Origin of the sequence: Listeria weihenstephanensis (assembly GCF_003534205.1) — a bacterium.
Taxonomy (GTDB): domain Bacteria; phylum Bacillota; class Bacilli; order Lactobacillales; family Listeriaceae; genus Listeria_A; species Listeria_A weihenstephanensis.
Genome location: NZ_CP011102.1, coordinates 2,972,607 through 3,030,277, shown reverse-complemented (window position 1 = coordinate 3,030,277; position 57,671 = coordinate 2,972,607). Strand labels below are relative to the sequence as shown.

General features: G+C 42.5%; 53 protein-coding genes, 1 pseudogene and 1 riboswitch (1 of these 55 only partly in view). Of the genes and pseudogenes, 38 read left to right on the top strand and 16 right to left on the bottom strand.

The features are described 5' to 3' along the window. Positions 1-172: 172 nt before the first annotated feature. Positions 173-1,189: a WxLIP family cell surface protein gene (locus UE46_RS14590; protein ID WP_036061461.1), complete on the bottom strand. Its 1,017-nt coding sequence runs from the start codon at positions 1,187-1,189 to the stop codon at positions 173-175. A 460-nt stretch (positions 1,190-1,649) separates the two neighbouring features. Here UE46_RS14590 and UE46_RS14585 point away from each other — a divergent pair, with 460 nt between their 5' ends. Further along, positions 1,650-3,926 carry an LPXTG cell wall anchor domain-containing protein gene (locus UE46_RS14585; protein ID WP_077912548.1) on the top strand — a complete coding sequence of 759 codons (2,277 nt, stop codon included), beginning with the start codon at positions 1,650-1,652 and terminating at the stop codon, positions 3,924-3,926. 674 nt (positions 3,927-4,600) lie between these two features. Here UE46_RS14585 and UE46_RS14580 read toward each other — a convergent pair. Then, the gene (locus UE46_RS14580; RefSeq protein ID WP_036061462.1) at positions 4,601-6,091 is read right to left on the bottom strand and encodes an SdrD B-like domain-containing protein; all 1,491 of its coding nucleotides are present in this window, start codon (positions 6,089-6,091) and stop codon (positions 4,601-4,603) included. 511 nt (positions 6,092-6,602) lie between these two features. On the opposite strand from UE46_RS14580, the gene UE46_RS14575 reads away from it, so the two are divergent. Genes UE46_RS14575 through UE46_RS14555 form a run of 5 tightly spaced genes read left to right on the top strand, consistent with a single transcriptional unit; the run spans position 6,603 to position 12,521 of the window. Further along, entirely contained in the window at positions 6,603-7,046 is a 444-nt protein-coding gene (locus tag UE46_RS14575) for a PTS fructose transporter subunit IIA (protein ID WP_036061463.1), read from the top strand. 16 nt (positions 7,047-7,062) lie between these two features. Beyond that, complete coding sequence (locus UE46_RS14570) at positions 7,063-8,535, top strand: PTS fructose-like transporter subunit IIBC (protein ID WP_036061464.1); 1,473 nt, start codon at positions 7,063-7,065, stop codon at positions 8,533-8,535. Beyond that, positions 8,489-9,550 carry a zinc-binding metallopeptidase family protein gene (locus UE46_RS14565; protein WP_118907732.1) on the top strand — a complete coding sequence of 354 codons (1,062 nt, stop codon included), beginning with the start codon at positions 8,489-8,491 and terminating at the stop codon, positions 9,548-9,550. The genes UE46_RS14570 and UE46_RS14565 overlap by 47 nt, the downstream gene beginning before the upstream one ends. A gap of 56 nt (positions 9,551-9,606) precedes the next feature. Next, a complete protein-coding gene (locus UE46_RS14560; RefSeq protein ID WP_036061465.1) occupies positions 9,607-10,782 on the top strand; it encodes a MalY/PatB family protein in 1,176 nt (391 codons plus the stop codon). Positions 10,783-10,787: 5 nt separating this feature from the next. After that, positions 10,788-12,521 (top strand): putative frv operon regulatory protein, encoded by a 1,734-nt coding sequence (locus UE46_RS14555; RefSeq protein WP_118907731.1) that lies wholly within the window; start codon positions 10,788-10,790, stop codon positions 12,519-12,521. 59 nt (positions 12,522-12,580) lie between these two features. On the opposite strand, the gene UE46_RS14550 is transcribed toward UE46_RS14555, so the two are convergent. The 4 genes and pseudogenes from UE46_RS14550 to UE46_RS16485 form a co-directional block, all read right to left on the bottom strand. Further along, on the bottom strand, positions 12,581-14,932 hold the full coding sequence (locus tag UE46_RS14550; RefSeq protein WP_118907730.1) for a polysaccharide lyase 8 family protein: 2,352 nt from the start codon (positions 14,930-14,932) through the stop codon (positions 12,581-12,583). Between the two features lie 157 nt (positions 14,933-15,089). Continuing rightward, positions 15,090-15,518: a hypothetical protein gene (locus UE46_RS14545; RefSeq protein ID WP_036061466.1), complete on the bottom strand. Its 429-nt coding sequence runs from the start codon at positions 15,516-15,518 to the stop codon at positions 15,090-15,092. A 64-nt stretch (positions 15,519-15,582) separates the two neighbouring features. Further along, positions 15,583-16,221 carry a hypothetical protein gene (locus UE46_RS14540; protein ID WP_036061467.1) on the bottom strand — a complete coding sequence of 213 codons (639 nt, stop codon included), beginning with the start codon at positions 16,219-16,221 and terminating at the stop codon, positions 15,583-15,585. 227 nt (positions 16,222-16,448) lie between these two features. Beyond that, a pseudogene (locus tag UE46_RS16485) lies at positions 16,449-16,568 on the bottom strand (permease prefix domain 1-containing protein); the annotation flags it as partial. Between the two features lie 628 nt (positions 16,569-17,196). Here UE46_RS16485 and UE46_RS14530 point away from each other — a divergent pair. Together UE46_RS14530 and UE46_RS14525 are read left to right on the top strand one after the other, a co-directional pair. Continuing rightward, on the top strand, positions 17,197-18,018 hold the full coding sequence (locus UE46_RS14530; protein WP_051492974.1) for an alpha/beta hydrolase: 822 nt from the start codon (positions 17,197-17,199) through the stop codon (positions 18,016-18,018). Between the two features lie 99 nt (positions 18,019-18,117). Beyond that, on the top strand, positions 18,118-18,555 hold the full coding sequence (locus UE46_RS14525) for an SRPBCC family protein (RefSeq protein WP_036061469.1): 438 nt from the start codon (positions 18,118-18,120) through the stop codon (positions 18,553-18,555). Between the two features lie 135 nt (positions 18,556-18,690). On the opposite strand, the gene UE46_RS14520 is transcribed toward UE46_RS14525, so the two are convergent. Further along, a complete protein-coding gene (locus tag UE46_RS14520; protein ID WP_118907729.1) occupies positions 18,691-19,914 on the bottom strand; it encodes an ISL3 family transposase in 1,224 nt (407 codons plus the stop codon). A 161-nt stretch (positions 19,915-20,075) separates the two neighbouring features. Here UE46_RS14520 and UE46_RS14515 point away from each other — a divergent pair, with 161 nt between their 5' ends. From UE46_RS14515 to UE46_RS14505, 3 genes are all read left to right on the top strand, one after another. Next, positions 20,076-20,261 carry a hypothetical protein gene (locus UE46_RS14515; protein ID WP_036063511.1) on the top strand — a complete coding sequence of 62 codons (186 nt, stop codon included), beginning with the start codon at positions 20,076-20,078 and terminating at the stop codon, positions 20,259-20,261. Positions 20,262-20,323: 62 nt separating this feature from the next. After that, on the top strand, positions 20,324-21,445 hold the full coding sequence (gene rlmN / locus UE46_RS14510) for a dual-specificity RNA methyltransferase RlmN (protein WP_036063509.1): 1,122 nt from the start codon (positions 20,324-20,326) through the stop codon (positions 21,443-21,445). Between the two features lie 236 nt (positions 21,446-21,681). Next, entirely contained in the window at positions 21,682-22,632 is a 951-nt protein-coding gene (locus UE46_RS14505) for a quinone oxidoreductase family protein (protein ID WP_036063507.1), read from the top strand. A gap of 43 nt (positions 22,633-22,675) precedes the next feature. Here the strand turns inward: UE46_RS14505 and UE46_RS14500 are convergent, their stop codons facing one another. Together UE46_RS14500 and UE46_RS14495 are read right to left on the bottom strand one after the other, a co-directional pair. After that, positions 22,676-24,139, bottom strand: a complete 1,464-nt coding sequence (locus UE46_RS14500; protein ID WP_036063505.1) for a helix-turn-helix domain-containing protein — start codon at positions 24,137-24,139, stop codon at positions 22,676-22,678. A 149-nt stretch (positions 24,140-24,288) separates the two neighbouring features. Further along, the gene (locus UE46_RS14495; protein ID WP_036063503.1) at positions 24,289-25,194 is read right to left on the bottom strand and encodes an AEC family transporter; all 906 of its coding nucleotides are present in this window, start codon (positions 25,192-25,194) and stop codon (positions 24,289-24,291) included. A gap of 124 nt (positions 25,195-25,318) precedes the next feature. Between UE46_RS14495 and UE46_RS16365 the strand changes: the two genes are divergently transcribed. After that, positions 25,319-25,492 carry a hypothetical protein gene (locus UE46_RS16365; RefSeq protein ID WP_159103128.1) on the top strand — a complete coding sequence of 58 codons (174 nt, stop codon included), beginning with the start codon at positions 25,319-25,321 and terminating at the stop codon, positions 25,490-25,492. A gap of 24 nt (positions 25,493-25,516) precedes the next feature. Here UE46_RS16365 and UE46_RS14490 read toward each other — a convergent pair whose 3' ends face one another. The 3 genes from UE46_RS14490 to UE46_RS14480 form a co-directional block, all read right to left on the bottom strand. Next, positions 25,517-26,998, bottom strand: a complete 1,482-nt coding sequence (locus UE46_RS14490) for a DHA2 family efflux MFS transporter permease subunit (RefSeq protein WP_036063501.1) — start codon at positions 26,996-26,998, stop codon at positions 25,517-25,519. A 231-nt stretch (positions 26,999-27,229) separates the two neighbouring features. Beyond that, positions 27,230-28,195 (bottom strand): cation diffusion facilitator family transporter, encoded by a 966-nt coding sequence (locus UE46_RS14485; protein ID WP_036063497.1) that lies wholly within the window; start codon positions 28,193-28,195, stop codon positions 27,230-27,232. A gap of 15 nt (positions 28,196-28,210) precedes the next feature. Next, the gene (locus UE46_RS14480) at positions 28,211-29,641 is read right to left on the bottom strand and encodes a CapA family protein (protein WP_036063496.1); all 1,431 of its coding nucleotides are present in this window, start codon (positions 29,639-29,641) and stop codon (positions 28,211-28,213) included. An 847-nt stretch (positions 29,642-30,488) separates the two neighbouring features. Between UE46_RS14480 and UE46_RS14475 the strand changes: the two genes are divergently transcribed. Continuing rightward, positions 30,489-31,919: a DEAD/DEAH box helicase gene (locus UE46_RS14475; protein WP_036063495.1), complete on the top strand. Its 1,431-nt coding sequence runs from the start codon at positions 30,489-30,491 to the stop codon at positions 31,917-31,919. A gap of 26 nt (positions 31,920-31,945) precedes the next feature. Here the strand turns inward: UE46_RS14475 and UE46_RS14470 are convergent, their stop codons facing one another. Continuing rightward, positions 31,946-32,341 carry a (deoxy)nucleoside triphosphate pyrophosphohydrolase gene (locus tag UE46_RS14470; RefSeq protein WP_036063494.1) on the bottom strand — a complete coding sequence of 132 codons (396 nt, stop codon included), beginning with the start codon at positions 32,339-32,341 and terminating at the stop codon, positions 31,946-31,948. A 138-nt stretch (positions 32,342-32,479) separates the two neighbouring features. Between UE46_RS14470 and UE46_RS14465 the strand changes: the two genes are divergently transcribed. The 7 genes from UE46_RS14465 to UE46_RS14435 all read left to right on the top strand — a co-directional run bounded on the left by UE46_RS14465 (position 32,480) and on the right by UE46_RS14435 (position 37,640). Further along, positions 32,480-33,175 carry a type II toxin-antitoxin system PemK/MazF family toxin gene (locus UE46_RS14465; RefSeq protein WP_036063493.1) on the top strand — a complete coding sequence of 232 codons (696 nt, stop codon included), beginning with the start codon at positions 32,480-32,482 and terminating at the stop codon, positions 33,173-33,175. 253 nt (positions 33,176-33,428) lie between these two features. After that, positions 33,429-33,707, top strand: a complete 279-nt coding sequence (locus tag UE46_RS14460) for a DUF3130 family protein (RefSeq protein WP_036063490.1) — start codon at positions 33,429-33,431, stop codon at positions 33,705-33,707. Then, positions 33,704-34,078 (top strand): DUF3958 family protein, encoded by a 375-nt coding sequence (locus UE46_RS14455; RefSeq protein WP_036063488.1) that lies wholly within the window; start codon positions 33,704-33,706, stop codon positions 34,076-34,078. The genes UE46_RS14460 and UE46_RS14455 overlap by 4 nt, the downstream gene beginning before the upstream one ends. Beyond that, the gene (locus UE46_RS14450) at positions 34,075-35,274 is read left to right on the top strand and encodes a T7SS effector LXG polymorphic toxin (protein WP_051493092.1); all 1,200 of its coding nucleotides are present in this window, start codon (positions 34,075-34,077) and stop codon (positions 35,272-35,274) included. The genes UE46_RS14455 and UE46_RS14450 overlap by 4 nt, the downstream gene beginning before the upstream one ends. 131 nt (positions 35,275-35,405) lie before the next feature. Further along, entirely contained in the window at positions 35,406-36,629 is a 1,224-nt protein-coding gene (locus UE46_RS14445; protein WP_118907367.1) for an ISL3 family transposase, read from the top strand. 72 nt (positions 36,630-36,701) lie between these two features. Beyond that, positions 36,702-36,992 carry a TNT domain-containing protein gene (locus UE46_RS14440; protein ID WP_324604115.1) on the top strand — a complete coding sequence of 97 codons (291 nt, stop codon included), beginning with the start codon at positions 36,702-36,704 and terminating at the stop codon, positions 36,990-36,992. Between the two features lie 15 nt (positions 36,993-37,007). Next, positions 37,008-37,640: a hypothetical protein gene (locus UE46_RS14435; protein ID WP_036062652.1), complete on the top strand. Its 633-nt coding sequence runs from the start codon at positions 37,008-37,010 to the stop codon at positions 37,638-37,640. 153 nt (positions 37,641-37,793) lie between these two features. On the opposite strand, the gene UE46_RS14430 is transcribed toward UE46_RS14435, so the two are convergent. Together UE46_RS14430 and dcm are read right to left on the bottom strand one after the other, a co-directional pair. Further along, the gene (locus UE46_RS14430) at positions 37,794-38,864 is read right to left on the bottom strand and encodes an HpaII family restriction endonuclease (protein ID WP_036062650.1); all 1,071 of its coding nucleotides are present in this window, start codon (positions 38,862-38,864) and stop codon (positions 37,794-37,796) included. After that, a complete protein-coding gene (gene dcm / locus UE46_RS14425) occupies positions 38,854-39,987 on the bottom strand; it encodes a DNA (cytosine-5-)-methyltransferase (protein WP_036062647.1) in 1,134 nt (377 codons plus the stop codon). Before dcm ends, UE46_RS14430 begins: the two co-directional genes overlap by 11 nt. 210 nt (positions 39,988-40,197) lie before the next feature. On the opposite strand from dcm, the gene UE46_RS14420 reads away from it, so the two are divergent. The 15 genes from UE46_RS14420 (at position 40,198) to UE46_RS14350 (ending at position 54,441) form a co-directional block, all read left to right on the top strand. Continuing rightward, entirely contained in the window at positions 40,198-41,052 is an 855-nt protein-coding gene (locus tag UE46_RS14420) for an HNH endonuclease (protein ID WP_118907728.1), read from the top strand. A 711-nt stretch (positions 41,053-41,763) separates the two neighbouring features. Continuing rightward, the gene (locus UE46_RS14415) at positions 41,764-43,104 is read left to right on the top strand and encodes a metallophosphoesterase (protein WP_051493046.1); all 1,341 of its coding nucleotides are present in this window, start codon (positions 41,764-41,766) and stop codon (positions 43,102-43,104) included. A gap of 294 nt (positions 43,105-43,398) precedes the next feature. Beyond that, positions 43,399-43,974 (top strand): nitroreductase family protein, encoded by a 576-nt coding sequence (locus UE46_RS14410; protein ID WP_036061518.1) that lies wholly within the window; start codon positions 43,399-43,401, stop codon positions 43,972-43,974. Between the two features lie 124 nt (positions 43,975-44,098). Further along, the gene (locus UE46_RS14405; protein WP_036061517.1) at positions 44,099-44,437 is read left to right on the top strand and encodes an avidin-fold protein; all 339 of its coding nucleotides are present in this window, start codon (positions 44,099-44,101) and stop codon (positions 44,435-44,437) included. Positions 44,438-45,512: 1,075 nt separating this feature from the next. Continuing rightward, positions 45,513-45,623, top strand: a riboswitch (SAM riboswitch). A gap of 102 nt (positions 45,624-45,725) precedes the next feature. Beyond that, a complete protein-coding gene (ssuE, locus tag UE46_RS14400) occupies positions 45,726-46,271 on the top strand; it encodes an NADPH-dependent FMN reductase (protein ID WP_036061516.1) in 546 nt (181 codons plus the stop codon). 16 nt (positions 46,272-46,287) lie between these two features. Further along, the gene (locus UE46_RS14395; RefSeq protein WP_036061515.1) at positions 46,288-46,572 is read left to right on the top strand and encodes a glutaredoxin family protein; all 285 of its coding nucleotides are present in this window, start codon (positions 46,288-46,290) and stop codon (positions 46,570-46,572) included. Next, positions 46,548-47,549, top strand: a complete 1,002-nt coding sequence (locus UE46_RS14390) for an LLM class flavin-dependent oxidoreductase (RefSeq protein ID WP_036061514.1) — start codon at positions 46,548-46,550, stop codon at positions 47,547-47,549. Before UE46_RS14395 ends, UE46_RS14390 begins: the two co-directional genes overlap by 25 nt. 16 nt (positions 47,550-47,565) lie before the next feature. Then, the gene (locus UE46_RS14385; protein ID WP_036061513.1) at positions 47,566-48,891 is read left to right on the top strand and encodes an LLM class flavin-dependent oxidoreductase; all 1,326 of its coding nucleotides are present in this window, start codon (positions 47,566-47,568) and stop codon (positions 48,889-48,891) included. Positions 48,892-48,903: 12 nt separating this feature from the next. Continuing rightward, positions 48,904-49,443, top strand: coding sequence for a GNAT family N-acetyltransferase (locus UE46_RS14380; RefSeq protein ID WP_036061512.1), 540 nt, complete (start codon positions 48,904-48,906; stop codon positions 49,441-49,443). Between the two features lie 11 nt (positions 49,444-49,454). After that, the gene (locus tag UE46_RS14375; RefSeq protein WP_036061511.1) at positions 49,455-50,282 is read left to right on the top strand and encodes an amino acid ABC transporter substrate-binding protein; all 828 of its coding nucleotides are present in this window, start codon (positions 49,455-49,457) and stop codon (positions 50,280-50,282) included. Positions 50,283-50,303: 21 nt separating this feature from the next. Beyond that, on the top strand, positions 50,304-51,008 hold the full coding sequence (locus UE46_RS14370) for an amino acid ABC transporter permease (RefSeq protein ID WP_036061510.1): 705 nt from the start codon (positions 50,304-50,306) through the stop codon (positions 51,006-51,008). Between the two features lie 20 nt (positions 51,009-51,028). Then, complete coding sequence (locus UE46_RS14365; RefSeq protein ID WP_036061509.1) at positions 51,029-51,739, top strand: amino acid ABC transporter permease; 711 nt, start codon at positions 51,029-51,031, stop codon at positions 51,737-51,739. Next, entirely contained in the window at positions 51,736-52,545 is an 810-nt protein-coding gene (locus UE46_RS14360; RefSeq protein WP_051492980.1) for an amino acid ABC transporter ATP-binding protein, read from the top strand. Before UE46_RS14365 ends, UE46_RS14360 begins: the two co-directional genes overlap by 4 nt. A gap of 74 nt (positions 52,546-52,619) precedes the next feature. Beyond that, positions 52,620-53,090, top strand: coding sequence for a MarR family transcriptional regulator (locus UE46_RS14355; RefSeq protein ID WP_036061508.1), 471 nt, complete (start codon positions 52,620-52,622; stop codon positions 53,088-53,090). Between the two features lie 136 nt (positions 53,091-53,226). Then, positions 53,227-54,441, top strand: coding sequence for an MFS transporter (locus UE46_RS14350; protein ID WP_036061507.1), 1,215 nt, complete (start codon positions 53,227-53,229; stop codon positions 54,439-54,441). 45 nt (positions 54,442-54,486) lie between these two features. On the opposite strand, the gene bla is transcribed toward UE46_RS14350, so the two are convergent. Beyond that, entirely contained in the window at positions 54,487-55,404 is a 918-nt protein-coding gene (gene bla / locus UE46_RS14345; protein WP_036061506.1) for a class A beta-lactamase, read from the bottom strand. A gap of 311 nt (positions 55,405-55,715) precedes the next feature. On the opposite strand from bla, the gene UE46_RS14340 reads away from it, so the two are divergent. The 3 genes from UE46_RS14340 to UE46_RS14330 form a co-directional block, all read left to right on the top strand. Then, on the top strand, positions 55,716-56,651 hold the full coding sequence (locus UE46_RS14340; RefSeq protein WP_036061505.1) for a sugar-binding transcriptional regulator: 936 nt from the start codon (positions 55,716-55,718) through the stop codon (positions 56,649-56,651). A 105-nt stretch (positions 56,652-56,756) separates the two neighbouring features. Beyond that, the gene (gene deoC / locus UE46_RS14335; RefSeq protein ID WP_036061504.1) at positions 56,757-57,431 is read left to right on the top strand and encodes a deoxyribose-phosphate aldolase; all 675 of its coding nucleotides are present in this window, start codon (positions 56,757-56,759) and stop codon (positions 57,429-57,431) included. Between the two features lie 66 nt (positions 57,432-57,497). Next, positions 57,498-57,671: the start of a LacI family DNA-binding transcriptional regulator gene (locus UE46_RS14330; protein ID WP_118907727.1), read on the top strand. The gene runs 843 nt beyond the window's last position; only the first 174 of its 1,017 coding nucleotides appear in the window; it begins with the start codon at positions 57,498-57,500; the stop codon falls past the right edge of the window.

The following is a 57,671-nucleotide window of genomic DNA, read 5'->3' as shown; positions in this document are numbered from 1 at the left end:
TAATAAGTTAAATTTCATATTAAAAAGCAAAGATATATTGCATTTATGAGAGAAAAATTCACTGAATTGTAGATAATATAAAAGGAAGTTCAATTCGGACGAAATAGCTAGCAGAAATGGTCATATACATATAAAAAACTGCTCGTTTTAAAGAGCAGTTTGGAGAGTTAGCTTATTCTTCTTCCTTCTTCTTAGATTTTCTACCCCATAGGAATACGAGGAGAAGGATTAGAAGCGCAAGCAAGGAGCCAGCAACAATATAAAGCCAAGTGTAATCAGGTTCGATATCGAGCGCTTTATCATTTAATTTTTTTGCAGTGTCATCGTGTATTGTGAAATATTCAGACCATTGCCAAACCTGCTTGCCACTTGTTGCAATCATGTCCATACGATATTTACCAGCTTTGAACTCATCGGTTCCCCAGCTAATTGGAAAGTTAAAATTGGAGTTTGGTGCCATACGCATGTTGTTTTTGGTAGCTTCATGTAAAACTTTCGTACCATCCTTCTTGAAAATTTCAGCCTGTACATCGAGGTCTTTTAGTATGGTGGCTTCGGTATTTTGAAGGTTAGCAGTAACAACATTTCGGTAGTTAATCTGCGTTGGCGTGATGTCATTTAAAGCTAGATCCGCCTTGATTTCGGTGTCATTTTGAGATAGCATCATGCCGATAACGTAAGCATATTGATTCTCGATTTGAATTTCTTTCGATTGTGTCTCTTTTTTTGCCTGATTCTTTTCTTTGAAGTAAATTCCGCCTAAAATAGTACCGTCTATCTTCTCGTTGGGCATCGTAATTTTGATGGGATAGTCTTTACTCGAATTTGCGGGAATAACTACTTCACCAGCGGATTCGGTGAACTCAGCGATAGGATGTTTCAGCGTGTTATCGAGCTTGGGCTTTTCCTGGCTGTAATCAACAATCCCGTTATCGTTTGTCGTAGCAGTATTAACAGAAGTGAGCACAGTTAGCTCTTTATCCGTCTCGTTTGTCATGGTTACATGGACAGTTTGCTCTTCACCAGGTGCGATTCGCAAGTCGAAATAGCTCTTTGATTTGTCAATTTGGTTGTCAGGAATAATAGCATTCACTGAGAAATTCATTGCAGTCGCATCGGTATGAACCGGGAAAAGTAGTGTTGATGCGAGTAAAGGTAGTATTAAAAATAGGGCCATTAGTTTTTTCATGTGGGGGATTCCTCCTAATTATTAATAAATGACCTCTATGGTAAGGGGATTCACGCGATAGAGGGGTATTCAGGTGAAAGGGGATTTTGTTTGTAAGGGGTTTGTATCTTTATAAATTAAGTATAAGCCATGAAAGATCGATTTTAGGGATTCTATCATAATTTTTTAAGCGTGAGAAAAAAATGATTTTTGGAGCAATATAAAAAGCTTATGAGAAGGAACACGTTGACTTTATTACAGCGTCGAATGAAGAAGAAGGTATTTATGAGTTTTTGAAAGCACATGTGAACTAAAAATATCACGCACGCTCTAGAAGTGGATCTTTGAATCTGTTTTTAGGGCGTTTTTTTTGAGAGTTAATAGGTGTTAATAAATATTTAATATCCAGCTTATTTGGAATTTATATCTAAGGACTATGATGGTGTTAGGATAAATTTTGAAATAAAAAGGAGCGTTTAAAATGACACAATCAAAGAAAGTTTTATCTTCTATACTGGTGGCTACGACGATCATCGCTGGTGTGGGGCCACAAATGGGGACGATTCAAGCTGCTGCTATGGTGGCGAATGCGACGACGAACGCTGAAATCACGGAGTTGCGTTCTCTAAATGCGATGACCATTCAGATCAAATTCGATAGAACGTTGCCTGCTGAGGATGTAGCGGACGCTAATTTAGATGCTATAAAAGAACATTTCGCGTTTAGCGGAGGGCTAGAAATTGTGAATGTGCCGCGCTTGAAATCGGGCTCGACGGATACGTATATTGTACCAGTGACGATTCAAAATCCTGGGGAAACTTACACGCTTAGCTATAAAGGTGGCGCGACGCAGAACTTTACGGGTAGCAATGTGAAGCTACCGATTCGGGATACAAATCAAGTGACGAACGACACGTTTGAACTCGAGTCATTCCAAGCGGATGGTGTGGTGGATTATGCGAACATTATCGCAGCGTATGCTGGTGGACGCGGGGACCAAGCGTTTGTAGTGAACGATGCAAATGAAGATGCCGCTGGACAGAAATTCCAAGTTATTTCGTCATTGCGTGATCGCAGCGTAACGATAACTGGGTCAAATGGAGATTCGTATACGGCGAATTATGTGCCTTTCACGCAAGCATCGGATCGCCGCCAAGCACCGAAGTTCCGTTTGCCAGCTGGTGAGAAATTGACGCCGGGCGTGATGTATACGGTGACTTCCAACTGGGCGAATATTGCTAATAATACGTTCACGGCACGCCAGATGGCACCGTTAGCGATTGCTTCTGCGGAATTTGTAGATGCGAATTCGTTTAAACTGACGCTAGCGGAAGATCCAAAGATGGACTTGCTTGCTGGACGCAGTGTGAAACTAAAAGGCTCAGACGGAAGTGAGTTGAGCGCGAGTTATCGTTTTTCTTCGCGTCAAGGTGCGACGGGGACTTTTGATGTGACCGGTGGTGGGACACTTCATCCAGAGGTTGTGTATGAAATTTTGCCACAAAATAATTGGGCGACAAATGCGGATGTTACGTTGGGACAAGAAGCGGCGTACAAGATTGAGTCGCTAAACGCGATGACGTTGCAAATCATTTTTCCAGAGGCGCTTCCGGCTGATGAGGTTGCGGATAGCAATTTAGATGCGATTAAGAAAAATTTTGTGTTCAGTGATGGCTTGAGTATTGTGAATGTGCCGCGTTTGAAGTCGGGATCTAAGAGCACATACATTGTCCCTGTGACGATTCAAGAACCTGGAAAAACTTATACGCTTAGCTATAAAGGAATGCCAGTCGAAACTTTTGTTGGTAGTGGTGCCAAAATTAATATCCGAAATACGGCGCAAGTGACGAACGACACGTTTGAACTCGAGTCATTCCAAGCGGATGGTGTGGTGGATTACGCGAACATTATCGCGGCATATGCGGGCGGGCGCGGGGATCAAGCGTTTGTGATCGATGACGCCAATCGTGACGTAGCTGGTAAGCAATATCAAGTTATTTCATCATTGCGCGATCGGAGTGTCACGATTACAGGTGATAACGGCGAAGTATTTACGGCGAATTATGTACCTTTCACGCAAGCATCGGATCGTCGGCAAGCACCGAAATTCCGCCTTGCCACTGGTGAGAAATTGGCGCCAGGCGTGACATACACGGTGAGTTCTAATTGGACAAACGTTCAGAATGCTTCATTCGTAGCAAAAGAAATCGCGCCATTAGTTATTGCTGATGTAGCGGGAATCGATGCCAAGTCGTTTGAATTAACGCTGGATAAGGATCCAGAGATGGATTTGCTAGCAGGACGCCAAGTGGAGCTAAGAGGTGCAGATGGAACGACGCTTATTGCGCAGTATCGTTATTCATCGCGCCAAGGTATGACGGGTATTTTTGACCTCATGGATGGCGAATTAAAGAAGGACATTGTTTACACGATCGTGCCACTTAATAATTGGGCAACGGCTACAAACGTGACGCTTGGCGAGACAGAAACTGCGCCTGAGGTGACTGATCCAGATAAAGAAATAATCGTTGTACCTGAGAAAATTGATAAGAAACCAGAACTTCCTGAACCAATAGGAACTGTAGGGACTTCTGATAAAACAGGAAACTCGAAACCAGAAGCTACTACTGAAAAAGCGGATCTTCCAAAAACAGGTGACACGATGCCGATTATTCCGATGACAGCTGGATTAGGTGCTATTCTAACAGCAGTTTATATGCTAATCAAACGTAGAATTACGAATTTAGGGGGTAAATAGAGTACTCTGTTTGGCTAAAGAATGATTTGCTATAATGAACATGAAAAGAAGGTTGCGCGACAACACAACCTTCCAGTCAGAGCCGCCTGAGACGGTGGCCGTATTATAACGTTAAGAGATAACCGTTACTTTTTGGTCAAAGTAGGGACGGTTATCTCTTTTTGTCTTTGTCGCGGTCAATACAGAGCACAAGCATTGCAAAGGAAATTGCAAGGGTTAGAGCTTCATATACGGACATAAGAGTCTGGAACATACCCTAGATAAATCGGCGGCAAGCGCTCGTATTCAGGAGATTCGGCGGACTTCCGGTTCTCACATACACCAGTATGCTCCGCTTCCGGCTTCCACCGAATCTCCTGAATACAAACGCTTTCGCTCGATTTGTGTAAAGCAGAATTTTTTGCCCTACCCGAAGTAATCGATGGCGGTTTTGCTTTATGTCGAGTTTTGCCCTAGTCTCACAAATCAAGATATGGCATCACCCCTTCATTAGGACTAGCCAACCATCTCACACTTCTCTATTGCTATTATACCAGATCATACGCACGAAAAGTATTTATTTTACAAAAAAGTCTAAATGCTTACAAAAATACGAAATCAGCTTTAAAAATGAATTAAAACGCAAAAAAAAAGCCGTTATTGGGCGCTAAAACATCCAATAACGGCTTTTCGAATTACGGTAGCAAAGGAATATTTTGTTTAATTTCTTGAATGCTACTCTTCGAATCGAATGTGTAGGCTCCAACTAGGCGTAAACCTTGTAGCGCTGGAGGTACGATTCCTGTATAAACAGGGCTGTAGGCGTTTGTGCCGTCAATACCGATGTAGATTGTTTTATCAAATGCTAACTTATCTAGTGTGAATTTGGTAATAAGCGAGGATGTTGTTACGGATTGGATGACGTTTCCGTTTGCATCATAAGCTGTTACTTTAGTCGCTTTACCAAACTCTAGTAGGTCTTTTTTGCCGTTCTTGTTTTTATCCACGAAAAGATCACCAGTGATGACTGGAAGTTTACGAATTCCGAATTGGAAGTCTGTTGTTTGTGTGAATTTTAGAGCTGTCAGGTCATAGGAATTACCCCAGATGTCGACTTTTGCAAAACGCATGGCTGGGATGTGGTTTAGAAGTGTTGCAACGGATTGAACTTCTGTAAGCGTTGAATTGACACTTGTTGCAGCGTCTGTACCTAGCACTTTTTCTACATCTACTTTTTCTACGGCTTTAATTGCTTTTGGTAGGAAGTTTGCAAGTGCTTTGATGTAGTCGTTGTTCGGTGTTGTTGAGATATCGTCTGTGTCGAGTAATGTTGGATTGTCTAGGATGCCTTGAATGTCTCCGCCAGAAATGATGTCGATAATGGCCGTTACTTTGTCGATGTTACCGAGTAAGTCGCCAACTGTTAGATTAAATGGTGAACGGACCATCACGTACATGCCTGGCTCAACGTTTGGCATTGTGATTGCGGCACCTTTACTGCTTGTTCTAAAAAGAATGGCGTCTTCGATATCTAAGCTACCGCCGAGCGCGCCCATGATTTTAGAATTTAAATCAAGTTGTGATAGACGACCGCTTGAAATGAGATCGGCTGTTTTTTCTAAATTGATGAAGATAAGTGTTTTACCATTTAAAATGGATTCGTTGCTGTCTTTTGTTCCATTCCCATTTAAATCTTCAAATGGTGTCATTGTTAGGTTTGTTGTTTTCTTGGTTGCTAAGTCTGCCCAAGTGATGACGTTCAATGTGTTGATTGTGATTGCCGCGATGCCTGGGATTTTTTTGCCAGCTGCGTCTGTTGCCGAATTGCCTTGTACGACTGGTTTTGTTGTTGTTTCTGCGCCGTATTTGATGAAGTAGCTCCCTTTTGCGAGTTTCGTGAAGTTGTAAACACCGACTGCATTTGTTTTAGCGCTAGCAACGATATTTGTTCCTGCTTGCGCGTCCGCCAGTGTTTTGTGAAGCGTTACGGACATGTTCGCGAGTGGTAAGTCCAAGTTGTGTAATTCCATCACGCCATTGCCATTTGTATCTGCGTATACTGTTCCAGAGACTGTGTAAATAGCCGGGTTCAAGATACTAGCGTTCGCTGCTGGTGCAAAAGATGCAAAAAAGACTGCAAAAATAATGACTAGAGCAGCAAAGCGTTTGTTGAAAAACTGTTTCATTAATGATTCCTCCCTTTTTAGTTCTAATTTTAGTTTAGCGGGTGAACTAGTAAAAGGCAATCTAGATTGGAATGGATGTATAGTGGTGAAAAAGTTATTTATTCTGAAATTCGAAAAATATCTATTGATACTTTAAATTTAGATAGTGACTAAAAAACGATGTGTATAAGTTGGAAATATATCATTTAGTATATTTACAGAATGCTATGTTGAAATCACAAATCAGAAAATACCAGTCACTTTCTGCAACGTTAGATGAAAAAAATTGGGATTATCATACTTTCCAGACAAAATGTTCATAAAAGTTTCACATATGGTTGATCAGCTCATATATTCGATTCGCAAACAATATTTTTAGTGATAAACAGAACTTTAAATGAATTCCTGCGTATTATGTCATCACGGGTGTGACATTTCTGTTGTTTTTTTAGTAAGCGTTATCAACTATACTGAAATAGTACAAGAGAACGTTATTAAGTAGGAATACAAAAAGAAGCTGGAGTTGAGATGAATGGAAATCATGAGTGTAAGTGGAATTAATGTAGCGATGCAAGGGAAGACGAAAGCAGAAATTTTGCAAGAGTTTGCGGATTTGGCGGTTAAAAACGGCAAGGTCTCGGATGCTGCGGGATTTTATAAGGATTTATGTTTGCGTGAAGAGGAGTCGACTACAGGATTTGGTGGGGGAATCGCGATCCCTCATGCGAAATCAGCTTTTGTGAAGGAAGTCGGCGTTTTAGTGGGACGCGGGGAAAATGCGGTGGCTTGGGAAGCAATGGATGATCAGCCAGTGTATTGCTGGATTTGTCTGCTTGTGCCGGAAACCGGTGGGCAAGAACATTTACGATTGTTGTCGCAGTTAAGCCGGAAATTGATGGATCCAGAGTTCGTTGGTCAGTTGAAAACAGGGACGGAAAGTGAGATTTTGGCGCTAGTTCAAGGCGTTATTTCGTAAAAAGGGAGAGAGTTAGATGGCGAGTTTAAATATTGTTGCGATTACGAATTGTCCTGCGGGAATTGCCCATACATACATGGTGGCAGAGGCGTTAGAGCGCAAGGCAGTTTCATTAGGTTACACGATAAAAGTGGAGACGCAAGGTGCGAGTGGTGTTGAGAACCATTTAACACCGGCTGAAATTAAGGCGGCGGATTATGTGATTCTGGCGCTTGGACGGACGATTAGTGAGGAAGACCGATTCCGTTTTGCAAATAAGAAGGTTGTGGAACTCAAGGTTTCGGATGCTTTGAAACAGATCGAGACGATTTACGATGATTTGGAAAGCAAAGCGACGTTATTTACGGCGGACAGCAACATCAAAATGGGACAGCAAGATGTACCAACGGGAAGCGTGATGAGTCACTTGATGGCGGGAGTTTCAGCGGCATTACCGTTCGTTATTGGTGGTGGTTTGCTCGTTGCGATTGCAAACATGCTTGTGCAGTTTGGGATGCCGTATGTCGATATGGCGAATGGAGACCCGTCGTTTGCCTGGGTTGTTGAGACGATCGGTTATTTAGGATTCAAGTTCATGATTCCGATTATGGGTGCGTATATTGCGAGCTCGATTGGCGATAAGCCTGCATTTGCACCAGCATTTTTGGTCACCTATTTAGCGAATGACAATACGATGCTTGGAACGGAGTCGGGTGCTGGATTTTTAGGTGCGGTGGTTCTGGGACTAGCGATTGGTTATTTTGTGAAATACTTCCGAAAAGTGAAGCTGGGCAAGGCGTTGCAACCGCTGCTTGGTTCGATGTTGATCCCATTTGTGACATTATTTATTTTTGGTACGCTCACATTTTACGTATTGGGACCTGTAATGGGCGGTATGATGGACGGAATGTTGCACTTTTTAAACACGATTCCGACTGAAATGAAACTTGCCGCAGCCTTCCTCGTTGGCGCGATGCTTGCGTTTGACATGGGTGGACCGGTAAACAAAACAGCTTGGTTCTTCTGTTTCTCGTTACTCGACAAAGGAATTTATGACTGGTACGCGATCGTTGGTGTTGTAGCGTTGATGCCTCCAATGGCCGCTGGAATCTCGACTTTTATCGCACCAAAATTATTTACAAAACAAGAAAAAGGCGCGGCGATCAGTTCGATTATCGTTGGTTCGACGGTTGCGACGGAGCCTGCGATTCCATATGCACTTGCGGCGCCACTACCGATGATTACTGCAAATACGCTTAGCGGCGGAATAGCGGGGATGTTAACGATTATGTTCGGCGTTCAAAGGCTAGCACCTGGGATCGGTATTTTCGACCCGCTTATTGGCTTGATGTCGCCATGGTACTGGTTCTATCTTGTTTTAGCATTTGGATTAGCATTAAATATTTTCCTAATTATTGTTCTGAAAACGTGGTGGTTAAAACGGAAAGAGGCGAAATTAAAAGATGGAGACGAATTTACTGAAACAACTGGTGATGGCATCGGGGACTAGTGGTGACGAGCAAGAAATCCGCGAAATTTTGTATAAGGAGCTGGTCGATCAGGCGGATGAAATTACGTTTGATGGATTGGGGAGTTTTATTGCGCGCAAAGGTTCAAAGGGGCCGAAAGTGGCGATTATTGCGCACATGGATGAGGTCGGATTTATCGTGAAACATATATCAGATGATGGATTTATCTCGTTTGATACGGTCGGTTCGTGGTGGACTCAGAGTATGCTGAACCACCGTGTCGAAATTCGGACGGAGACGGGAAAAGTGGCAGGGATTATTGGTTCGATTGCCCCGCACGCTTTGAGTGAGGCGGATAAAGCGAGGCCGATGGAGCATGACGCGATGTTTATTGATATCGGCGCGGATTCAGCGGAAATGGTGGCAGAGATGGGCGTGGCGATCGGTGATTTCGTTTGCCCTGAGCCGAATTTTGCGGAGTTAACGCCAGACCGAATTTTGGGAAAAGCGCTTGATAACCGGGCTGGATGCGCACTTGTGGCGGAACTTTTCAAACGGTGTGAGAATGAGGAGATTACGCTTTATGCGGTGGCGACGGTGCAAGAGGAGGTTGGACTTCGCGGGGCGCAAACTTCGGCGGAAGCGATCCAGCCTGATATTGCGATCGTGATTGATACGATGGTTGCAGGTGATACGCCTGGATTCGATCGGATAAAATTCCCGTTGAAACTAGGATCGGGTGCGGCGTTAGCGCTTTTTGATAAACGCTATATTCCACATCAAAAATTAAAACAAGACATGATTGATACAGCTAAGAGTATTGGCGAACCTATGCAGTTTTGCACGATGAAGACGGGTGCGACGGATGGTGGTCGTTATAATGTGATGGGTGGCGGACGACCTGTTGTGGCGTTCTGCTTACCGACGCGCTATTTACACGCAAATTCTTCGATGATTTCACGCTCGGATTATGATAGCTTGGCTGCATTGTTGGATCATTTCTTGGCAGGATATCACTCAGAAAAACATGAGGCGATTTGTCGCTATATAGGATGAAGTTTGAGGCTCGGCGGACGCGCTGAGCTTTTCCATAGAAAGGACGGGACATAAGCATGGGAAAATATGATTTTAATGAAGTCATTGATCGTAAAAATACATATTGTACGCAGTGGGATTACATTGAGGACCGTTTTGGGGAGCATGATTTGCTGCCGTTTTCGATTTCGGATACAGAATTTCAGGTGCCAACGCCAGTTCTTGAGGCAATTCAAGCGAGAGTGGCGCACGGGGTTTTTGGTTATTCGAGGTGGAATCACGATGCTTTTAAAGGGAGTATTACGAATTGGTATCAGACGCGATTTAATGCACACGTTGACAAGGATTGGGTTCTTTATAGCCCAACAGTGTGTTACGCGATTTCGGTTTTAATACGTCTGAAAAGTGAAGAATGGGATCGCGTCGTTGTTTTTTCACCGATGTATGATGCTTTTTACAGCTTGATTGAAGAAAATAACCGCGAGCTAGTCGAAAATGAACTTGTATGGGATAATGGGAAGTATTGTATTGATTTTGAGCGTTTGGAGAAGCAATTGAAAGGTGCTAAAATTTTGTTGCTTACCAACCCGCATAATCCAACGGGGCGTGTTTTTGATAAAGCAGAACTCGCGAAGGTTATCGAAATTTGTGAACGCCATCATATTTTTATCATTTCAGATGATATTCATATGGATATTGTGTATGGAAACGCGCAGTATACACCGATTCTGAGTTTGGCTGAGAATCCTGTGAATATGTGTATTTGTACATCGGCGAGTAAGACAATGAACACGCCAGGTCTCATTGGTTCCTATTTATTAGTGCCAGATGCGACTTTGCGAGCGGCGTTTTTGAAGCAATTAAAAGCGCGTGATGCCCTTTCATCTGTCAGCATTTTAGGCATGTACGCGACGATGGCGAGCTATAATGAAAGCGCCGATTACGTCGATGAACTGGTGATCCATTTAGAAAATAATATGCACTTTTTGAAAAATTATATTACGAATCATATACCGGAAATTCGTTTTGAAATACCAGAAGGAACTTACTTGGCTTGGCTCGATGTATCTGCGCTTGGCGTGACGAAAGACGCATTGCAAGAGGCGCTAATACACGTTGGAAAAGTAGCAATTATGCCAGGGGAAACCTACGGAGGACCGGGATTTTTGCGGATGAATGTGGCATGTTCGCGCAGTAAGCTAGTAGACGGTTTAGAGCGAATGAATCAAGCAATTCAGACGTTAAGGAGGTAAAAGGGATGCTAAATCAGCGGCAAGTACAAATCATGGATCGGTTAGAAAATGAAAAAGCAAGCGGTTTAGAACTCGCGAAATTAACGGGAACTTCAAAAAGAACGATTTTGCGTGATATTTCCCAGATCAATCATATTCTCCAAACGATTGGCGAAATTACCTCGAGTCAAGCAGGTGGGTATCAGTTAGACATTCGAGATAAAGCGGCTTATACGAATCTTTTGCACCAATCAATGTATGATGATGAACTTATTTTGCTGGAGCTATTGCGTCATGATTTCAGGACGCTTGATGATTTAGCGGCAACCTTATTTTTGTCAAAAGCGCTTATATCGGAGAAAATTGTTTTTTTACGTGGGCACTATGAGAATCGCTTGCAGATCAAGTCAAAGCCGAATTACGGACATTATTTAGATGAATCGCCGTTTCGAAAAATGATTTTACTAGCTAATTTGATCGATAAAAATCCTCCTTTTTTTTGCGAGCGGCTGGGTATTTCAGTGAATGATTATGCGACTTTATTGGATGGAATCAGGAAGGTAGATGGAGCTCTTTATTATCCGAATATTCATTCCGCGCATTTAGCGAGCTTGATTTTGGCGGCCAGTATTTTGGAGGATGAGCCAAATATGGACTGGCATCAACAGTTGGTAGGTCAGGATAAACAGGCTGAAGCACGAGGTCTCATGGCATTTTTCATGGAGGCGCAACAACGAAAAAGCGCTGCGGTTTCTCCTCAAAAAGTGCAAGAAATATTGCAAGGATTGGCAGAGCAATATAGTACGCCTGTTTATGATTTGGAGCTAGTCGAGCAATTAGTCGGGCATTTGAAGCGGAGCATCGCGTATCCGATTATCCTGCACGACCGGAAGCTGCACAATATCTCAAATATTAAAGCGGTATATCCACTGGCTTTTGACTTGAGTATTGCGTTTGTGAGTAGTGCGAATGAGGTATTTGGCATCGAATTGTATGATATCGATCTGATTGGTCTCTATTTTTCGTGTGCGATGGAGCGAATCAAGCAGTCCGCGGCGAAAGTTATCTTGTTTTCCGACCAATACGCTGTTGCGAGTATTAATAAACAGATGATTGAAAAAGAACTGCAGAGTATCGAGATTATTGTCGTCATGCACCGCCAAGAATTACAGACAACGTTGCAAGATCAGGATATTAAATTGATTTTAAATAACCACGCGACGTTTCAGGAATTTGAGACGGATGTAGCTTGCATTGATATTAAGCAGGTCATCACGAAGGCGGAATTACGCTCGATTCAAGATACGTTAGAAAAAATCGATGTGCGCAAAAATATTCGGACGTTTTTCCCAGAGAATTTGGCGATGGACTATCATAATGCGCCAGAAGAAGATTGGAATACGATCGTTCAGGGGATTTGCAGGGAACTAGAAGCTCGTGATATTTTAAGTTCAGATGAAGCAATGAAAATTCAGGAACGTGAGCAAAAAGGAAATAATTTAGTGATTAACCATCTGGCTTTACCGCATTGTACGACGCAGCGCAATCAAGCTTTTTTTGCGGTATTTGTGCATCTTGCTGAGGCCGTTTTGGTGGACGGGACGCTTGTGCATAATGCTTTAGTAGCTTGTGTGAACCCGAATGTGAGTACCGAGTTGAAGGTTTTTAGTTATCTTTATTATGTGCTAAATGAACATGATAGTGAAGATATTCTGAGTTTGACGGATTATGCAGCGTTTATTGATTGCATTGAGGGCTAAAATAGAAAAATAACGCCGGACTGATATTTCTCAGATCTGGCGTTATTTTTGTGCTTTCATTATTTCCCAAAAGTAACATGAAACGATTTGCCATTTTTAGCAGTGGTATTTACTTGAATCCGCCAGTTTGTGCCTTGTGTTGTTACGCTTGCTTCTGTGGATTTAGTTTTGAGTTTATGTCCTGTTTGTTTAGGTACTAGGAATGCGATGCTGTTTTGTTCCTGCGAAGGGTCGGATAGCGTGATTTTTTCAAGCGTTGCTGATTTACGGATCATCATGGATCCACGAGTCTGAGCTACGACGCCGTTTAGGGTACTGGGTTGGCGGAAATTGCTGATCCAGAGGTTTTGTGATTTATCGAAAATTGCCTGCTGATTTAGATTGTTTGCCCGAATTTCGACGTCGATTTGCTTACTGTAGGCTTCGGTTGCTTGCTTAGTTTTGCCTGGAAGCAAGATGTAGCTGTACGATTTATTTGTTGGCTTCTGTCCGTGAGAAATCGTGATGCCTGCGTAGTTTTCGCCTACTAATTCGCTACGGTTACGGGTGTTTATTGTATTCCAATTCCCAGATTTCGTTTTTTTGTAAGCTGTGACTGTCGTGGCGGTTGGGAAGACATAGCCGATATTTTGGCTCGGAATCGCACCGTTTAGATAGGCCCATTTTGTGTTTGCGATTGTTTTCGTTTGGCCGAGGTTAAGCGTTTGACCGCTAACGACAAAGCTATTGAGATTCGTGTTGACCAACTTGCGATTTTCGACGATAGTCTCGGTGTTGAGGCTTTCTGTTGACGTAATGCCAGAGCCGAGAGCAACAATTTTACCGTTTAAAAAGAACCAGGATTTTTGTGCGCCGAGTGTGCTTCCAGTCACATTTTTCATATTATATTGCATTGTTGCAGAGCCATTTTGGTCATCACTTACGCCGCCAGACCAAGCTACGGGATTGAGGTATTTGGCGTTATCAACTGTAACTGGCTTTGTTTTATGATCGGTTGTTGTACCTGCGAGACTTGTCATATCAACAGTTGGATAGTAGTTTCCTTTGAACGATTCGTCGCCGTTATAAAGATAGAGGGCGCCCGTTCCTGTGTAGTGGCCGAGCATGTTTTGCCCTGCGATACTTTCAAAAGCAGATACCTTTTTAGAAAACATTGCTAGGCCTGCAACATATCCAGGCTTTGTGTCGATCATTTGGCTAGCGCCACCCATCATTTTATTTTGTGTTCGCGCTGGATAGGTAGCAGGAATATTCGGATTGGCCAGTACATTTTGGAAAGTTTGCGCTTGTGCGACGGTAAGATTTTTATAAAAAGTGGTTTTCTCAGATTGCTTAGTAATGGAGGACTTCAGAATGTTAGCGTATTTACCTCGATACGTCGCATTGGAATTTTTTTGGCTGATTGTATACATATCGTAAAGCATTGTATTGGCCACCTGCTCGTTCGGAATGGCTTTTAGTGAAGCGGCACGGCCACGGGTCATGTCGAGCACCTCACCTTTATAGAACACTGGTAAGTAAGTAGAATCGAGATATGTGAAGATGGTTGGTAGAGAACGGAAGCTACCGAGCGTTGTTGTACCAGCGAATAATTGGTAAAAATCAGCGCTACGGGCGAGAACTTCGGCGCCGTAACCCGATGTGTATGGCGTATTTGTATGTTGAATAAAAGAGCCATCTGCATAAAAGCCATCACCAGAAGTAACTGGCGTATAGACGCGTTTTGTAATTTCAGCACCGAGATCGATTTTGGCTTGGTTGCCACTAAGGACACCAACCATACTCACAATAAAGCCTTTGTTTATCCGATTAGCGCCAGTTCCAATATAACGATCGTCAGCAGTCGCTGGTTCAAAGTGATCGATAGCTTTCAAGTGATTTTGCAATTGGGTCGGAGGGATGTCTTTTTTCATGAGGGTGAGTGTATTTACAAGTGAAATGGGAGTGCCAATTTGCCAGTCATACCAGTTTCCATAGGCATTTGTGACGTTCTCATTGTAGATATTCGTATAAAACCATTGAAGGGCATAGAGGATGTCTTGCTTAAAGGAGGCATTTTGATAATAAATCGAGTTAGGGGTCTGATACAACGTTGCCATTTTTTCGATGTTGGTTGCGATGATGGTTATTTGTATGGAGTTCGTTTTCCAGGCGGTCACGTTTGAAAATAGATAATCTTTGTTCGGATCTTTGTTTAATTTCGCTAAAACGTTTTGCTGGGTGGTGCGTTCTTGCTCGGATAATGTCGTTTTCAGCACGATATTGGAGCTGGGAAAGGCCTTACCAGTCAAAGATATTTGCCAGTTGTTCAAGGAGGTATTTTGTTCGGACACCGTTTGGGCGAATGTACTACTGCTAACACCAAGTAATAGGAACAAAGCTAATAGAAAAGTAATCCAATATTTTTTCATGGTAATTCACGCTCCTTTGTTTTTAATTTAGACACATTTAAGGTTTTCTGGTAATTTATTTTACATAATACCCTTAAATTTGTCGGTAAAAACACAAAAAAGCAAATAAAAAAGATAAAACGCTACCATGTAAGTAGGATTTTATCTTTTTTGTTAATTACTTTAGCTTTCCGAGATCTAAGATGATTTTGATGGCGAATAATAAAATAATAAGGGGTAAAAAGACGCCGCCTAGTTGTCCACTGAAGATGCTATTTGCTGCGGATAGGATAACGAATACACTTAACGCAAAGTAGAGCATTTTCGGAACAACGATACCTTTTCTTAGTTTTGAAAAATTATTGAATAGAAGTAAGGCAAATATGGCGTAAAGGATACAGAATATAGACGCCAAGATTTTTGCGATTAGTAAGGCATGGAGCGCTTCTGGCTTGATTCCTTCGCTGGAAAGCCTAAACAGGACTAACACGCCGAGTAAGGTAAACAAGGCGAACAACGTACAAATAATGGCGAGCGTCAGTGTCATCCAACGCGGATTCGTTAACTGCGCGCGTAAAACAGCTTTTTCATCTAATTGATTTTCCATTTTCACAATGACTCCTTCAAATAAAATTTTGGCTTCTATTTGAATGTACCATACATGAGCGGAATTATAAAGATGTCATGTGACGTTTTGCACTAAAAAAGTACATGGATAAAGGCCACCACACAACCGCAAAAATCGGATAAATCGCCCAAATCACGCTTGGTGAAAAGGCCCAGTTCATACCGATAACAAAGGCGCTAATCCAAATGCTCGCTTGAATGGAGAAGGTGAAAAAGCTTCTGTTTTTGGCATGGTATAGCGATAAAGGCCACCAACCGACTGCAAAAATAATTGCGATGACCCATGGATAGCTTGGCGAAAAGGCAATGTTAAGCAATGCGTAATAGATAATCGTTGCTGTAGCGCCAATCACAGCGACAGTCATTGTATAAGCTTTTTTCCCGAACGCTGTAAAAACAGGCCAGAAAACAAGCGGATAAAGGGCGTATAGAACCCAAAGTACATCGGGTGTTTCGCGTAAGTTGATGACAGTTAGCAGGATAATAAAGACGGAGCTTGTGAAGAATGCGAACTGTTTCAAATTTTGGCGGTAAACGAAATACATGGATAAGGGCCACAGAAGTAGGGCGATACATGGGTAAATGCTCCAATCGAGCGCGGGTGTTAGGAAATAGTTAAGCATGACTAGGAAAAACATACAGATCGCGCTGCCAACGATAGAAAAACTGACTAAACCTTTCAATTCATGACCTCCCCTTGGACACGCAGACATCTAAAGTACATGGCGAGTGGCCACCAAACGATTGCAAACGCTGGGAAAACGACCCACAGAACAGTAGGCGTGTAATAGACATTGATGAAGAGCAGTAAGCCGATGATGAGTGCTGCGCCAACGATTGAGAACTGGAAATGCGTCCAAGCAAGATACGATTTAGGCGGTTTCACACGAGCTTCGGCCAGTTCCATACGTAAATCCGTTAAATCGCCAAGTTCGACAATCGCTTTATTGATCGCGTCCTCTTCTGACTTCCCTTGGACCATTAGGATCTCAACTTTGTCCTCGAGTCCACGAAGAATCTCCTCTTTCATAAATAAACTTTCCTCCGTAGCTGGAATATCGCTAAATAATTGATTGACATGTTTTTTAATAGTTATCATTTTTAAAACCTCCAAAGTATTCAAAAATACAACTGCGCGCACAGTGTTCTATCTGATAGAGTAATAATAGCATGGATTACTCTATGTGTCAAAGTAATTGTTGTGGCTCTTATGAAGCGTACTGTGCTGAATTAGAGCCTCAATATGCATGAGAGTGAAACGAGCATGTAATCCATCAGTGGACGATTGCAATGGAAAATGAGGAATAACCTCAAAACAGATAGATACGCGGAAAACCAAAACGCCTGTAGCAGGTAACATGAAAAACCGCAGAACAAATAAGACCCAGAAAACCAAAGTCCTCCAATATGGCTAGGAGCGTTAGCGAGCAGGCGAAACCGATAAGAGCATAAAATATGAGAAAAAGTAAAAGCTTCGATTCTACCAGAGAATAAAAATCTTCTGACATGATGAAAACTAAAACAATAAATCTGATACTAAACATAAAAACTTAATTTGTCGGCAAAACTTCTTTAAAACCTAATATTTTGGTAATAATTTGTTCATCTTTTTTGGGTAAAGTAAGAGTATAAGAATGAATCGGAAGGATTGATGGGATATGTGGCGGAAATTAGTGTTGTTTGGGGGAGCTTTATTTTTAGCGGTGGCGGTATTTGGATCGATTAAGGCGTATTCTGCGAGGGTTAGTGATGTTGACTTATCGAATACGACACCGATCGTGCTCGTTCACGGGACGCATGGTACGGCCAACTCATTTAATGACATGATTTCTCGGATTACATCGACGTATGGCAAGTCCACGGACAAGATTATTGTCGTCGTGAAAAAAGACGGGACGCTTGAATATCAAGGAACGCTGAGTTCTAAATCGAAAAACCCGTTTATCCAAATAGTATTTGAGAATAATGACGCACCGATTGCCAAAGAAGCCGAGTGGGTGAACGCGGTGATTAAGGATATTCAGAAAAAATATAATATGACGCAATACAGCGCGATTGGGCACTCCAACGGTGGATTGGCGCTGACTACTTATGCGGAAGAATTGGCGGATGATTCGGCTCCTACGATGGAAAAACTAGTAGTGATCGGAACGCCGTTTAATGATTTGGATGCGGATGATAATGTAACGACGACGGATAGTTCGGGCGTAGCGAGCCAGACGGCGGAATTGAAGAAATACATTGCGGAAAGTAAGAATTTAGATGCAAAATTGCAAGTGCTATCGATTGCGGGAGATCTGGATTCGGACGGTGTATCGGACGGGGTTGTACCTGTTGGGAGCGCGTTATCCTCACGTTTAATTTTTGATGATACAGTTGCCACTTATAGCGAGCAGGTTGTGACGGGGGAAAATGCGCAACATAGCGATTTGCACGAAAATACGACGGTGGACGCGATTGTGGCAGCATTTATTTATTAAATAGAGGGTGATTAGTCTACTGGATCACCTTTTGCTTGTTAGTAAATTCCAGATGTACTACAATGAAACTATAAAATGATATCAGAAGGAGAGTTAAAAATGAAACACATAAAAAAAGAGTTTATGCTTGATTGCAGACCAGAAGAAGCTTGGGAATTAGTTATTGATCGTAGTAAGTATGAAAAATGGGCAGCTGCTTTTCATGAAGGATCGACTTATACTGGTGATATGGCACTTAATGCAACGGTTAATTTTGTTGATACAGCGGGAAATGGACTAGTTTCTAAAGTGGTCGTTTTTGAACCAGCGAAAGAGATCAAATTCTCATTTTTGGGTGAAATCAATGATGGAAAATATGTTGAAGTTGCTGCATTTGCGGATATGCTTGAGCAGTATATCTTTGAACCAGTAGGCGATCAGACAAAGATGCTTGTGGACGTTACAATGGATGATAGCTATTATGATATGATGAATGAGATGTGGGATAGGGCAGGAACCGTGCTTATAAAGTTAAGTAAGGATTTGCCGACACACTGAATTTTGGTGGAGTATCAGATAAAGTAATTTTTCTACCGTCTAAAACATACTTTTGTATGTTTTTTTGGCTCTTTGTCAATTGTTGGGGTGAAATATCGAGGTACAAGCTAGGGAAATAGTGGCTTGTACCTCTTTTTAGCCTACAGAAATGTCAAAATCTTTGATAAAGTGCTGGGCAAGTATTTTAGCGCGGAATCGTGAAAAGTTTTGATAGCCATAAGAAGTGCGCTTGATAACCTTGGTTCGGTTGTTAATTCCTTCTACGAAGCCATTGGACAGATGTGGGTAAATGAAGGCATTGATGATTTCTGTTTCCCAGCGACGGAAAGTGCCGATAGCTGTTATGAATTCTGGAAGCTGTTTGTCTTGTACGAGTTGATAGAAATCGTGTAAGGATTGACGAACGTCGTGGCGTTCTTGTGCTTTATTGGCATCGAACCAAGCCTGATAGGCTTCCTTGATGGTGTAGGCGGTTTGTAGATCAGGGTGCAAGCTTAAGTAACGGCGAATGATGCTTTTTTGCGCTGTGTCCAGCTTGTGAGATCGCTTAAAAAGGAGTTTTTGTATGCGTTTGCCGTGCTTGCGATCTTTTTCTGAAAAATGTTGTTGAACACGAATGCGGACTTTATTCAGTGCCCAATAGATGTAGCGAGAGAAGTGGAAAGAATCGGCAATAATAACTGGTTTGTCAAGGGCTTGTTGCACAGCGTTTTTGAAGGTCGAACTCAAATCCATGATAACCATCTCTACCTGCTGCCCGCGTTCTCTTAAATAACGTTGAATGGTTTTGGCGCGACGGTTTTCTAAGATATCAATGGGGCGACGAGTCATGGGGTCAGCGATAATGAGTTGGAATTTACCTTTGTCGGTATCTCCCTTGAACTCATCGATAGCGATCACCTTAGGAAGAGCGACGGGAGGCGAGGAAAAGGTTTCTGTGCGCGCGTCGAATAGGCGCATAATTTTAGGTGCGGTTGTTCCAAATGTTTTAGCAGTATAGGTAAAGGACGGAGCGGAAATACTATGAAAAAGGGCCGCTTGGTGCCAAAGCGTTGAAAAACGCTGATAGCGTGCCACAAGTCCTTGATTTTTTTCATCAAATGATTTTCCGCAGGAACAAACATATCTGCGTTTTCGATAGTACACATAGACACGTTTTTCTGCGACTTTTAGATGTTGGAAAGTGTGCGTACGATAGTCTTTAATGCGATCTGTCCGTGTTTTACAAGAGGGGCAGGCATGTTTTTTTCGTTTTAGTTGGATATGAATGTGGCAGATATGATTTTCAATCGAATAATCAAGAAGTTGGATGTTTTTATTTTCTAAACCGATGAGTTGTATGATAAAATGGTCTGGCATGGTAATATCGCTCCTTTGGATTGGGTTTCGTCACTTTTATCTTAAAGGATTTTGATATTACTGTGTATTTTTTTGTCTTGAAATGAGAACAAAAAAATGCTGAGGTAGATTATTTTCTACCCCAACATTTATTATAGAACCGTTTTTTTTTGAATAGTTTAATGAGAATATTAGCAGGCGAATACGTTGACTATTACCGGAAAAAGGTGAGTGTAAAAGAGGCGCAGGGCGTTGTCTTGGGGTATACGGAATTAGAATTGTTCATTGGGGAAGCAGATGTGACGCGGCCATTCTTCAAAACAGCGGAACTTCACGCCCAATATGCCGCAAAGCAAGCCTTGCGGTGAGACGTTAAAACCGTTATAATTTGGATAAGGGTAATGAAATTTTGAAAAGAGGTTTTTGAAGAATGGAAAAAAGCTCGATTTACGGGTTAACGATGGCGCAGCTTGGCGACTGGTTTGAAGAAAAGGGCGAGAAAAGATTCCGCGCAACGCAAGTGTGGGACTGGCTTTATGTCAAACGTGTCACTGAATTTTCGCAGATGTCGAACTTAAATAAAACATGTGTGGATATGCTGGAAGAACATTTCTTAATGCACACATTGAATGAACAAATTAAACAGGAATCTAAAGATGGCACGACGAAATATTTATTCCAGTTATCGGATGGAAACTTAATCGAAACGGTTATGATGACGCATTCTTACGGACTTAGTGTTTGTGTAACGACGCAAGTGGGATGTAATATCGGTTGTACTTTTTGTGCGAGTGGGTTGCTTAAGAAACAGCGTGATCTGAATGCCGGTGAGATTGTGGAACAAATCATGAATGTACAGCTTTACTTGGATTCTAAAGGGCAAGGCGAGCGTGTGAGTCATATCGTGGTTATGGGTATCGGCGAGCCGTTTGATAACTATGATAACGTGATGGATTTCCTTCGTGTTGTGAATGATCAGAAGGGTCTGGCAATCGGAGCGCGTCATATTACTGTATCAACAAGTGGCTTGGCACCGCGTATTATCGATTTTGCAAATGAGGATATTCGCGTCAATTTGGCCGTATCTCTACATGCACCAAACAATGATTTGCGGACACACGTTATGCGTATTAACAAGACGTATCCGCTAGAAACGTTGATGGAAGCGGTCGAATATTATTTGGAGAAAACGAATCGCCGTATTACGTATGAGTATATTATGCTAAAAGATGTCAATGATCACAGACAAGAAGCGCTTGAACTGGCGGCTTTAATTGGTGAGAAGCGCCACCTGGCATGGGTAAACTTGATTCCGTACAATCCGGTTGATGAGCACGATCAGTACCAACGAAGTGATGATACGGTGATCGACGCGTTTTACGAAACATTGAAACGTAAAGGCATAAACTGCGTTGTTCGTCGCGAGCATGGGACGGATATTGATGCTGCGTGTGGTCAATTGCGTAGTAAACAAATTAAGAAAAAAGGCGTTCGGGAACGGATGCGTGAAAAAGCAGAGGCGGAAGCGAAACAAGCGTCAGCTGCGGAATAAGGTTCTGGAAAAGTAGTGCTAGTGATTTAGAGTTGGAACCTGGCAATAACTAGTCTGAACCGCAAAAACTGAGCACGTCACCAAATGCTTAGTACCTAGGCAAAAGCGAGTACCAGCGCGGAGTGTACGACTTGTACGAGAGCACTGGAACGGAGCTTTTAACGACGGAAATGAGTGTTTGGTGGCGCGCTGAGAGATTTTGCGGGCTTTTCTTACATATAAGGAGACGATTTTTTATGAAAGCATTGGTGTTTAACGAGTTTGGGAATTCAGATGTATTGCAATATGTAGATGTTCCAGATGCCACGGCGCAAAAAGGTGAGATCTTACTTAGTACGACTGCGATTGGACTCAATTTTGCGGATATTTATCGTCGAAAAGGGAACTACCATATTGTTGGTGAGCCGCCATATGTGCTGGGTTACGAAGGCGCGGGCGTTGTTGTAGCGATTGGCGAAGGCGTGACGGAATTTGCGGCGGGCGATCGTGTTGCTTTTGTAGATGTGCCGCTTGCGAATGCCGAGCTTGTAGCAGTTCCCGTATCCAAAGCGATTCCGATTCCAGCTGCTATTCGTGATGACGTCGCAGCTTCTGTGTTGCTGCAAGGTTTGACGGCAAGTTACTTAGCAAAAGATAGCTACGCGATAAAATACGGTGACGTGGCGCTCGTTCATGCGGTGGCAGGCGGTGTCGGCCAAATGTTGACGCAAATCATCACCTCGCTCGGCGGTCAGGTTATTGGCCTTACTTCCAGTGAAGAAAAAGCCGAAGTGGCACGCAAGCTAGGAGCAGAAGAAGTTTTGCTATATAGCGATAATTGGGCTGAAAAACTCGCTGGCAAAATCGATGTTGCGTATGATTCTGTAGGCTCAACGCTGATGGATAGCTTTTCGGCAGTACGTGATAAAGGGACGGTCGTTTTTTATGGTATGTCGGGCGGTGATCCGAGCGCAGTGGATCCGCGGATGTTGATGGACACTTCCAAAACCTTGACTGGCGGCGATTTATGGAGCTTCTTGACGAGTAAAGACGAGCGAATCAAGCGCTCACATGCTCTATTTGAAATGATTAGTAGCGGTAAAATAACAGTAAATCAGCCGCGGAAATTCTCCCTATCAGAAGGAAAAGCCGCACATGATTTGCTAGAAAGTAGAAAAAGCACCGGTAAAATTTTGTTGATTCCTTAAAAATAAAGAAGAGAGTTGGACGTTAAATGCCCAGCTCTCTTTTTTAATATACTTTCTGGCGCTCTAAAACCATATCCAATTGCGCAAAATCTGTGGGCGAAGGCGGGATGTTCCAGAGTAGGCCGTCTGCTTCGATATCAGGCTGTTCATAAAACGGAAAATCGCTGATAATTAAATCAATGTGTGGCTTAGGCTGATGAGAAATTGTATCATGGCAGAGTCGTACTTGATCTTTGGAATATTTCTTTTTAATCTCACTGCGAAGATACTCTTCCCATAAATGACCATTTTCGGAGATAACTTTAATGTGAAGTGTGTCATAGGGCGGTGTTTGCTTCATTAAAATACTATAAATATCTACTAAATGATTGATGATGAGCGGCTTATTAGAGCGAATATAGCGAAAATCGGTATGGGTCTCGTATTTCGTTAAAATTTTGCGAATCTGGTCACGTAGTTGGATTTCTTCTGGTGAATTCTGTGGTCGTGGAATGTCTGGTAGGAAGTTCATTTTATCGAGGAAGGTAAATCTGAATAGAAAATCAATCGTTTCTGTAATTGCAAGTTCTGTATTGGGAGTGTGGTGTTGATTTAAAATACCAGTTAGCTCAGATGCCAGCATATGATTAGGGGCATATACATTAGGGCCATGTTTTGCGCGTGCTTTGGAGAAGTAGCTGCTCGTATGTGTGAAGTGGCTCCATGAGGCCATGATAATAGTGAAAAAACGTTCATCTTTTGAGAGCGGACAACCTATGATATCTTCAAGTAGGGTATAGTCAATCGTGGCGCCATCGGGCTGATCAGCTGTGATATTATCCCAACAATCGAGGTAATGTTTTTTGGAAATAAATGCAGAATCTTGCTTGATGCGGGTTAAAGCTACTGCAAGTGAGATGGCGTATTTAATCCGTGAAGAAAGTGAGAAACGAATGTGGTAGAAAGCTTCGATTTGAATAATAAACTGATTCAATGTTTCGTAGGGGATATCGGGAAATTGCCATTCAGTATAGGGATAGGCCTTGCTGTAGATGTGATAATAGAAAAAACGGAGGTTGACTTCGGGCCCTTTAATGGCTAGCGGTCGCGTCTCTAAAACGAGGTTACATTCAGAAAGATAGTCATCGATTTGGCGAATACGGCGATACATCGTAGGGACACTGCTATAATTTTGTTCGGCCCATTCAGATAAGTTCATTTCCGCGCTTCGTAACGTGTCGTCTGCAAGCAGGTAAAGATGGGAGTTACTTATGATTAACGCGTATAGATAAGCAAAATTGACATGTTCGCCGACGTCGAGCATGATATATCTAGCTTCATTTTCATAGACGTAAGCGATATCTTTATCGATAAGCCCTTGTAGTGACTCGATATCACTTTCTAAAGTTTTGATAGAGCAGTGTAGCAAGGAGGCAAGTTGTTTTTTCTGGTAATTTTGTGGGGCATTAAACAACATCTGTAGTAGTTTCAGTTTGCGATATTCCGAGGCAACAATTAAATTTTTCAAATAGACACACTCCTAGTTCATAGAATCACATTTGACTATGCGGACACGAAACAACACCTTGCCCAGTGCAGGGTTCGGTGTTTTCGTAGGTGCTGTACTTACTTCAGAATGTTAACTATATCACACCTCTTTTTTAATGTCAGTAGTTTCTAGGAAAATAGGATCCATAAAATTGTCGGAATTGTGACGATGCTAAGGACCGTACTAATAAAAGTCGTGCTGGAAACAAGATCGGGCTTCGTATTGAATTGCACTGCGAGTAAAGTTGTGTTAGCAGCAGTTGGCATTGCCGCGAGCAGTATCATAATCTGTTTTGTCATCGTATCAACAGGCAAAATAAGCGTGAATAAAACGGCAATCATCGGTGAAATGAGCAGTCGTAAAATAAGCGAAATCGAGACTTTCGGAATATCAATTCGGCGAAACGAGATAACCGCGAGTTGCATCCCAAGTACAATCATAATCGTCGGTATTGCGGCATCCCCAACGAGTTTCACACATGTCATCACGCTTGTTGGAACCGGGAAATGTACCAATTGCAGTAGAATCCCAAGTAGCGCTCCATAAGCAACTGGCATCCGCACAACCCGTTGCCACACCATTTTCATCCCCGCATTTTGCGAACTTCCGCGCGCGGCGAAAAACACCCCAATCGTGCTCATCGCAAGCTGTTGCAGCACCATCAAAATAACCGCGATATCAAGCCCAGCTGCGCCAAAAATCAGCAGAACCACTGGCGTCCCGTAATTCCCATTATTCATAAAAGCAGACGCCAAAATCATCGCGCATGCATCTTGAATATCATAGTTCATCACTTTCGCAATCACATAAACAATCGCAATAATCGACAGACAAAGCCCCACAACAAAAATGAGTAAGTAAGCGTAATCGATCGTTAATTTATTCGTGTAAAACGTATTAAACGCCAAAAATGGCGACATTAAATACAGCGTTAACTTCGATAAATTGGGGATATCAAATTTGAGCGTTTTCTGCCCAATAAACCCAATCGCGAAAATTCCGAAGATCGGCAACAAAATCAAAACAAATTCCATCCAAAACACCCTTTTCTTAAGTTAGAAAGCTTTTTTACTATCTTAGCATACTTTTTTGAGCAGGTTGATTTTTATTTTAAAATAAGGTTAAATGAGGAGAGAAGAAAGAGGAGGCAACACGTAAATGACAGATGACCGTAGATTTTGGATTTTATTTGTACTATCAGGATCTGGATTTTTGGTGACGCGTTTAGTACCAGAGAAAATTTCGGATATATATAGTTTTTTTTGCTTGATTACAATTATTGTCTTGATTATCGTAGACCGGAAACGAAAGAAACGCAGCGCTGAGAAATGAATCAGCACTGCGTTTCTTTTCATGTTATTTACTTACGCTTTTCTTACCTTGAGGACGAATATCTTTCACGAACAGGCTTAAAATCAAGCCAATAACTGCGAAGGCTACAGCCACGATGAATGCTGCTTTCATACCGTCAAGATTTGCTGTTAGTGCTTGGCTTTGGAATCCTTGTGGATCAGTCATTGCCAACGCTTTTCCAGGCATGTTATTTTTCGTTACGTTACTTAATACTGTAATCAAGATCGCTGTACCAATCGAGCCGGCAACTTGACGAATCGTGTTGTTGACTGCGGTACCGTGACTCATCATGTTCAGTGGCAATGAGTTCATACCAGCTGTTGACATCGGCATCATAACCATCGAAATACCGAAGAAACGCACGGCGTAGAAGACAATGATGTACATAGTTGACGTGTCTTTTGTTAAGAACATGAACGGAATTGTACCAGCCACGAGTAAAGTCATACCAACGATGGCGAGCAACTTCGGACCAATTTTATCGAAAATAATACCGGTAATCGGGCTCATAACACCCATCACGATCGCACCTGGAAGTAGTAATAATCCGGAGTGTAGCGCGGTTTCACCGAGAATATTTTGAATGTAAAGCGGTAATACGATTTCTGCGCCGATCATTGACATCATGACGATCGCACTAATAATGGTTGATAACGTGAAAACTGGTGATTTGAAAACGCGAAGTTCGAGCATTGGTTTTTCCATAACAAGTTGGCGCCATACGAATAAAATAATGCCAACTACACCTGCTGCGAACATTGTAAGCACAAGGCCGTCTGTCCAACCGTCTGTACCCGCGCTACTGAATCCGTAAAGTAGAGCACCGAAACCGATCGTAGAAAGCGCAATCGAGAGAATATCGATTTTCGGATTTGTCAGTTCTACCACTTTTCTCATAGCGAAGAAAGCGAAGATAATATCAATAACTGCGATTGGGATCAAGATGATGAAAAGCATGTGCCAATCATAGCTGTCAACGATCCAACCTGATAAAGTGGGCCCGATAGCTGGCGCAAAAGCGATAACTAATCCGACCATACCCATTGCCGCCCCACGACGATCTGGTGGGAAGATAAGTAGAAAAATCGTTTGCATAAGAGGCATTAGAATTCCGGCCCCAGCTGCTTGAATAATACGTCCAGTTAGTAGTAACGCAAAGCTATCTGAGAAAGCAGAGATAACTGTACCCACCGTAAAGACGATCATGGCTGTTAAAAATAGCGTTTTTGAATTAATTTTACCGATTAACATCGCGGTAATAGGAATCATGATCCCGTTAGTAAGTAGGAAAGCTGTTGTTAGCCATTGCCCTGTTGACGCGGTGATGTTTAAATCGACCATAATATGTGGAAGTGCTGTTGATAGAATCGTTTGGTTTAAGATAGCAACGAATGCCCCCACAAGCATTACTGTCATTAATAACATACGATTATAAGGTTTCCCCTGAATATCTACAGGTTTTTCCGCTTGCGTAGTTTGTGTCATGTTCAATCTCCTTCTGATTTAAAAGTAATTAGTTAACTTAATTAACTATTTGATTATAGGGCAAATCGAGTAAAGAGTCAATCGAAAACTTTCATAAAAAGGAAGTATTTTGCGGGTAAATGAGATGCGTTAGAAATGATTGCGCTTCCTTTATTTGTATAGCTAACTTGAGAATAAAATAAGACTGTAAAAAAGAATATAGCAACTCTTTTTTACAGCCTTATTAGGAATTTAGCGACCGTCGCCGTATTCCCAGCTACGAATCGCATCGTCTTCATCGAACGAAACGAGAACATCCACGACGCCTTTCACAGTCAAAATATTTTCCTCGAGCCGGTCCTTGACGTCATCTACTTCAGCAAGCGTCATATGGGGATCGAGTTCAACTTCTACTTCAACGTGGAAAAAATCACCTTCTTTTAAAACGGTGATGACTTGAATATCTTGCACATCAGGGTCGCTCATGACAAGTTGTCCGATTTGGACTTGCATAACTTCATCAGATTCGCCGATCGCACCAGCCGCATTGTCGAGGAATACTTTCCCAACAACGAAGAACATCATAACGCCGATCAGTGCAGAGGCAATTCCTTCTGCTTGATGGTAAGGTGTGTAATACGAGATGATGATGGCGATCATTGCAAGAAGTCCGCCACCAGTTGCAACCGAATCTTCAAGAAAAACGAGTCGAGTTGCGGCTTTAGCCTTCCCAAAATTCGCGATGCTATCTTTGAAAAGCTTTAGACCACGTGATTTCAGACCAACATCATGTGTGATCTCATGCATCGCTTTTACAAGCACAAAACCTTCGAGAATAGTACAAACAGCCAAAACGAGAAGATTAATGAGGAAACCTGTCGATTCTGTCGGATGGAAAATGTGCGAAATCCCTTCTTTGATCGTCTCAAACGCCATGATACCAACGATAAGAACGGCGCCAAGGAGCACGAGATTTACAACACGGCCAAAGCCATTAGGAAATCGCTTCGTTGGGCGTTTTTTACTGAGAGCCGAGCCAACGAATACAAAAAATTGATTGGCAGCATCGCCTAGACTGTGTAGTGTTTCGGCGAACATGGCAACGTTGCCGGTAAAGACATAGGTTATTCCTTTAATGATCGAGACAAGGACGTTCACAATCGCCGCGGTGAGTGCGGATTTATTACCTTCTTTTAAAAGTTGAAATATTTCTTTCAAATGGTTTCCTTCTTTCTATAAGAACGGATCGAAATAATCATATTCTGTAACCCCACCTTGCACGGGTTTACTTATTCGGATTAATTCGTTCACAATTTTCTTTGCATCGGCGCCAAAAACGGGAAGTGGTTGGTAGTTGTTTTCGTTTAGGCTACCGTCTGAATTTTCGTAAGTTGGCACGATGGACATGTTTTTAAGAACTACTTTACCATTATCTTCTGTGAAGCGCAATCGGAACATCGATGTCATACGGGAAAGTAAGGTTGGATCGGCGCCAAAAGCGAAATCGCCCATGCTGTAAACGATGTATTTGCCGTTGTATTTTTCGATGCTTTCTAGGCGATGTGGGTGTGATCCCATGATGATATCTGCGCCTGCATCGATAATCGCGTGTCCATATTGGGTTTGATAATCAACGGGTGTTTCGTGATATTCGACGCCCCAATGCATATTGACGATCACAAGATTATCTTTTTTCTTGTATTTTTTAACGTCCGCCTCGATTTTGGCAAGATAGCTCGGCGATTGTTGGCTGGAACGGCAATCGTAGCCGAGTAGGATTGTTTCGATACCGCCAATTTTTGTAATGAGGGGCATATTTTTGTTGAAAACGGGAATATTGTTGTCTTTGAACGCTTTTAGTGTGTCATCATAGCCGACTTGGAAGTAATCCATGGTGTGATTATTCGCCAGATTTGCTGCTTCGATTCCGCTTGCTGGCAGGAAGGCAACGTGAGCTGGGTCACTCTTTATGCGCCACATTTTGACTTCAGCTTTGGTGGCGTTGGTGAAGGCACTTTCGGCGTTGATAACAGTATAGTCATCCGATTTAAACCATGGTAGGCAGTTTTGGTAAACATAGGTGTTTGTGCCATTATTTTTCTTGAAAACATTATCAAATTTGAGGTGCTCGGGTGTTTCTGGATAGGTTCCGAATGAGTTATCGCCGACCATAGTTAGCGTGATAACGCCTTTTTCTTTCAAGCCTTGTTCGTAATTGGCAGCTGCGGCGTAGAACCATTGGTATTGGGTTGTTTTTGTGATATTTTTTAGTTTGGCTTCATTTGTAACAAAAGTAGGATAAACTTTGCCGAGCGCTTTTTTGTCCGCTTTGCCGGTTTTATATTGTTGTAGCGTTTCGAGGCAAGCGGTTAGATTTTTGACGTAGTTGCTGTTGGCATCATCGGTAAGTTTGAATTTTTTTGTGTTTTTGACAAGCGTGGCTAAGTCTTTTTGAGATGCTGAGTTGCCACCTGAATTAGCTAGGGCTTGGAGTGTGGATTGGGTTTGTTTGGACAAGCTTGTGACATCGGTTGCGGTGAGTGCTTGGAGCGGTGCTTTTGTTGGTGTTTCCGCTTCTTTATTTAAGGCGTGAACTGTCCAGAAAACGCCAACTGAAAAAAGGATGATGATGATGACTGAGGTTATTAGTGTAGATTTCTTCATTAGTTTGCTCCTTCCAAGAGCTGTTTTTCTTTAAGTATAATATGTGGGAGGGTAGTTGGCAAACTTGTTTGATGTGGGTCTTGGGAAATGTAGTGTGTTTTCTTAGAGCCTTAATATGAGTACGAACGCAAGGAGTAATCGATCCATCCTTTGTGGATTTTTCCTGTGGTCCCTAACAATTTTTTCGGCTCTAGCGGGAGGTCTTAGGTTTGTTGTGGGTCTTAGGAAATGTAGTGTATTTCCTTAGAGCCTCAATATGAGTACGAACGTAGGGAGTAATCGATCCATGTTGGGAATTATGTTTGGCACCTCCGGATCCAGCTTCAACGGCCAGATCCTCGAAAATTTCGTGCCCTTCAAAAAAATTGTTGATGAACTTTCAAAGCGTATTGTGCTTTGATTTAGAGAATCAATATGCAATGGAACGTAGTGAGATTGCCTACCTTTGCGGATTTTTCCTGCGGCCCCTAACAATTTTTTTCGGATCTAACGGGCCGTTTCAGCTTTGTTGTGGGTCTTAGGAAATGTAGTGTATCTCCTTAGAGCCTCAATATGAGTACGAACGTAGGGAGTAATCGATCCATGTTGGGAATCGTGTTTGTCGCCTCCGGATCCAGCTTCGGGAGCCAGATCCTCGAAATTTACACAGCCTCCAAAAAAATTGTTGACGAACTTTCAAAGCGTACTCTGCTTTGATTTAGAGAATCAATATGCAATGGAGCGTAGTGAGATTGCCTACCTTTATTGATTTTTCTTGCGCCTGTTCAAAATTTTTTCGGATCTAACGGGCTCCCTCAGCTTTTCATGTTATACTTAAAAAAACACAAAAAAAGATTGAGGTAGAATAATGAGATTTGATAATATAAGTTCGGAGATAGAGAAGGCGTTGGCAGGGTTAGGTTATACGGAGGCCACGGAGGTTCAGCGTGAGGTTGTGCCGCTGGTTTTGAATGGGCAGGATGTTGTGGTGAAGGCGCAGACAGGGAGCGGGAAGACGGCTTCGTTTGCGATTCCGATTTGTGAACTCGTGGATTGGGAGGAGAATAAACCGCAGGCGCTGGTCTTGGAACCGACGCGGGAATTGGCTGCGCAAGTTCAGGCGGATTTTACGAATATTGGTCGTTTTAAACGCATCAAGGCAACGGCGATTTTCGGGAAGTCTCCGTTTGCGAAACAAAAATTGGAGCTGAAGCAGAAAAGTCATGTGGTTGTTGGGACGCCAGGTCGGACGCTGGATCATATTGAAAAAGGTACGCTGAGCCTTGAGAAGGTGCGCTATTTGGTCATTGATGAGGCGGACGAGATGCTGAACATGGGCTTTATTGAGCAGGTTGAGGCGATTATTCAAGCGTTGCCGAAAAACCGCGTGACGATGTTGTTTTCAGCGACGTTACCGACGGATATTGCGGTGTTGAGTGATAAATATATGAAGGCGCCAAAACACGTGGAAATCGCTGCGACAGGTTTGACAACGGCGGATATTACGCATGAAAAAGTGACGGTGAAGGATGATCGCAAAATGGTCGCGTTACGTGACACGTTGATTGTGCAGAATCCGGAGAGTGCGATTATTTTTTGTCGGACGCAAGAGCGCGTGGACGACACGTATGATCAGTTGCGCCGCATGGGCTATCCCGCTGAAAAGATTCACGGTGGTTTGACGCAAGAAGATCGTTTTGGCGTGATGAATGATTTTAAACGCGGGATGTTTCGCTTTTTAGTGGCGACAGATGTGGCGGCGCGCGGAATCGATATTGAGAACATTTCGCTTGTGGTGAATTACGATGTGCCGCTTGAAAAAGAAAGTTATGTGCATCGGACTGGGCGTACGGGCAGAGCGGGTCGGAGTGGTAAAGCAATCACTTTTGTAACGCCGTTTGAGAATCGTTTTATCGGTGAAATCGAGGAGTATATTGGCTTTGAAATTCCGCAAGTTGATTTGCCAAATGAGGCGATTGTTGCAGCCCGAAAACAAGCTTTTGATGAGAAAATGGAAGAAGCGCCAGTCGTGAAGAAGGATAAGAGCGCAGCGCTGAGTAAAGATATTATGAAGATTTATTTTAATGGTGGTAAGAAGAAGAAGTTGCGCGCGGTGGATTTCGTTGGGACGATCGCGAAGTTGGACGGAGTTAGCGCGGATGATATCGGGATTATCACGATTGAGGATAACGTGTCGTTTGTTGAGATTCTAAACGGCAAGGGCGCACAAGTTGTGAAAGCGATGCAAACTGTGACGGTTAAAGGGAAAAAATTGAAAGTAAGTAAAGCACGAAGATAACGCAAAAAGATGCCTAGTCAGCGCGATTAGGCGTCTTTTTTCTGCAATTTTTCAACAGCGGGGAGATTGGCTGGTGACCACTTCAAGTGAAGCATTTCGCTAGTGTCGAGCCATTTCATTGCTTGGTGAACATGCAAGATCGGTTCGCCAGCAACGAGTTCACAAAGAAAACAAGTGAGGTGGACGTTGGCGAATTCGTAGGCATAAACGGTGTGATCGAAAGCCTCGGTTACCGTGATCTCACAGCCGATTTCCTCTTGAACTTCGCGGATGAGTGCTTGTTCCGGTGTTTCGCCAGGTTCGATTTTGCCACCAGGAAACTCCCAATCGGCGCCGTTGACAGCGGAATCTGCACGTTGGACGCAGAGGATTTTACCGTTCTTTTGGATGATAGCGCCAACCACATGGATATCTTTTTGCATGGGGATTCCTCCTTTTTCACCCCTTATCATAGCATAATCACCCCTGATTCGTATATTTTGTAATATATGTAAAAAAACTACGCCTTTAGCACTGCTTATGTGATATAATAGCAATACAGCAAATGAGGAGTGGTTGAGATGCGAGATAGAGAAAAATACTTGGCGATGACCCGATTTGATCCTAATTTAGGAGGTAAGGGTGCGGACAATAAGCACATTATCGATGAACCACAGCTATTTCTTGATTTTTACGATGCGAAAGAGAAGCTAACTCACAATTTTAGAACGAAACGATTGGAAAGTAGCATTAGGTGGTTGTTAGGATTTGAGCGTTATGTGAAAGATAAAGAGACAGCTGTAAGAAGAAAGTATCGGAATTATTCTAAGGGTAGTATTGTTTATGTTGATTTTTTCGGGAATTATGGGAGTGAAATGACATATGATCATCCTGCTATTGTGTTGAAGGAACAGGGAGGATTGCTAATCGTGGCGCCATTAACCTCTAATTATAGAAAATTCAGAGATAATAATAAATATCATATTAAACTCAGTCGGAATACAACCGATTTAGGAAATCAGAGCAAAGATTCTACTATTTTACTTGAACAAATAAGGTGTATTTCCAAAAATCGAGTACTGAGAAAATTCGGTGGCCGAGTTTCAAATAATGAAATATTGGAAAGAATTGATACAGTTGTCATGGAGTATATTGGTGGATTCACTTATAATAAATGGAAAGCGAACTTAGAAGAACAAGAAGCGATTATTCGAGAAAAAGAAACGGAGATAAGGATACTTTCAGAACGGATAAGTAAATTGGAAGAACGTTCATAAAAGTAATTGACATAACCAAAAAAATAGAGTATAATTGAGATATTAAAGGGCCTTAGAGTCCGTGCACTCGATGCAAAAAGAAAGCAGCGTTTGAAGGGTCTTGAACCCGTATAAACCCAACCATTTCGTTTCGGCGAAATGGTTGGGTTTATTTTTATGTCTGAGATTAATTTACAAAATATGTAGACATGGGATATAATGAAGATATTACGAGATTTTAGGAATTATTAGCAACATAGAGGGGAGCGAAAACATGGTTGAAATAAAAGTTAGCAGAGAGGAAATGATGAACCATGCCTCAGATTTAAGCGAGAGTATGGCGGGGATGAGTTACTTTCCCATGAAGAACGGCAATATGCCTTATACGCAGAGTGAAGCGATTTCCAACTATCGGGAAGCGCTATTTGAGTTGGTTGAAAGCGTGGATTTATTCGGAAAAGTGGTACGCGAAGACGCGATTCGAATCAAGCAAATCGGTGAAGCATATGCAGCCAAAGACAAAGAAGTAGCGCAACAACTGGAGGTGCGTTGAGAATAGAGCCGAGAAGTGAGCAGATTCACCAGATATTACAACAACTGAAAAAAGAATATAGAATCAATGATGATAAATTGTATGAAGTAAAGCAGAAACAAGCAAGATTAGAATCTGTGGAAATGACGATTTTTGAAATAGAGCGTGAAAAAGAGGAATTACTACTACAAGCTCGCGAAGTATGGCATGGGAGTTTGGGTACAAGCGTTGCAGACGATGCAGCAGAAACAGGACACCAAAATTTACGAAAACTGCGCCAAACCTTAGAGCAAACAAGAGATGATTTACAAGAAGAAAAGCAAGGAATACAAAACCGTTTATACGAAATAGAAGAACAGCGGCAAGTATTACATAAGGAGTTGAAACGATGACCCGAATCGATATTGCAGAAGTGACTCATTTTTCAAATCAATTGCGAGCGACGAATCAAGAGATAACGCCACGCATTGATGCAGTAAAGCGAGCGGTGATTGCCTATTTAAATGATACTACAATTTCAGGTGAGGCAATCGCGATTTCAAAAGATTATTATGCTGGAGCGTATATACCACTCTGCGCATCGATCAAACAAGCGCTTAACTTGAGTGAAGACCTGCTTAGACGTTATATCGCAGATTTTCATAGTCAAGTCGACATGTCGCCAAACGCAAGGCTTGATGCAGACGGAATTTTCGATCTGGATCAAAAGATTAACGGATTTGAGAACCGGATGGGGGATGTCACGGCGGAACTAAGCGCGATAAACGGTACTCAGAAAGCTTCCGAGTTGAACTATTTAGCGACGCAAATTTTTGAGGCACATAAAAAAGAGGACGTTCTAAGAAAATTACTCGATTTCGAGCGAAGTCACGTGGACTATTTTTATGAATTGGGCGAGCTGTCGCGTTTTATTAATAGAGCGGTACGTGATATTCAGCAGAATTTGAAGTTTAATAGTAAGACTGGTACATACAACATCGAGAAGTTAACCCCCGCAACATTCGAGCATTTGGTCAAAATGTACGCGACCCAGCAGGAAATTGATGATAAAATAAAGGCGATAGAAGAAATCGGACTAACGCCAAATATCCCGACTGGTAATAGTGCTGGCTTTATGACGATTGATGGCAAAGTGGATACGGAGGCTACGCTAAATTTCGTGAATCAGCAAATGATTTATTGGCAAAATGAGACGGTATTCCGCGAAGTACTGGGAGTTGGAGCATTTTATCGTGCTGTGTATGGCGTGGATTCCGTATCTGGCGAGCGGATTAGCGCTGGAATGAGATTGGTTGATGGAGCTACAGTGGCATTTCAGTATGGAGCGCCGGCGTTGGGGCTTGCGAGGTTTACGGCGAAGTTTGGGACGAGGACCTCACTTGCAGAAATAAATGCTCTTGATAGAGCGAAATTGAGCGGTTGGGGTTATCCACCAAACGAAGCGAAGTATTTGAGAAATAAAGTGGTGTATGATAATCCTAAGTATTACGATCAAAAGACGGGTGCGATAAATTGGCCGCCTAATAATGGTTTTGAGGGAATTCCAGTAAAGAAAAAGATAGAGCCAGGGAAAATAATGGTTCTATAATAAATGTTGGGGTAGAAAATAATCTACCTCCGCATTTTTTTGTTCTCATTTCAAGACAAAAAAATACACAGTAATATCAAAATCCTTTAAGATAAAAGTGACGAAACCCAATCCAAAGGAGCGATATTACCATGCCAGACCATTTTATCATACAACTCATCGGTTTAGAAAATAAAAACATCCAACTTCTTGATTATTCGATTGAAAATCATATCTGCCACATTCATATCCAACTAAAACGAAAAAAACATGCCTGCCCCTCTTGTAAAACACGGACAGATCGCATTAAAGACTATCGTACGCACACTTTCCAACATCTAAAAGTCGCAGAAAAACGTGTCTATGTGCACTATCGAAAACGCAGATATGCTTGTTCCTGCGGAAAATCATTTGATGAAAAAAATCAAGGACTTGTGGCACGCTATCAGCGTTTTTCGACATCTTGGCATCAAGCAGCCCTTTTCCATAGTATCTCTGCCCCCTCCTTTACCTATACTGCCAGAACGTTTGGAACCACCGCACCTAAAATTATGCGCCTATTCGACGCGCGTACAGAAGCCTTTTCCACGCCTCCCGTCGCTCTTCCTAAAGTCATCGCTATCGATGAGTTCAAGGGAGATACCGACAAAGGCAAATTCCAACTCATTATCGCTGACCCCATGACTCGTCGCCCCATTGATATCTTAGAAAACCGTCGCGCCAAAACCATTCAACGTTATTTAAGAGAACGCGGGCATCAGGTAGAGATGGTTATCATGGATTTGAGCTCGACCTTCAAAAACGCTGTGCAACAAGCTCTTGACAAACCAGTTATTATTGCCGATTCTTTCCACTTCTCTCGCTACATCTATTGGGCGCTGAATAAAGTCCGCGTTCGTGTCCAACAGCGTTTTTCAGAAAAAGATCGAAAACACGGGAAACGGATACAAAAACTCCTTTTCAAGCGATCTCATAAGCTGGATACAGCGCAAAAAAGCATCATTCGCCGTTACTTAAGCTTGCACCCTGATCTACAAACCGCCTACACCATCAAGGAAGCCTATCAGGCTTGGTTTGATGCCAATAAAGCACAAGAACGCCGCGACGTTCGTCAATCCTTACACGATTTCTATCAACTCGTACAAGACAAACAGCTTCCAGAATTCATAAAAGCTATCGGTACTTTCCGACGCTGGGAAACAGAAATCATCAATGCCTTCATTTACCCACATCTGTCCAATGGTTTCGTAGAAGGAATTAACAACCGAACCAAGGTCATCAAGCGTACTTCTTATGGCTATCAAAACTTTTCACGGTTCCGCGCCAAAATACTTGCCCAGCACTTTATCAAAAATTTTGACATTTCTGTAGGCTAAAAAGAGGTACAAGCCACTATTTCCCTAGCTTGTACCTCGATATTTCACCCCAACAATTGACAAAGAGCCAAAATAATAGATCGCTATGGAGAGCCAGAAAATGCTTATTTTACATCTCCAGACGGTATTTTATATGAACAGCGAGCACTTGCTCTACACAGTGATGAAGCTAATTATTATAGATATAAAATTGTAAAACCGTTTGTGGTAGATTCGGGAAAAGCAGCTCCTTGGTTTGATAGGGTCGGGGGCGGAACGCAGTACTTTTCTGGTGAAAATAAAATATTAAATAAAAAAGGCGAACTAATAGACGCAACCGTTGAAAATTTACTTGATAACAATTATATTCGTGAAATTGACTAGGAAGGAGTGTTTCCATTGAAGTTAGAGCAAGTAGCAAGACTATTAACTGAGGAAGGTCGTTTGATATCTTATCAAGACGGTATTATCAAAGAAGAGCCTGGTGCTTATAGTAATTATCATGAACTAAAGAAGGAAGATAGTGAATGGGTGATGAATTTGATAATAGTTGAGAGACAAAATGAACCTATTATAAAAGAAATAGAAAGATTCACAAATGAGGATGAAGCTGGGACTTATTTTTATATGGATCGATTGTCATCTTACTACTCTAAGAAGTATGTTAGGGCATTTATTAGGGAGAATGAAGAGCTTGAGATAGGTACATCATTATTTGGCATGGAAGAGTTAAAGCTGGCATCGGAGAAGATCGGTAGTCAAAATTGTTTATCTGTAGATGAGGACAAATTGGTACAACGTAGTGTTATGGTAAAAGGTATAGGAGAGCAATTATTCCAACTTTACTTTATAAATCATGATTTGAGTAGGGTTGAGATATCGATGCCATTAGATAAGGAAGATGCTTTTTTCTATGCATTTACGAATATGTACTTGTTGTATTTATTGAAGTTGAATGAGATGAAGTTATTGGAACAGAATGAGATTTCTAACGTTTTTTTGGATCGGGATTATATGCAGTTTATAGACTAGTGGAATGGGTTTGCTTTTTTGAACAAAATTTATAAGGTGTTGCGCAGTTAAATCCGTAACCATTTCGTAAATTGCATAAAAGCCGTGTAATTAATCAGTTGATATAACAATCAAAGGATTAATTACACAGCTTTATTATGTTGTTAAGTTACTTTAGCGAGTAAATCTTATTTGTAAGTTAAGGTTTAAAAACTGCTCTCCATCGATTTCTTCAATAAGACCGAATTCGTGTCTATTGGTGCTTCCAACTTCTAGTTTAGTGTTGAGAAATAGATAGTCCCTAAACTCATTTCTATTGTATACATGATAACAAAGTACATCTCCATCTTCTTTAACAATAATATAGCCACCAGTAGTTTCGTAGACGCCATTCCAATTTTTAGCGGGCACCATGCCAAGAGCGATGTTGGTTAGCAACTCTTTTACTTTATAAGAGTAAAAAGTAAGAGCCTCATCTTCAGGGATACTAAATACATTTTCCTCAGCTATGAGGTGTGTTAGATCCGTTATAATCCTGTTAGAGCTTGAAAAGGATTTTTTCAGTAGACTAGCGATAACTTCGGGTAGACCTGTATCAACTAACTTAAGGTTGTATTCAAAAACTTTACTACATACGCGGTTAAACATTATATCTGCGCCAATCTCATTTAGATATTGAAATTTTTCTTTGAAATTACTAATGTTATTGAAAGTCATCACTTCATGATTAGATAATTTTTTGTTACTAATTTTATATTCAAAGTTTGTAGCCCTAGAAGCATTAAGTAGTGTTGCAGGACTTCCTAAACGAGATTTAATACTAAACCCTGTTTCAGTTTGAAAGCCAGTTTTGTAATCATGAATCATTAGAGTAATGTCAGTTTTACTGCTAGAATTTGCTTTTAAATTAGTGTAGCTAATATTTTGTGCTAACTGCGAAATTTCGGGTATCTCAAAGGAGTTTTTATTCAACTTTATCTCCTGAAGTAGTTTTGTTGCAGCAGATTTAAAGTAGGTGTCAGGGAGTACTAATAAGGTGTTATCAGTGTTTGCATCTACGATAGTAATTTCCCCATCATATACGTATTCTAAATTATGAAGCTTATCTTCACGTATAATCTTTATTATCCCATAAAAAATATCTTCAATTTTTTTCATATTTTCATCAGCCGCGTAAAGCTTACCATCTCCAAGCAGTTTCAAAAAAACATACAGTTCGCTCCATTCCCCCTTATTACCCTTCATTTTGATTACCTCCTAGTATGTCGATACAGTCGATAATGAAATTAGCCATTACTTCGATAGCTGGAATAGTGACAGCATTTCCAAATTGTTTATATTGTTGTGTGTTTGAAACTTCTTTAGGAAATGAGAAATGATCAACGCCTTCTTTATCTACAAATGCATAATTGATAAAGCCTTGCAATTTCCCCCATTCTCTGGGAGTCATTGCTCGGACTCCCCTATCGTTTAAAGGAGTTTTTTTTGAAGAAGCCATTTTTCCAGCAGTCTCGTTTAAAGTGTCTATTACTAGATTTCGCTCTTTTCCAGAGCCGCCAGTTGCAAGGAGTGCATTTGATATTGGCAGGGGATTATCCGTGGAATTAACTATTTGATAACCGAAACCATTGCCCTTTTCTTTATGCCTATTCTTATGCTTTTCAAGAGTTTCAAGATAACCCGAGGACAGAAAGAATTTTAAATCTGCTCCCATTTCTAAAACATCATGTAAACTTTCATATAACTTCTTGTTAGAGCTAGTAGGAAGCTTTTCTGTTAGAAGATCTACTCTATCAGTCCAATAGTCTCTTTTAAAACAGATTATATAGACACGAGGTCTATTTTGAGGAACTCCAAAATTTTTGGAATTCCTGAGAAAATCCTTTGTATTAAATAAGAGTTTGCCATCACTGGACTCTTCAACACCGATGACTTTATAGCCAAGTTCTTTTACAAGTACATTTAATATAGTACGGAATGTATCACCTTTATTATGTGATAACAAATTATCAACATTTTCAAGTAACATAATTTTAGGATTTGTCCGTTTGGCAATATCAGCAATATCAAAGAATATCGTACCTCGAGTACTGTCTAAGAAACCAGCTTGTTTACCAGCTCTGCTAAATGATTGGCAAGGGAATCCTGCTAGCAGGACATCATAAGGTGTGTCTTCAATTCTTTTTTTAAATGATTCAGTTGTGATATCGCCAGTGGGATCTTCTCCATATAGATGTTCATAGGTTAAGCAAGCATACTTATCTATTTCACCTGATAGAACATTTTGAAATCTGCCAGTTAGCTCAAAGCCTTTTCGAATACCGCCGATACCTGCACATAGATCTATCATTTTATACTTTCTTTTCATGTTCACTATCTCCTATAACCGTAATATACTAATTTTACATGAAGAGAAGTCTTAATAGCAAGTAAGTAATTTAATTTGGGCGATTATAGATAAGGATGTATAATTGTATTTGTGCAAATGAATCTTAATTTGCTAAGTATATAGTTTGAATCAATTACATAGCATTTTATAAAGTTAAGATATTCATATTTATGAAGCGGAGCGATATATTTGTATAATTTCAGAGATATTTCAGCTAATGAAGGTATTTTTATAGAAACAAGAGCAAGATTTCAAGCTGTATTAGACGATTTTAAGTATTATGCGGAAGTGCTAACTATTGAAGCAGGAAATGCTAAAACTAAAAGTGGTAAGGCTAGTTCTTACACTAGGTATCTAATCAGGTTAATTATTTTTTATCTAGAAAGTAATAATGATGGACTTGGCAATTTGTCTTCGTTTGAATCTTTAAAGAAAATAGAAGGAATAAAATATGCTGAGGGATTCAAGGCTTTTAATCAGGAGTCTAATCGGTTTTATAGCGCCACAATAAGTTGTTACTTGGCATATGTAACACATAAAAATACTACTAACGAAGAATTGAAGGATGGGGACTTGAATTTTTTGTTAAATGATTATGAGGGAGAAAAAAATATCATTCGGGAAGAGCAAACAAAATACTTAGCTGACGGGCCTAAAGTAAAACCTGATAGGAATATGGATAGCGGAATCTACTCTTATCCTAGAAGTCGAAAGGAAGCTTTTGAAGCTAAAAAAAGAAGTAATTGGGTATGTGAGTTTAATCGAGAGCACGAGACATTTACTAATATTACAAATGGGAATCCTCATGTTGAAGCCCACCACCTTATACCTATGGCAGCACAGGATTATTATGAAAATTCAATAGATTTTGCTGATAATATTGTTTGCCTTTGCCCGACCTGCCATAGTAGGATACACTATGCTGTGCGAGCTGAAAAAAAAGGAATGATAGTGGAGCTTTTTAATCAAAGAAAAAATCTTTATTTAAAGCATGGGATAAAGATTGATGAGAAACTACTTTTAATTTTTTATGGGATTGTTTAAAGTAAAGGTGACAAAATGAACGACCTTAGGTAATGATTCTTTAAAAGGGCAAAATGCGTACGAAATCTGGTTTCAGATATTAAATACGCATTTTGCCTATTAAATTTATACTAACTAAACAATCGTTTTTCAGTATTTTTAGCAAAGGATACTCGAGAAGCAATAATGCCAGCAAATAGTATTTCCGACTCGCTTGATTGTGTAGCCGTCCGTGTCTAATGTGCATTCGCAGTACTTGGAATTTCAGAAGCTTCTACTTGATTGGTTGTAATTGGTGAGAAAGGTAACATAATAGATATCAACCCTATAAGAATCTTATTCATATATTTTCACTCCTTTTGTGTTATTCTTATTTTTATTGTATACTGAAAGAGAAAGAATTACAAATAATCTTACGAGGTGATACTTTTGAAGAAGACTATAAAAGGTTCTAAATGGTTTTTAATTCTTGCAACGGTAGTCTGTTTTATATTACTGGTCATATCTGTATTCACTTTTATGCAAGATCATTCGGCATTTAGCGTGCTAGCCATTGTCATCGTACTGGGCGTAATGCTGATGAATTTTATTTACTTTAAGCGGGAGAATAAATAGAGGACATGTAGTTACAAGCGAAATAGTATAATCTTTGTCACAATTTATCCACCCCAAAACTCCAAAATCCATGTTATACTAAATCATGTGAATATATAAACAAAGGAGCTCCGCCAAATGAAAAAAACTGCCCTTGCATGTATTGCGTTACTGAGCCTTGCGTTAACTGGATGCGCGCAACCTACCGAACAAACTGCTGAACCTACTATATCTCCAAAAATTCCAGCAAATCAACCACTCACTATCTACCAAGCTACGGACATTCACTATCTCTCGAACACCCTCACTGATGGCAAAAAGGCGTTTAAAACCTACCTCGCGACGGGGGACGGCAAGCAGCAGAATTACATTACCGAAATTACGGATGCTTTTGTGGATGATGTGAAGGCGCAGAAGCCGGATGTTCTGGTGCTCAGTGGTGACATTACGAATAATGGTGAAAAGGTCAGCCACGAGGAAATGGCGGAGAAATTGGAGGATATCGAGAAAGCGGGTGTCCAAACCTATGTTATTCCTGGCAACCATGATGTTTTGAACCCTTACGCGCGTAAATTTGAAGGGGATAAGCAGATAAAAACGGAGGATATCACGCCGAAAGAATTTGCTTCGATTTATCATAATTCGGGCTATGATGAGGCGGTAATGCGGGATGATTCAACGCTTAGTTACCTTGCGACGCCGTCTAGTGATGTTTGGCTTTTGATGGTAGATACGGCGGATTATGAGAATAATAAGCGGTATGGTGCGCCGGAGACGAACGGGTATATCAGCACGGAGACGTTTGCTTGGATTCAAAAATGTATTGATTTGGCGAAGAAGCACGGTGCTGAGTTGGTTACGGTGACGCATCACAATTTGCTCGATCATAGTGAGCTTTTGACGAAAGGGTTCACGATTGTGCAGAATAAGGAGGCAGTGTCGCTTTTTGCGAAGAATGATATTCCGCTGAACTTGAGTGGGCATGTGCATATTCAAGATATTAGGTCGGAAACGTCGCATGATCGCACGATTTATGATGTTGCGACGAGCTCGATGGCGATGTATCCGCAGCAGTATGGTGTCGTTAACTACGCGCCAGATAAGGGGTTGTCTTATAAAACGCAGCGTGTGGACGTGGAAAAATATGCGCGGAAAATAAACTCGAAGGACCCGAATTTGCTCGGTTTTCAGCAGTACTCAAAGGCTTATTTTGGCCAATTTAGCTATACGAAGGCGCTCAGCGATTTATTTTTAACTGGGAAATATGACCCGGATGATGTGGAGGAAATGGCAAAAACGATGGAACAGGTCAATTTTTCGTATTTCACTGGGGATAAGAGCTTTTTGAATGGTGTGGAGAAGACGCCAGGTTATGCGTTGTGGCAGAAGGCGGACAGCGAGTTTATGACGCAGTATATTGATTACATTGTGGCGCATAAAACGAAAAACGACCTCACATTGGAAATTCCAGAAAATTAAAAGGCCGTAGAAAAACCACTTCACATGATTTCCCAAAAAAACCTCAGCGCGTCGACAAATGCTTAGTTTCTAGGCAAAAGCGAGTACCAGCGCGGAGCGTACTGAGGTACGAGAGCACTGGAACGGGCTTTTGAAGACTACAAACTCACTTTGTTCCTTTGTATATTGAGGCTCTATTTCGCTTCACTTCAAAGACCCACAACAAAAATGAGCGTTTGTCGACACGCTGTAATGGTCAATCGGAACGGAGCGTGCTATACTTAGTGAGAATGATTATCACTAGGGGGACTTTTAATGACTAAAAATATAGCTGAAATTATAACTGAACGCCGTAGTATCAAGAGGGTAGATGAAGCGCCGATCGATCGTGCGGTGATTAATGATATCCTCGAAAAAGCAGCTTTTGCACCGTTTCATAGTAAAGTGGAGCCGTGGCATGTAGCGGTTTTGTCGAAAGAAGCTGAGAAGCGTCGTTTTGTGAATGCGATTGTGAATTCGATGGAACGGATGCAAGGTGAGCCGTTAACGCGTGAGCGCCGGGAGCAAATTAAGGATGGAAATGAGCGAAAGATCGTTGCTCCGCCTTATACGCTGATCGTGACGACAGATATTATTGGTAGTGGTAAGAAAGATTTTGAAGCGATTGCTGCGACGAGTGCGTTTATTCAGAATATCCAACTTTTGGCGTGGGAAGCTGGTCTGGGCGTGCTATGGCGTACGAATAATTTTATTTTTGATTCGGAAGTTGTTGCGGAATTAGGGCTCGATGGACAGCAGATTGTTGGTTGTTTGCAGATCACGCAGTTCAATGAGATTCCTGATGCGAAGCCGCGCCGGCCCTTGTCTGAATGGGTGAAGGATCTCGATTAATAGCAGATAAATATATCCTAGTCCTTGGCGGATGGCTAGGGTGTTTTTGTCGTTTTGTGGTATACTAAATTCACAAACTATACAGACTTACGCGATTATCTCGATATTGTAGGAGGGGTTCCAAATAGTTGATTATCAAGGTAAAAAATTCGTAGTTGTTGAAAACTCGGAGAACGGTGAGGTGTCTACGGAAACAGTTTTTCATTATTTTCAAGATGGGGACGTGATTTCTGGGACATATGAGGGTGGCGAGATTGAGCGAGGCACGCTGATTGGGGTTGTGAATCGGGACGGATCTTTGGATTTTCGCTATAATCATGTGAGCATCCATAAGAAAATTCGGAGTGGTACATGTCACTCAACGCCAGAAAATTTACCAAATGGGAAGCTTCGTATGCATGAGAAATGGCAGTGGAATGGGCTTGAGCGAGACTCTGGTACTTCTATTGTGGAAGAGATTTGAAGACGTGATGAGCTCCTTTTTGAGGGGCTTTCGCAACTTTTAAACACGTTAGGGGTTGTTAATTTTAATGAAACTCAATAAGAGTTTTTTCTTGTGGTGAGAAGGATGCTAATACATATTATTTAATACATATATAACTTTAATATAAGTGGTGAATTTTGTAAGCTGTAGTAAAAAAAGTCAATAAGACATCCGCATAGAAAAGTGTATAAGAGAATTATTTGGCTCTTTAAAAACTTTTATAAGGTATAGGCATAGCAAATTCTTGAGATAATTTTTTTAAGTTATCTTATCAGTTATACTTGAAATTTTACAGTATATTTGGCAATTGATGATGTCTATTGTTTCTGGTGGATTTTTTTACTTTGCTTGTATTTTTTTGTCTATTCTGGCATATTCTATTTATGAAGCGCTCTGTAATCAATATTTACTTAAACACTTACTAACAAAGGGCGTTTGATCAAGGCCTGATTATCTACATGCAGATTGAATGTGGTAGTAGGGACTGCTTGGGATCAGTGTAGTGAGAAAAACTTAACATTACGGAGGATGAAAAGTATTGTTATTTACAATTAATGTGGTGATTGACACTTTTTTTAAAATGTTATATATTGAATATCTAGCGCAAAGTGAAAGTGAGCAGAGAGGACTTGAAATCCAGATAAAGGGATTGGCTGATCGGAGAATGCTCATTTAGCTATTCTTTTAATGAACGAGGTGTTTTTTTGAGAAACAAATTGAAGTATGTTGTATTATTTATATGTTCAGTAGTGTTCAATGTTTATTACTATGAAATTTTTCCAAGAACTATCTTATGGTTTATTGTGAGTATTCCAGTAGCGGTAATAGGGGTTCTATCGATAATAAAGTTATTTGAAGTAAGAAAACCAAGTAGATAGGTCAGAGTGGTGCAGATCAAAGCTGTGAATGGATAAATTTTTTTGTATTGGGGATTTCAGAGTGGGGAATGCCTCAGCTTTTATGTGAAAAACCTAACTAGTCTAAAAAGACAAAATATTTGTTGACATCTGATTTTAGAGATGGTAAGATACATCCAATCATAAAAATTATACAGTCCTTATTAAGAGTTGGGGGAGGAACCTGGTCCTTTGATCCCACAGCAACCTCTAGTGATAGAACGGTGCTAATTCCAGCAGGCGAGCGTGTTTGGCCTGGCAAATGGGGAGAAGAGGGATCTCTTTTCCAAATTCGGGAAGGAGGTTCTTTTTCGTCTTAATTCATAGTAAATGCATCGGATATATATGTTTTAAAAGAAAGTGGGGATGAGATGAGTCGAATCGTGATTTTGTCTGGTAGTCCATCGGCGCAATCGGGGACGGATAAGGTTTTGCGGTATGCTGGTGAGATTTTGCAGGAGGATGGAGTGGAGGTTAGTTTTCACTCGGTGCGGGATTTTGAAGCGGAAACATTGGCGAGTGCAAATTTTAAGGATGCGCGGATTGGGGAGTTGGTCGCGGATATCGAGGCGGCGGACGGTGTGATTGTTGGATCGCCGGTGTATAAGGCTTCTTATACGGGAATTTTGAAGGCGGTTTTAGACTTGTTGCCGGAGAATATTTTGAAAAATAAGGTGGCGCTGCCGATTATGTCTGGTGGGAGCAGCGGGCACGTGTTGGCGATTGATTTTACGCTTAAGCCGCTACTCGGTGTGTTGAAGGGCGAGGTTTTGCAAGGGGTTTACGTTGTGGATTCGCAAGTGGATAAAACGGCGGTTGTGCCAATTCGGGATGCGGGACTCGAGGAGCGGTTACGCGGGCAGTTGGCGGAATTGGTTGTTGCGATTGGCAGACGTGAGGTACGACAAACGATTTAAAAGGGGGACGAAAGACGTGGCGGAAAATTTATCGATTGTCGTTTGGGCGAAACAGGGTTGTGCGTATTGTGCGGAGGTCAAGGATTATTTGACGAAGGAGGGGCGCGATTTTCAGTTGGTTGATGTGACGGATCATGATGAACAGCGGGAAATTTTGCAGGCGAAATACGGGGTGCGTTATGTTCCAGTGGTCGAGATTGGTCAGGGGCATACATATCGGGGCGTGACGGAACTCGGTTTGCCAGCGCTTGAGACGGCTTTGAGGGAGGCGGAGAAATGGGATTTAGACTCAGTTTATTAGATCAGAGCCCGATTGCGGATGGAAAAAGTGCATATCAGGCGTTGCAGCAGACGATTGCGTTAGCGGAGAAGGCGGAGGAATGGGGATATCACAGGTTTTGGGTGTCGGAGCATCATGATACGAAGCTACTTGCGGGCGTTTCGCCGGAGGTTTTGGTGTCGCATTTGTTGGCACGGACGTCACGGATTCGGGTTGGTTCGGGGGGCGTGATGTTGCAGCATTATAGCGCGTATAAGGTCGCGGAGAACTTTAATTTATTAGCTACTTTAGCGCCGAATCGGGTGGATTTAGGTGTGGGGAAGGCACCTGGTGGTTTGCCGTTATCGACGAAGGCTTTGCAGTTTGGACGAACAGAAAAAGTGGATTTTGCGGAGCAGTTGACGTTATTGAAGCAGTTTGTTGATGGGGCAGTACCTGCGGATCATGCTCTTGCGGGCGTTGGGGTTGATCCTGATCCACCAACGAAACCGGAGATTTTCTTGCTGGGTGCGAGTGTGGCGAGTGCGAATTTGGCGGGAGCGCAAGGTGTGAATTTCTGTTTTGCGAAGTTTATTAATAGTGATGAAGTGGCGCTTGGCGAGGCGGTGACGGCGTTTCGGACGGCGAATCCGGAGGGTGAATTGATTATTGCAGTTCCGGTTTTGGCGGCGGATACGGAGGACGAGGCACGGGCGCTTGCGGGTGAGCAGAAAGTGGTGCGGGTGACGCTTTCGACGGGTGTTTCGGTGACGGTGCAGACGGTGGCTCAAGCGGAGGAATTCGCGAGACAGGCTGGTGTGGTTGATTTTGAGATTGAGGAGCGTGCGGCGGATGTGATTGTTGGGACGGCGCAACAGGTGAAGGCGGAATTGGTGCGATTGCGTGCGACGTTTGACGTGGATGAGTTTGTGATTCATACGCCGGTTGCGAGGCAGGACGCGCGGTTTCGGTCGGTGCAGCTGATTAGTGAGGCTGTTTTGACGGCGGAAGTGAGATAAGAAGGGGGAACTGAAGATGGGGAAAATTAAATTTGGCGTGATGTTGCATGGTCCTGGTGGGCACATGAATGCTTGGAAACATGAGAGTGTGCCGGCGGATGCGAGTGTGAATTTTGATTTTTACAAGGAAACGACGTTGAAGGCTGAGGCTGCGGGCTTTACGCTGGCGTTTGTGGCGGACGGGTTGTTTATTAATGAAAAATCGATTCCGCATTTCTTGAATCGCTTCGAGCCTTTGACGGTGCTTTCGGGATTGGCTGCGGTAACGTCGCGGATTGGGCTGGTTGGGACGCTATCGACGTCTTACAGTGAGCCATTTACGGTGGCGCGGCAATTCGGATCGCTGGATTTGATTAGTAATGGTCGGGCTGGATGGAACGCGGTGACGTCGCCTCTTGAGGGTTCGGCGAATAATTATAGTAAGAAAACGCACCCGGAACATGCCTTACGTTATGAGATTGCGACGGAGCATTTGGAAGTCGTGAAGGGACTTTGGGATTCGTGGGAGGACGATGCGTTTGTGCGGGACCGCGAGACTGGGCAGTTTTTTGATCGGGAGAAGTTGCATCGGTTGAATCATCAGGGACGGTTTTTCTCGGTGGAGGGGCCGCTGAATATTGGACGTTCGAAGCAGGGGCAACCGGTGATTTTTCAGGCTGGGGCGTCGGAGCCAGGTAAGGATTTGGCGGCTAAGAGTGCGGACGCAGTGTTTACGAATGGTGGTTCGCTCGAGGAGGCGCAGGCGTTTTATGCGGATGTGAAGGCGCGGACGGTGGCGAATGGCCGGAACGCGGATGAGATTAAGATTTTCCCTGGGTTTGCGCCAATTGTTGGGGTGACGCAGGCGGACGCGGATGCTAAATATGAGAAAATTAAGAATTTGGTTTCGGATGAGGAGGCACTCGCGTATCTTGGACGGTTTTTCGATCATTTTGATTTTAGTAAATTTCCGCTGGACGAGCCGTTTCCCGATATTGGGACGGTTGGCGAGAATAGTTTCCGAGCGACGACGCAGAAAATTAAGGCGGATGCAAAGCGTGAGAATTTAACGTTGCGTGAGGTGGCGTTGCGGGTGACGACGCCAAAATCGGCTTTTGTGAGCACGCCAGAGCGGATTGCGGATGAGTTAATCGCTTGGTTTGATGGCAAGGCGGCGGATGGTTTTATTTTTGGAGCGCCAGTTTTGGGCGAGGGCTTGGATGATTTTATTCAAAAAGTGATTCCAATTTTAGAGGCGCGTGGGTATTATGACCGAGAATATGCGAGTGATACACTGCGTGGAAATTTGGATTTACCGTTCAAGGAAAGCCGTTATGCGAGCAAAGTTGAGGCGCAGAACTAAGGAGGAATTTTTGTGGGGGATGTTATTCGGTTAGCGAAGTTGGAAGATGCGGCGGTTGTGCATGATGTTTCGATTCGTGGGTACAAGCCGCTGAAGGATATGGATATCAAATTTGTTGGGGCGACGGCGGATTTGGCGACGGTGGAGGAGAATATTAGGCGTAATGCGAACTATGTGTTGGAGCGTGATGGTAGAATTATCGCGACGGTGACAGTGGCTTTTCCGTGGGCTTTAGGGGAGCGCTCGATTCAGCCGTATCCGTTTATTTGGTGGTTCGCGGTGGACCCGGATTTCAAGAAGCAGGGTGTTGGGACGGCGCTTTTGGATTATGTGGAGGAGCAGGTTTTGGTAGCGCAGATCAAGGCCCCAGCAGTTTACTTGGCGACGGCAACGAGGCATCCATGGCTTGTTTCGATTTATGAGCATCGCGGCTATGTTGGGTTTTATGAGCATGAGTATGAAGGGGATAATATTATTTTTTTACGGAAAGTTTTGGATGAATCGCTGTTTGCTGAATTGAAAAATTTGGATGTACTAGTTAATTCGAATTAAGGGGAGATTGGATGAAAAAGTGGATTTTTGGTGCGTTGTTAGTTGTGGCGAGTAGTGCTTTACTCACGGGTTGTGGGCTTGGAACGGATACGGGGGCGTCGAGTGATGCGCTTTCGAAAGATGGTAAGGATGTTAAGACGATTGTGGTTGGGACTGGGACTCAATTTCCGAATATCTGCTTTATTGATGATAAGGGGAATTTGACGGGGTACGATGTGGAACTTGTAAAGGCGCTGGATAAGAAGTTGCCGCAGTACAAGTTTGAGTTTAAAACGATGGATTTTTCGAATTTATTACTGAGTTTGCAAACGAATAAAATCGACTTCGTGGCGCATCAAATGGAAGTGAACGATGAGCGTAAGGAGAAGTTTTTATTTAATAAGGAGCCATATAATGTTTTTCCGCTGCAGGTGGCGGTGAACAAGGATAATACGGATATTAAGTCGGTCGCGGATCTGGCTGGGAAAACGGCGATTGTGAGTGCGACGAGTAATTCGGCGGTGTATTTGGAGAAATATAATAAGGAGCACGGGGATAAAATTAATATCGCGTACTCTGGAACGGGGAATAATGATTCGACCAATCAAATTAAAACAGGGCGCGCAGATGCTACAATTACGACTCCGTTCGCTGTGAAATTGTTGAACGAACAGGTAGATGCCCAGCAAAAAGTGGTTGGGGAACCTGTGCTGAATTCGAAGGTTTTCTTCTTGCTACGTAAAGATGAATCGCAGTTGTCGGATGATTTAGACGGGGCGCTTAAGGAATTAAAAGAAGAAGGCGTTGTGAGTAAATTGAGTAAAAAATGGTTGGGCGCAGATTACTCGGTTGATTTTTAAAGAATAAGGGGTGGGATGCGAATGGGGAAGGTATTTGATTGGCATTTGATTTTTGATTTTATTCCGACATTGCTGGAATATTTGATGATAACGTTGCAGGTTTTATTTTATGCGACGGTGATTGGGCTTGTTTTGGGGCTGATTTTGGCGGTGATTCGGTTGTTTCGGGTGCCGGTTTTGAGTCAGTTGGTAGTTGTATTTCTTTCCTTTATTCGCGGGACACCGATGTTGATTCAGTTGTTCTTGGTGTTTTATGGATTGCCAGCGTTACTGCTCGTGTTTGGCGTCGATATTTCGCGGATGGCGCCGGCGTATTTCGTGATTGTGACTTACGCGCTCAGGGATGGGGCGATTTTCTCGGAGATTTTCCGAAGCGCGATCAAAGGCGTGGATTATGGGCAAACGGAAGCTGCGATGTCGGTTGGTATGAGTCCGATGCAGAGCTTTTTCCGGATTGTGTTGCCGCAGAGTGCGAGTATTGCGTTTCCGAATGTCGCGAATTCGGTGATTAGTTCGCTGAAGGATACGTCGCTCGCGTTCACGATTGGGCTGATGGACATGATGGGGCGCGGGGAAGCGCTGATTGCGGCGACGGCTCACGCGCTGGAAGTCTACATCGCGATGTCGATCATTTATTACGCGGTTGTGTTGATTCTAGAACAAGCGGCAAAAGTATTTGAAAAACGCGCGAATCGGCATAAAGCACCGGTCGTAGTTTTAGACTAAAAAAGGAGGCGAACCAAACGATGCAACTCGATTATCCGTTTATTTGGGAGGCTTTTAAAGAAATTTTAACGGCGCTCCCGCTTACCTTAATGCTTACATTTGTACCCCTGATTGTTGGTTTTTTGATTGGACTTGGCGTCGCGCTAGCACGTATTTATCGCGTCAAGGGCGTCTATCATGTGGCGAATGGCTATGTATCCTTTGTCCGCGGAACGCCAATCGTGATGCATATTATGTTGATTTATTTCGGTTTGCCGCTTTTGCTTGATAGTCTGGCAAAACGTTACGACTGGTCGTTTAACATCAACGGCGTACCAATCACGATTTTTGTACTTATCGCGTTATCGCTTAGCGCCGGGGCGTATCTTTCCGAGATTATCCGTTCTGGCATTGTCGCCGTTCCTAGTGGCCAAATCGAGGCGGGTTACTCGGTCGGGATGACCAAATTCCAAGTGATGACGCGCATTATTTTACCGCAAGCACTCGCGCAGTCGATTCCGAATTTGACGAATGTCACGGTTGGCTTTTTGCAAGCATCGTCTATCGCTTTCCTAGTCTCCGTCAAAGAAATCACGGGAACTGCGCAGATTGTGGCCTCAAGCAACCTCAAGTTTCTCGAGGCATTCATCGCGGCAGGACTGCTATACTGGGGCGTCACAATCGTCATCGAACTAATCGCGTCACGCATCGACCGCAGAGCCACGGCCTATAACCAGGGAGGGATTGGATGATACGCTTACAAGGAATTAAAAAGCAATTCGGCGAACAAGAGGTGCTAAAAGGCATCGATTTAACAATCAACAAAGGCGAGGTAATCACGATTCTAGGCCCCAGCGGCTCTGGAAAAACGACGCTCTTGCGCTGCCTCAATTACTTAGAAAAACCAAATGGTGGCTTAATCGAAATCGGCGACGTGACGGTAGCTACCGAAAAAGCGACGAAAAAAGATATCATAGCTTTGCGCAAACAAACCGCGATGGTATTCCAACATTACAATCTATTCGCGCATAAAACCGTGATTCAAAACGTGATGGAAGGACTGATTATCGCCCAAAAAGTCAAAAAAGCAGAAGCTCGCGAGCGCAGTGAAGCCATCCTCGCAAAAGTCGGGCTCGGCGACAAACTCGATTTTTACCCAAGCCAGCTTTCAGGTGGACAGCAACAACGCGTCGGTATTGCGCGAGCGCTCGTCCTAAATCCCGAAGTTATTCTATTCGATGAACCGACCTCGGCACTCGATCCAGAGCTCGTCGGTGAAGTTTTGGCCGTGATAAAATCCATCGCGGAAGAAGGCATGACCATGGTTGTCGTCACGCACGAGATGCAATTCGCGAAGGAAGTCTCCGATCATGTCCTGTTCATGGCAGACGGCGTTGTGGTAGAAGAAGGAAGCCCGGCAGAATTATTTGGAGCACCAAAACAAGAACGAACTCGCCAATTCTTGAAACGGATATCCGGTGATGTAACCGTTCCACCGGTCGTTGTGCCACCAATAGAAGCGTGGGTTGCGACACCTTCCAACCCAACAGCGTTCTGAATTTTATTGTTGAAAAAGAAACAAAAACAAGCTATAATTGTCCTGAACGCACGAATTAGGCAGGAGGGCAATTCATGAACAAGGAAGAAGAAATCATGTCAGGCGTCAGGGAAGTATTTAACAAAATGGCCTCGCTGAACAAGTCAAAGATGGAAGTGAGCCTGAAGGGATACAAATCATCCGAAGTCCACGGCGTCGAATATATCGGAAAAATGACGGAGCCAAACGTGACAAAACTCGCGGAAGCCTTTTACATGACTCGAGGCGCCATCAGTAAATTAACGAAAAAACTCATGGAAAAAGACCTCATCGAAAGCTATCAAAAAGCAGATAACAAGAAAGAAATCTATTTTCGCCTGACCGCAAAAGGACAAGAAGTTTTCGATATCCACGAAACGTTGCATAAAGAGTTCCGAGACCGTGATAAGGCCGTTTTCGAGCAAGTGACGGAGGAACAATTCAACGCCACGCTAAAATTCCTAAAAAACTACAGTAATCACTTAGATACGGAAATCCAAAAACAGAATGCAGATGATAAATCCTAAAACGCGAAACAGCTTAACTCTATATTCAGAGTCGAGGCTGTTTTTTTTATTTTTTAAAATAATTTGTTGACAAGGAAACAAAAATAAGTTATTGTTTACCTAGAAACAAAATAACGCCTCTTAAGGAGAGAAATAAATGTCAGAAATCAAATCAAACAACAAGCACGCTTTAGTATTCGGCCTTATCTCTGTATTTCTAATCGGAATCGGATTCAGCATCATCACACCAGTCATCCCGTTCTTAGTACAGCCTTATATAACGCATCCCGGAGATCAAGCAATGGTCGTGACCTTACTCATGTCCGTGTACGCCGTCTGCATGTTCTTTTCTGCACCGGTGCTCGGAGCTCTAAGTGACAGATACGGACGCCGCCCCATACTCATTGTCAGTTTGCTCGGTGCCGCTATCGGATTCTTCGTTTTCGGAATCGGCGGAGCGCTATGGGTACTATTCGCAGGACGCATCATCGAAGGCATAACAGGCGGTAGCATCAGCACCATTTTCGCCTATTTTGCCGATATCACGCCTCCCGAACAGCGCACGAAATACTTCGGCTGGGTAAGCGCAATGGCAGGCGCTGGTTCCATCATGGGTCCAACAATCGGCGGGCTACTCGCAACCAGTTTCGGCTACACCGCCCCACTTTATTTCGGCGCGGTTATCGCACTACTGAACATGATTTACGGATTCTTCTTCATGCCAGAAAGTCTCCACGCAAAAAATAGACTCGAAAAAATCACACCAGCGCGACTGAATCCATTTTTGCAACTTTTCAACATATTATCCATCAAAAACTTAAACCGACTGCTTATCGCGGCGTTCCTACTGTGGGTACCAAGCGGATCACTACAAGCCATCATGTCCCAATTCACCATCGACACGTTTAACTGGAAACCAGCGCTCATCGGACTCGTATTTTCCATCATGGGCTTCCAAGACATCATTTCACAGGCCTTCATCATGCCCCAACTCTTGAAAAAGCTTAGCGACAAGCACATCGCTATGCTAGGAATGGGCGCCGAACTCATCGGATACGCATTCATCGCCACGTCGACATTCGCTGCATCTGTGCCACTTTTCATCATTGGATTTTTCGTATTTGGCTTCGGTGATTCGGTATTCGGACCATCATTCAACGGCATGCTATCCAAATCAGTCGATGCGAGCGAACAAGGCCGGATTCAAGGTGGCAGCCAGTCCATCCAATCACTAGCCAGAATCATCGGTCCGATACTCGGAGGCGCTATCTACGTATCACTCGGACACGCAGCGCCAGCCGTGATGGGCGTTATCCTACTCGCTGCGGCAATACTTGTTCTATATAAAGCAAAACAAGTCAGCGCGCAATAAAAAGGTGAACAGAAATCAAGTTGTAGATTTCTGTTCACCTTTTTGCTATAGAGCGTAATAATCGCTAAGTACCTTCGCTGCATCTGCTATCAATTGATCGTTATATTCATCATCCTTGCCAGTTTTCTTAGAATAAATCACCCACACGAGCGGTTTATCATCTTTGTCCTTAGGATAAATCACCGCGATATCATTCCGCGTTCCGTACGATCCAGCGCCAGTCTTATCGCCAACAACATAACCATCCGGAACCCCAGCACGAATCAATTTACCGCCAGTCGTATTATTAATCAAAGTCTGCTTGAAATAAGCCAGTCTATCAGCCGGCAGATTCCCCTCGGTTACGAGGTAGGCCAGACTCTTCGCCATCGCTTCCGGAGTCGTCGTATCACGTATATCACCAGGCACAGCCGTATTTAGTTCAGTCTCATAACGAACAGGTTTCATGGTCTTATCACCAATTTTCACGAGTTCCTTTTCAAAGCCTGTAGGTCCGCCAAGCTGGTGAAGCATCAGATTCCCGGCCGTATTATCACTGTAATCCATCGCCGCGTTAATAATTTCCTTCATCGTCATGCCACTCGCCACATGCTTTTCCGTGATTGGTGAATAATCGACTAAATCCTCTTTTGAAAAAGTAATCCGCTTATTCAGTTGTTCATCTGTCAAATTTTTAAGTAAAATCCCGCCAGCGATTGCTTTAAAAGTAGAGGTGTAGGCAAATCGTTCTTGTTCATTAAAACCAATGATCTGTTTGCCAGTCCCATCCATACCGTAAATACCCAACGTTGCCCCATACTTTTTTTCCAGTTTTTCGAGCGCGGTTTTCACTTGTGCGCTATCCGTTTCGTGCTTCGTTTCTTTCTTAGTAGCTGCCACATCTTTATCTGGCGCACTACACGCGACCAACCCCGCTACTGCAAATATGACTGTAAAACTTAACAATATTTTTCTTACACGCATGTTTTCATCTCCTATTTTAAGTTTCTGTTACATGCTCTAGTCTATGGTAAAAAATTAAAGAGGGACTGTAGAAAACAGAAAGAAAATATTAAGTTTTGATGGTCCATTTTGCATAAATGTTAGAAAATGTATCGCAAGTCAGTCTATTTTGCTAACAAATAATATACAGGATATTTCATGAAAATTAGCTTATTGTATGGAATACTTTGGCTTGGATGCATTAACTGATATAATGAAGGGAGACATAACGCACTGAAATTTGCAGACCGAGTCACATACATAGTTCTAATTTTTAGAAATGAGGAAACCCAATGGATAAACAAAAACAGCAGCTAAGCATTGAAGTAGCCCGGCTTTACTACCAATCCGATTACAGCCAACAAGAAATCGCCAGTCAACTTGGCATTTCGCGCCCAACCGTATCGCGACTTTTGCAATTTGCCAAAGAAAGTGGTTACGTTGAGATTAAAGTTACCGATCCATTCGCTGATTTGGACGAACTGGAAGCTACACTCAAGGAAAAGTATAACTTGAAAGAAGCGCATGTCGTATTTTCCCCGACTACTGAATACACGACAATCACCAATTTTCTCAGTAAAAAGGGCGCTGAATACCTAGAAGAAACCGTCAAAAATGGCGATATTCTGGGCGTTAGCTGGGGAACAACGATGTACGAAGTCGCGAAAAAAATCCGTCCACAAGACGTGCGCGGCGTTGAGGTTATTCAATTAAAAGGCGGGATCAGCCATTCTAACGTCAACACCTACGCATCCGAAACGATTTCCCTATTTGCAGAAAATTTCCAAACGATGCCGCGCCACTTACCGCTTCCTGTTATTTTCGACAACGCGACTGTCAAAGAAATGGTGGAACAAGACCGGCATATTCACCATATCATTGAGATGGGAAAACAAGCGAATATTACCGTTTTTACAGTAGGAACAGTCCGCGATGAAGCACTTCTTTTCCGACTTGGTTATTTCAATGAAGCTGAGAAAAAACTGCTAAAAACGATTGGTGTTGGAGATATTTGTTCGCGTTTTTACGATAAAGACGGGAATATTTGCAGCGCGGAAATCGATGCTCGAACAATTGGTATCGAGCTCGAGTCTTTGAAAAAGAAAGAACGCTCTATCCTGATTGCAGGTGGGGCGAGAAAAGTGGCCGCGATTCACGGCGCACTTGAGGGCGAATACGCAAATGTGCTTATCACTGATCAATTCACGGCGAAAGAATTAGTACAGTAGAAAAAGTTTATCAATCTGATTGAACATAATTTCAGATATAACTTTACAAATGTTCAACAATGTATTATGATGAAGACAAATAATAGAAAAGCGAGGAGATTAATCATGACGAATATCGCCAAAATGATCGACCACACAGCTTTAAAACCAGAAACAACGAAGGAAATGATTCTAAAACTAACGGCAGAAGCGAAACAATATAATTTTGCATCGGTATGTGTGAACCCAACTTGGATCGAACTAGCACATGAACAATTAGCTGGAACAGGCGTGGATGTATGTACGGTTATCGGCTTCCCACTTGGTGCTAACACAAGCGTTACCAAGGCATTCGAAGCAGCAGACGCTATCCAAAAAGGCGCGACAGAAGTCGACATGGTCATCAATATTGGTGCCCTAAAAGACAAAAACGACGCATTAGTTGAGTCTGATATTAAAGCAGTTGTCGATGCAGCGAAAGGCAAAGCACTAGTCAAAGTCATCATCGAAACGTGTCTATTAACTGACGAAGAAAAAGAGCGCGCATGCCGTTTAGCGGTAGCTGCAGGAACTGATTTCGTCAAAACATCGACAGGATTTTCAACAGGTGGCGCAACAGCTGAAGATATCGCGTTAATGCGCAAAACAGTTGGACCAGACATCGGCGTGAAAGCATCAGGTGGAATCCGCACAAAAGAAGACGTGGATAAAATGATTGAAGCGGGCGCGACTCGTATCGGAGCAAGCGCTGGCGTGTCGATTGTTTCAGGAAATGACGCAAATCCAAAAGATAACTATTAACAAAAGCACCGAAATGTGGCATGATGGAGGAGAAGTAATTTTTCCTGTGAAAAGAGGTGAGCCACATTGGGTGCAACAATTCGAGATATTGCAGAAAAAACGGGTGTTTCGATTACGACTATTTCCCAGATCCTAAACGGTAAAGGAAGTCGTTTTAGCGAAGCAACGCGTAATAAAGTGTTTCAAACCGCAAAAGATTTAGCCTATAAACCGAACTTTTTTGCGAAAAATATGGTGACG

Coding starts and splice junctions, on each gene's coding strand:
- UE46_RS14590 (WP_036061461.1), bottom strand. CDS start 1,189: ATGAAAAAACTAATGGCCCTATTTTTAATACTACCTTTACTCGCATCA.
- UE46_RS14585 (WP_077912548.1), top strand. CDS start 1,650: ATGACACAATCAAAGAAAGTTTTATCTTCTATACTGGTGGCTACGACG.
- UE46_RS14580 (WP_036061462.1), bottom strand. CDS start 6,091: ATGAAACAGTTTTTCAACAAACGCTTTGCTGCTCTAGTCATTATTTTT.
- UE46_RS14575 (WP_036061463.1), top strand. CDS start 6,603: ATGGAAATCATGAGTGTAAGTGGAATTAATGTAGCGATGCAAGGGAAG.
- UE46_RS14570 (WP_036061464.1), top strand. CDS start 7,063: ATGGCGAGTTTAAATATTGTTGCGATTACGAATTGTCCTGCGGGAATT.
- UE46_RS14565 (WP_118907732.1), top strand. CDS start 8,489: ATGGAGACGAATTTACTGAAACAACTGGTGATGGCATCGGGGACTAGT.
- UE46_RS14560 (WP_036061465.1), top strand. CDS start 9,607: ATGGGAAAATATGATTTTAATGAAGTCATTGATCGTAAAAATACATAT.
- UE46_RS14555 (WP_118907731.1), top strand. CDS start 10,788: ATGCTAAATCAGCGGCAAGTACAAATCATGGATCGGTTAGAAAATGAA.
- UE46_RS14550 (WP_118907730.1), bottom strand. CDS start 14,932: ATGAAAAAATATTGGATTACTTTTCTATTAGCTTTGTTCCTATTACTT.
- UE46_RS14545 (WP_036061466.1), bottom strand. CDS start 15,518: ATGGAAAATCAATTAGATGAAAAAGCTGTTTTACGCGCGCAGTTAACG.
- UE46_RS14530 (WP_051492974.1), top strand. CDS start 17,197: ATGTGGCGGAAATTAGTGTTGTTTGGGGGAGCTTTATTTTTAGCGGTG.
- UE46_RS14525 (WP_036061469.1), top strand. CDS start 18,118: ATGAAACACATAAAAAAAGAGTTTATGCTTGATTGCAGACCAGAAGAA.
- UE46_RS14520 (WP_118907729.1), bottom strand. CDS start 19,914: ATGCCAGACCATTTTATCATACAACTCATCGGTTTAGAAAATAAAAAC.
- UE46_RS14515 (WP_036063511.1), top strand. CDS start 20,076: ATGAGAATATTAGCAGGCGAATACGTTGACTATTACCGGAAAAAGGTG.
- rlmN (WP_036063509.1), top strand. CDS start 20,324: ATGGAAAAAAGCTCGATTTACGGGTTAACGATGGCGCAGCTTGGCGAC.
- UE46_RS14505 (WP_036063507.1), top strand. CDS start 21,682: ATGAAAGCATTGGTGTTTAACGAGTTTGGGAATTCAGATGTATTGCAA.
- UE46_RS14495 (WP_036063503.1), bottom strand. CDS start 25,194: ATGGAATTTGTTTTGATTTTGTTGCCGATCTTCGGAATTTTCGCGATT.
- UE46_RS16365 (WP_159103128.1), top strand. CDS start 25,319: ATGACAGATGACCGTAGATTTTGGATTTTATTTGTACTATCAGGATCT.
- UE46_RS14490 (WP_036063501.1), bottom strand. CDS start 26,998: ATGACACAAACTACGCAAGCGGAAAAACCTGTAGATATTCAGGGGAAA.
- UE46_RS14480 (WP_036063496.1), bottom strand. CDS start 29,641: ATGAAGAAATCTACACTAATAACCTCAGTCATCATCATCATCCTTTTT.
- UE46_RS14475 (WP_036063495.1), top strand. CDS start 30,489: ATGAGATTTGATAATATAAGTTCGGAGATAGAGAAGGCGTTGGCAGGG.
- UE46_RS14470 (WP_036063494.1), bottom strand. CDS start 32,341: ATGCAAAAAGATATCCATGTGGTTGGCGCTATCATCCAAAAGAACGGT.
- UE46_RS14465 (WP_036063493.1), top strand. CDS start 32,480: ATGCGAGATAGAGAAAAATACTTGGCGATGACCCGATTTGATCCTAAT.
- UE46_RS14460 (WP_036063490.1), top strand. CDS start 33,429: ATGGTTGAAATAAAAGTTAGCAGAGAGGAAATGATGAACCATGCCTCA.
- UE46_RS14450 (WP_051493092.1), top strand. CDS start 34,075: ATGACCCGAATCGATATTGCAGAAGTGACTCATTTTTCAAATCAATTG.
- UE46_RS14445 (WP_118907367.1), top strand. CDS start 35,406: ATGCCAGACCATTTTATCATACAACTCATCGGTTTAGAAAATAAAAAC.
- UE46_RS14430 (WP_036062650.1), bottom strand. CDS start 38,864: ATGAAGGGTAATAAGGGGGAATGGAGCGAACTGTATGTTTTTTTGAAA.
- dcm (WP_036062647.1), bottom strand. CDS start 39,987: ATGAAAAGAAAGTATAAAATGATAGATCTATGTGCAGGTATCGGCGGT.
- UE46_RS14415 (WP_051493046.1), top strand. CDS start 41,764: ATGAAAAAAACTGCCCTTGCATGTATTGCGTTACTGAGCCTTGCGTTA.
- UE46_RS14410 (WP_036061518.1), top strand. CDS start 43,399: ATGACTAAAAATATAGCTGAAATTATAACTGAACGCCGTAGTATCAAG.
- ssuE (WP_036061516.1), top strand. CDS start 45,726: ATGAGTCGAATCGTGATTTTGTCTGGTAGTCCATCGGCGCAATCGGGG.
- UE46_RS14390 (WP_036061514.1), top strand. CDS start 46,548: ATGGGATTTAGACTCAGTTTATTAGATCAGAGCCCGATTGCGGATGGA.
- UE46_RS14385 (WP_036061513.1), top strand. CDS start 47,566: ATGGGGAAAATTAAATTTGGCGTGATGTTGCATGGTCCTGGTGGGCAC.
- UE46_RS14375 (WP_036061511.1), top strand. CDS start 49,455: ATGAAAAAGTGGATTTTTGGTGCGTTGTTAGTTGTGGCGAGTAGTGCT.
- UE46_RS14370 (WP_036061510.1), top strand. CDS start 50,304: ATGGGGAAGGTATTTGATTGGCATTTGATTTTTGATTTTATTCCGACA.
- UE46_RS14365 (WP_036061509.1), top strand. CDS start 51,029: ATGCAACTCGATTATCCGTTTATTTGGGAGGCTTTTAAAGAAATTTTA.
- UE46_RS14360 (WP_051492980.1), top strand. CDS start 51,736: ATGATACGCTTACAAGGAATTAAAAAGCAATTCGGCGAACAAGAGGTG.
- UE46_RS14355 (WP_036061508.1), top strand. CDS start 52,620: ATGAACAAGGAAGAAGAAATCATGTCAGGCGTCAGGGAAGTATTTAAC.
- UE46_RS14350 (WP_036061507.1), top strand. CDS start 53,227: ATGTCAGAAATCAAATCAAACAACAAGCACGCTTTAGTATTCGGCCTT.
- bla (WP_036061506.1), bottom strand. CDS start 55,404: ATGCGTGTAAGAAAAATATTGTTAAGTTTTACAGTCATATTTGCAGTA.
- UE46_RS14340 (WP_036061505.1), top strand. CDS start 55,716: ATGGATAAACAAAAACAGCAGCTAAGCATTGAAGTAGCCCGGCTTTAC.
- deoC (WP_036061504.1), top strand. CDS start 56,757: ATGACGAATATCGCCAAAATGATCGACCACACAGCTTTAAAACCAGAA.